Below are 57,671 nucleotides of genomic sequence, written 5' to 3'. Positions count from 1 at the left end.
ATTTCATTACAATCTGTTGCCAATCTAATTAGTGTTAATCCATCTTATCTTAGTCGAGTATTCAAGCGGGAAACAGGAGAGACGTTCGTCAGTTTTTTGACGCGGGTAAGAATTGAAAAAGCACAAAGACTATTGCGTAGTAAGCATATGAGGATTTATGAGGTTGCAAGTCAGGTCGGCTACCCTAACACGGCATATTTTAGTAAAATATTTAAAAAAATGACGGGGTTTACGCCAGAGGAGTTTCGGAATTTAGAGTAATGAAACAGAAGAAGTCAAAAAAATGATTGGAAAAGTAAAGAAAGTACATGGGAATCCATGTGCTTTTTTTGTGCGTCTGAAGAGGTAAAAAAAGAAGTGGTTACGGTAAAGATTATTGATTTTGGTTATTAGCCAAATTTATTAAGATGGGTTTGTAAGGAAATAAACTATAGCTTTAGGGGGATATGGAATATGAAAAAAAGAACATTGCCATTATTATTAACGCTGCTTCTAGTTGTAGTAGTGCTAGCAACAGCGTGCTCTGGTAAAACAGTGAATAATGCAAATGGTGGAAACAGCACAAATACACCTGCGACTGATGGATCAGGCGCAACGACTAACGACAAACCAGCTGGAAAAGATGTGACGTTGACTTATGCAGTATGGGATTCTAATCAAGCAAAAGGACTTCAAACGATTGCTGATGAATTCGAGGCAGCTAATCCAGGAATTAAAGTAAATGTAGAAGTAACGGGCTGGGCTGAATATTGGACAATGCTAGAAGCGGGTGCAACAGGTGGTTCTCTTCCAGATGTATTCTGGATGCACTCTAACGAGATCTACAGATATGCATCTAACGGTATGCTACTAGATCTAACAGATAAAATTGCAGCTAGTAGTTCTGTGGAAATTAATAAATTCCCAGAAGGTCTCGTTCAAATTTATAACCATGAAGGTAAGCAATATGCTGTACCTAAAGATTATGACACGATTGGATTATGGTACAACAAAACACTATTCGACGAAGCACAATTATCTTATCCAGACGATACTTGGACTTGGGACGATCTATACAATGCGGCTAAAGTGTTAACAAAGGATGGGAAGTACGGTATCTTGAATCCGCTTCACAATCAAGAAGGTTACTATAACTTCGTATATCAAAATGGTGGAACGATCATTACGGATGACAAAAAATCTGGTTATGATGATCCGAAAACAATTGAAGCTTTAGAGTTCTATACGAAATTTATACGTGATGGTCTGTCTCCAGAAATCTATGGTGACGGCGAGCGTGCAGAAGCATTGCAAAATGGACTTGTAGCTATGGGTTACTTCGGTTCTTGGAACCTATCTGGCTTTACAGCTAACGAATTTATCGCACAAAACTTTGATGTAGCAGTACTTCCAAAACAAGCTAATCAAGCATCAATCTTTAATGGTCTTGGTCATGCGATTGCAAACAGCTCTGATCATCAAGTAGAAGCTTGGAAATTCGTAGAATATTTGAGCTCAAAAGATGGTCAATTCAGACAGGCTGAACTTGGTATTGCGATTTCTGCATACGAAGGTGCTGCTGACCAATGGTTAACTTCTAACACAACATTCAATATTAAAGCATACGTGGATATGGTTGACTATGCAGTAATTAGACCATATTCCAATACAACAGCAGTTTGGGAAGATAAAGCGTATGAAGCATTGAATCCAGCATTTACAGGAGCAATTTCTGTTGAAGAGGCTGCCAAAAATGCAGCAGCAATTATGAACGAAAGCTTAGCATCGGAATAAAGGGAATAGGTAATTAATGGTAAATTACGGCAACCTTAACGGGTTGCCGTAATTCAATAGGAGTGGATAAATATGAGCACGACTAAGAAACTGAAGGTTTCCCGAAGTACGTTAAACGAGTGGAAATGGGGCTGGTTTCTCATAGCTCCAACGATTATCGGACTTATTGTGTTGAATATTATTCCAATCATTCAATCGCTCTATCTGAGCTTTTTCAAGAGCGGTGATTTCGGCAAAGGTAATATTTTTGTCGGCTTGGATAATTATAAAAAGTTGTTTGCTGATCCTCAAGTATGGCATGCAGTTGGCAATACATTGCTTCATGCAATGCTTGTCGTGCCTATTAGTATTGTGATTGCCTTATTCATTGCAGTATTACTCAATGGAAAAGTTAAGGGCAAATCAGTGTTTCGCACAATTTATTTTATCCCTATGATCGCAGCACCGGCTGCCGTTACGATGGTATGGAAATGGCTGTACAACTCTAACTTCGGATTAATCAATGTTGCACTAACTAAACTCGGACTTTCAAAAGTTGATTGGATTACGAATCCGAATGTAGCGTTAATATCTATTGCAATCATCGGAATATGGAGTGTTATAGGTTATAATATGGTGCTTTTCTTAGCAGGTCTGCAGGAGATTCCGAAAGACTATTACGAGGCATCTGATATTGATGGCGCGAGTCGGGTGAGACAATTCTTTACGATTACATTGCCATTAGTCACACCGACGTTATTCTTTGTGTTAGTTACATCAATTATTCAGGCGATGCAAGTATTTGATGTCATCTACATGATGATTGAAATTACTAATCCCGCATATGAGCGAACGGTATCACTTGTGTATTTATTCTATAATAATTCATTTAAGTATTCGGATAAAGGCTATGGATCAGCGATCGTCATGCTGCTACTTGCTATCATTATGATTATTACAGTTATTCAAATGAAAGCACAGAAAAAATGGGTAAATTACATGTAGGAGGTGCATCAAGATGGTTGCTAGTAATAGATTGTCTAAGATCATAATACAAGTTGTTTTAATCGTAGGTGCTTGCGCAATGATTTTACCATTTATATGGATGGTGTTAACCTCCTTTAAAACAGTGGCAGAATCGACTTCGTTGAATCCGTTTGTTATCCTTCCATCCGTTTGGAAGTTTGAAAACTATTATGAAGTCATTGCACAAAATAATTTCCTTCGTTTATATTTCAATACGTTTTCAATGATGGCACTACGAGTGTTTACTGCCGTCCTCTTTAGTGCGATGGCGGCTTATGCATTTGCTAGACTTAACTTCCCGGGAAGGAACTTTTTCTTCGGACTTGTTCTATTTCAGATGATGGTTCCAACGCAAATATTCATTATTCCGCAATATCTTATGGTAGATGCAATGGGGATGCGAAATACAATCTTTGCACTGCTATTCCCTGGTATCGTTAGTGCGTTCGGTACATTCTTACTACGTCAATTCTTTATGGGATTACCTAAGGAGCTAGAAGAAGCAGCAAAACTTGATGGCTGTAATATTGGTCAAACCTTCTTGAAGGTTATGCTGCCGCTTGCGCGTTCTGGGCTAGTAGCACTTAGTATTTTTACAGCATTATTTGCCTTCAAAGATTTGATGTGGCCAATGATCGTGAATACAAGCTCTAATGCGGCAACATTATCATCAGCACTTGCTAAAATTCAAAGTGCCTATTCTGTAAATTACCCGGAATTAATGGCTGCATCTGTTATTGCAATCTGGCCTATGCTTATTATTTATATGATCTTCCAGAAGCAATTTATTGAAGGGATTGCAACGTCAGGCGGTAAGCTGTAAATGAATTGTACTCAATTCAGGAAGTTAACCAAAAGTTAGGTTTATGCTTTCGAAGCTACTTTTTGTTTACAGGAAGTTAACAAAAAGTTTTAGGAGGACACTATGCCAATTATATATCATGAAGCATCACGTCAATTTCATCTAACTAATGATCATATTAGCTATGTATTTCATGTGCTGGATAATGATCAGCTAGGTCAACTTTACTTCGGAAAGTCTATACGTGATCGTGCTTCCTTTGGACATCTGTTCGAAGGCGGATTACGTTCATTAGCCGCTTATGTATTCGACGACGATTATCATTTCTCTTTGAATCATACGAGGCAGGAATATCCGGCGTATGGTACTACTGATTTCCGTCAGCCTGCTTTTGAAGTGAAGCAGGATAATGGAAGTACAATTACTGATTTTAAGTATCAATCACATATCATTTATGATGGAAAAAGTAAGCTTGACGGCTTGCCTGCAACGTATGTCGATGCACCAGATGAAGCACAGACGCTTGAAGTTACGATGTATGATGCGGTAATTGAAGCAAAATTAGTGTTAAGCTATACTATTTTTGCACAATCAGCAGTTATAGCTCGTAATGTCAGATTTATGAATAAAGGGAAGCAACAGCTTGTATTGACGTGCGCACTTAGTGCTTGTCTTGATCTTCCAGATTATGATTATGAGATGGTTCAGTTAACAGGAGCCTGGAGCCGTGAGCGCCATATCAAAAATCGTAAATTGGAGCATGGGCTGCAAAGTATCTATAGTCTTAAAGGAACGAGTAGTGCGGAATTTAATCCGTTTATTGCCTTGAAGCGTCCTAATACAACGGAATTTTCGGGAGAATCAATTGGTTTCAGCTTGGTCTACAGTGGTAACTTTCTAGCACAGGTTGAGGTTGATACACATGATACGACTCGTGTAATCATGGGGATTCATCCTGATCATTTTGAATGGCCGCTTGCAGAAGGGGAAAGCTTTCAGACGCCCGAGCTAGTTATCGCCTATGCTACAGATGGACTGAATCAGCTAAGTCAAACCTATCATCAACTGTATCGCACGAGATTGGCCCGTGGTTCTTGGCGCGATCGTGTTCGACCTATTCTTATTAATAATTGGGAATCTACGTCGTTCCACTTTGATGAAGATCAAATTATTAAGTTTGCACAAACTGCACAAAATCTTGGTATTGAACTATTTGTACTGGATGATGGATGGTTTGGAGCGCGAAACGATGATCGCACAGGACTTGGAGATTGGTTTGTCAATGCAGATAAGCTACCGAATGGGATTACAGGACTCTCTCGCAAAATAGAACAATTAGGTATGAAATTTGGGCTATGGTTTGAGCCTGAGATGGTCAATAAGGATAGTGAATTATTCCGTGCACATCCAGATTGGATTATTCATACACCGGGTCGCCATCCGTCACCTTCGCGCAATCAATATGTACTCGATTATTCGCGCCCTGAGGTTGTCGAATACATTTATAAGATGATGTCTAACATTTTACGTGAAGCAGCAATTTCTTATGTCAAATGGGATATGAATAGATATATTACAGAATGTTATTCCATTATGAAATCAGCGGCTGATCAAGGAAAAGTATTCCACTCCTATATATTAGGCGTGTACCAGCTTTACGAGCGATTAACTACGGAATTTCCGCATATCTTATTTGAATCATGCTCAAGCGGCGGCGCTAGATTCGATCCAGGAATGCTCTATTATGCGCCACAAGCATGGACAAGCGATAATACAGATGCGGTTGAACGACTGAAAATACAGTATGGCACATCCCTTGTATACCCAATTAGTAGTATGGGAGCGCATGTGTCCGAAGTTCCTAACCAACAGGTAGGTAGAATGACTTCATTGGAGACGAGAGCCAATACAGCTTACTTTGGCGCCTTTGGATATGAATTAGATTTGAATGAGCTTTCTGTGGAAGAACAGGAGAAAGTACGTTCTCAAGTAATATATGCTAAGCAGCATCGACAATTAATTCAACATGGAATATTCTACAGACTATCTAGTCCGTTTGAAGGAAATTCAGCAGCTTGGATGGTCGTTTCTGAATGTGGTCAAGAGGCGCTTGTTGGTTTCTATCAAATACTGAATGTTGCTAATCGTGGCTGGAGACGATTAAAGCTTGCAGGGCTTAAGTTAGACGAGAGCTACATGATTAACGGACAGTTAGAACAGCAGCATTATGGTGATGAATTAATACAGGCAGGTCTTGTTATACGATTGTCAGATTTAAGTTCTGGTGGAGGCGACTTCTCTTCTGCTTTATATCACCTTAAAGCTAATACCAATAGCGAACTATGATGGTTAAACGATATTGGAAAGTGCAACTTAAGAAGAAGCGCATATGAAAATATGTGCTCTTTCTCGATTATATTAAATTCGTTTTTGTTAAGTCTTCAAATTATCGGTAATATGCTATGTTTTTTAATGTTAATCCATTATGATAGAATAAACTGGACATAAATGGAAAATGGTGATTAGAATGCTGAGTTGGCGAAAGATGAAGTTACTAACACTTGTGCTTATGTTGTTACTAGTTGCTTGCGGAGATATAGAAGATGAATATGAGCGTGAGGGCGTGCAGAAGGATGAGCCCATTATATTGTATTATGGAAGCTATCTACTTGATTCAGCCCAAGCAAGTAAAGTATATTATGATGCCATTAGTGAATTCGAAATGCAAAATCCAGGTATTAAAATAAAAGCTGATTTTATTCAAAATGCTAATTATACTGCGAGTATAAAGATTAGATTACTGGGTGGAGAGAAGCTTGATGTATTTGATGCATGGTCTCCAAGCTTATTTGAAGAATTTCGTAAACTTAATCCAAATGTCTATTTGAATTTAACGGATACAGAGTTTCTACAACAATTTTTGCCACATACCCTTACGCCAGTTACGATAGACGGTAAAGTGTATGGTGCGCCAGAGGTCATGCATAGTGATGGTTTGCTATATAATCGTACGATGTTTGAACAGTATGATCTGGATGTACCAACGACATGGTCGGAATTTATTACATTATGCGAAACGCTAAAATCAAAAGGTATTATACCTATTGCAACTGACGCAGAATGGTCTACCAATCAATTTTTCTGGGGATCAATCATGTCTAACAATGGGGCAGATGGAAATTGGACAAAGAAACTAGAAAATGGCGAGGTATCCATAGCTGATCCGATCTTTGTTGATGCAATTGAAAAAAACAGAGAAATTATTGAGCGCGGCTTTGTTCCAGAAAATTGGGAAGGTCTTAAGCATGAGCAAGCAAAGGACCTTGTAGGTCAAGGTCAAGCAGCTATGATTATTACAGGCACATGGAGTATTACTAGTTTGATGGAACGTAATCCTGATTATGATATTGATTTTATGATGGTTCCAGGAGAGGATCGAACCGTACCTAATATTAACATTGGTACGTACCGCGTTATTAACGCAAAGACGGAGTACCCAGAAGAAGCAAGGAAGTTTGTTGCCTTTATGAATAGTCGTATAACTCAAGAAAAGCTAGCAGAGGGAGCTTTTGCAGTGCCATCGGTTGCAAATGCTAGTATATCTAGTGAGGTTTCCGCAAGAATTTCCAAGATCGTAACTCGTGAAGATGCCGTATTATATTGGCCACATACCGTTTCAACAGAATCTTTGCAAGTGAAAATTCAAGAAAGTGTTAACAGATATTTGTTGGACGAATCAATCGAAAATACGCTTCAGGAAATTCAATTCGCGATTGATGAGGCAAGAACGAGTAAGTAGTAGCTATGAGTGAGGCAACAAGGGTGAAATACTTATTATGCGCCGCTACATGGCGGAATGAAAAGGGCAATTATAATGTCATTGAGAGAAAAAAACCATGCAAACATAAGCATAAAAAAAGTATTGACAATTGTGTGAATAAGGATTATTATAAAATTATAAGCTTTACTAAAGTAAGTAAATATAATATTTATATTAACGGAGGTATTTATTATGACAACATCTAAATGGGCATTGGACGTATCACACAGTTTGATTGAATTTTCAGTTAAGCATCTTATGATTGCAAAGGTTAGAGGTTTATTCCATACTTTCGATGCAAACATCGAAGCTGATCTTAACGATCTATCATCAGCAACAATTGAAGTGAATATCGACTTAGCAAGTGTAGATACACGTAATGAAGATCGTGATAACCACTTGAAATCTGCTGATTTCTTTGATGTAGAGAACAGCCCAAGTTTGAAATTCGTAGCGACTTCGATTACAGCTACGAAATCTGATGATTACACAGTAGTAGGTAACGTAACGCTTCACGGTGTAACGAAGGAAGAAACATTCAAAGTAACGTTTGAAGGAGCTTCTACTGACCCTTGGGGTAATGAAAAAGCAGGATTTAGTGCAACAGGTTCATTGAAACGTAGCGACTACGGCTTGACATACAATGCTGCTCTAGAAACTGGCGGAGTACTAATCGGCGACGATATTAAAATCAACATTGAATTTGAAGTGCAAAAAGCATAATTTTCGTTCATAATAAATACCTTCATCTAGTTGAATAACATATAAAATAACCGCTCTATCATCGATGATAGAGCGGTTATTTGTGTAATTATGTGCGTGGGGCACAATTACAAATTACTATCATAATATTATCAATGACTGCATAATTTAGAATTGTGTTCAATTACGGAGTGAAGCGCATACAACAATTGTGGCTTTCCGAAAAAAAAAGAATTGACAACTAGGTTTTTACAATGATATTGTGTAAACATATTCTAAAAAATGGAAAGGGGGTTACGTATCATGAGAATTACATTTACTACATTCAGTATTCACAATGAGGATATCGTAATCCGCGCCCATAGAGCTAACTTTAATTAGCACTTTACGGCGTATGATTACGAATCGTAGTCATGCGCCTTTTCATTAGCATAGAAGTAAGTGATTGTATTGCGTACTTTACGCGCGAACTTACTATGATGAAAAAGCATGCCTGCGAGCTAGGCATGCTTTTTTGTGCCTATTATGTAACAAAACTGCATATGAGGGGTTGTATATACACGATGTTAAGTGTACTGACAAAGCTAGGTTGGTTTTTCAAATTAGAATGGAAAAGATATACGCTCGCTATCGGGCTACTATTTATAACGGGAATTCTTGATATGATCCCACCGTTGTTAATCGGCAGAGTAATCGATGGTATTAATCAACAATTATTTTCTAGTCGAGAGTTTCAGCTGATGATTGTATTTTGGGTTGTCATTACGATCGTCAGCTATGCGATCACGTATGTTTGGTTTAACAAATTATTTGGGGCTTCCTTTGTCCTAGAGCGAATTTTGCGTGCGAAACTAATGGGACATTTTCTACGAATGAAACCGACATTTTACGAACGTAACCGTACCGGAGATCTGATGGCGAGAGCGACGAATGATCTCGGCGCGGTATCTAACACAGCGGGATTTGGTATATTAACGCTGTTTGATTCTACTATTTTTATGATTTGTATTGTAGCGGTAATGAGTATCATGATTAGCTGGAAGTTAACGTTAGCGGCATTGCTGCCAATGCCACTTATTGCGATTGCATTATCTATTTTTGGTAAAATTATTCACCAACGCTTTATGGCTGCACAGGATTCGTTCGGTGAATTGAATGATGATGTACTGGAAACTGTTTCAGGTGTGCGTGTTATTCGAGCTTTCGTGCAAGAAGAAGCAAGCAAAGAGAAGTTCCGCAAAAAAACATTAGAAGTATTGCAGCGTAATTTGGCTGTCGTAAGAATCGAAGCTTTATTTGAGCCAACGATGAAAATATTAGTTGGATTCAGTTACTTAATTGGTGTTGGCTATGGTGCATATCTCGTATTCAATAGCGAATTGACACTTGGTGAGCTAGTGACGTTCAATATGTTTCTAGGTATGCTGATCTGGCCAATGATCGCGATGGGCGAATTGATTAACATTATGCAGCGTGGTAATGCTTCATTGGATCGTGTATCTGAAACGTTAGGATATAAGGCGGATGTAGCGAATAAGGCAAAGACAGCGAAAGATCATGCGCCGTCTAATGTACAATTCGAAGATTATCAATTCCAATATCCAAGCTCTGATAAGATCAATCTTAGCCAGCTCAATATATCAATTAAGCAAGGGCAAACATTAGGAATTGTCGGTAAAACGGGTAGCGGTAAAACAACGATATTGAAACAACTACTAAGAGAATATCCTCTAGGCTCAGGTCAGGTGAAGCTAGGCGATCATCAGCTTGATGATCTTTCGCTGGAGGATGCACTTAGCTATATGGGGTATGTGCCACAGCAGCCTATTTTATTCTCGCGCTCCATTCGCGATAATATTCTATTCGGGGATGAGCATGCAACGGAGGATCAGCTTCAGCATGCGCTAGAGCGAGCATCATTTGCCAAAGATATTCATTTCTTACCTGATGGACTAGATACGATGGTAGGAGAGCGTGGAGTTGCCTTATCTGGCGGGCAGAAGCAACGCGTAAGTATCGCGCGTGCGCTGATTGCTAATCCGGAAATTCTAATGCTTGATGATGCTTTATCTGCGGTCGATGCAAAAACGGAGATGGAAATTATTGATGGCATCAAGCTTGAACGTCGACAGAAAACAACCATTATTACGACGCATCGTCTATCGGCAGTTCAACATGCGGATTGGATTATTGTGCTCGATGAAGGTGCTGTTATTGAACAGGGAACGCATGAGCAGCTATTAGCACGTGAAGGCTGGTACAAAGAACAATATGATCGCCAACAAATTGAACTAGAGCTAAGCTCGTAGCAGTAAGAGAGGTGAATGAAGTAGATGAGCAACAATATAGAGCAGGAGAACATCGATATGCAAGAAACGACGAACACAGTCTCGACAGGTAAACGATTATTTCAATACGGGATGCTTTATAAAAACAATATTATTATTGCACTAATATTTCTTATTATTGCTGTTAGTGCAGAAGTTGTCGGACCGATTATTGCCAAGAAAATGATCGATAATCATATTACAGGCATTAATCAAACATGGTACTACGTAGATGAAGGGACACCGGAGGCTACCAACTATCAACAAAAGTTTTTGCTGCGTGGAGATCGAGTTACCGATCAACCGACATATGGCTCGATTACATTTGAACAGAAGGGATTAACGTTCTATTTATTAGAAGAAGGAGCTTCTGAGCAAGAAAAGGTATTATTAACGAAGGAAGAAGTTTATCAATTTTATAAATATGAAATTCCTTATATTATTAAGCTGTCCGCATTCTATTGCGCATTGTTAATTCTGTCGGCCATTTTTGTCTATTTCCAGCGCATTATGCTACAAACGGCAGCGAATAAAATTGTCCAAAAGCTACGTAATGACGTATTTGCTCATACACAGCGATTACCTGTAAAGTATTACGATCATTTGTCAGCAGGGCAAATTGTTTCGCGAGTAACGAATGATACTGAAGCGATTCGCGAGTTATATGTCGGTGTTATCGCTAACTTCAGTACAGGATTTATTTATATTACTGCTATCTATATTTCGATATTCATATTGAATCCGACACTTGGACTTGTAACATTACCGTTAATTCCAGCATTATTTGCTTGGATCTATGTGTATCGTAAATTCGCAGCGCGCTACAACCGCGTATTGCGTGCTAAGTTAAGTGAGATCAATGGCAACATTAATGAATCAATTCAAGGGATGTCGATTATTCAAGCATTCCGCAAAGAGAAAGCGATGGAGCAGGAATTTGATGAGTTGAATAGCTATTATTTCAAATATCAGAAAAAAATGCTTAGCTTAAATTCATTAACGTCCCATAATTTATTAAATGTGTTTCGTAACATTATCTGTATCGTTATTATTATGATGTTCTGGAGGGGTCAATTAGGGGCAGCGATTACTGTAGGTTTATTGTTTGCTTATATTGATTATCTGAATCGTATGTTTAATCCGATTGTTGGTATTGTCAATCAATTATCGAATCTCGAAGTAGCGAGAGTATCAGCCGAAAGAGTATTCAAGCTAATGGATGAGCCAGGTATCGAAGTGGATAAGGAGCAAATGACTCGTTATCGCGGAAATGTGAAGTTTAATCATGTAACATTTGCGTATAAGGAAGATGAATACGTTTTGAAGGATATCGATTTTGAAGCGAAGCAAGGAGAGACGGTTGCTTTGGTCGGTCATACAGGGTCAGGTAAGAGTTCGATATTGAATCTATTATTTCGTTTCTATGATGTGGAGCAGGGGCATATCTCGATTGATGGAGTGGATATTCAGCGATATTCTAAGCAGCAAATACGTGAGCATATGGGTATTGTATTGCAGGATCCATTTTTATTCACAGGTACGATCGCAACCAATGTCAGCTTAGACAATCCGCATATTTCAAGAGAGCGTATTGAGCAAGCACTGAAGGAAGTTGGCGCTTATGAGATGTTTATGCAATTACCTAAAGGGATCGATGCGTTGGTTGTTGAGAAAGGAAGTACATTGTCTGCTGGTCAAAGACAGCTTATCTCGTTTGCAAGAGCGTTAGCTTACGATCCGGCTATACTCATTCTCGATGAAGCAACAGCTAGTATTGATACCGAGACGGAAGCTGTTATTCAAGCGGCATTAGATGTATTGAAGCGTGGCAGGACGACGTTCGTCATTGCCCATCGCTTATCAACAATTCGTGCGGCGGATCAGATTCTAGTCCTTGATCGAGGCGTTATTGTAGAGCAAGGTAATCATGACGTTCTAATGGAACAGCAAGGTAAGTACTATCTTATGTACCAGTTGCAAGCTGGAGGCACTGCTGTAGCGATCTAATTACTGTTGATCGCATAAGTATAGGCTTAAAACCATAATCAGTGCGTAAATATCAATCAACTGTGTACAAGAAACTATATTTTCAATTATGGATTTATTAATGGCGTAATATTAGAGGACAAATCATTGATTTGCTTCGATTGTTATGACAAGAAGCAGGAATGATCTTTATACGGCTTCATCTACTTTTGTTGGATTGCTCTAACAAATGGAGATGAAGTCTTTTTGACTTACTCTGCTTTCGAGTGGATAACCTTTGTAATATGGGTTAGATATGCTACCATTATGTTGGCATATTATTCTTTGTGTTGTAGATAATAATAATATATGGTAATAATTATTTGTTCATAGTAAAGAGGGATATATAATGAAAAAAATTATGGTTGTATTTACAGGTGGAACGATTGGCAGTATGAAGCAAGGTAACAGCGTTGATGTAAATAGTGCGGGTTCTTATATGATTATCGATCTATTTCAACAACAGTATACATCATCATCTAATTTTGATACGATGCAGCCATTGAATATTTTAAGTGAAAATCTAGTGGCAGAGCAATGGCTTGAGCTGGCTAGCGAGCTACGTGCAATCGATTATTCATCTATAGATGCCATAATATTAACACATGGCTCGGATACACTAGCGTATTCTGCTACGATGTTAAGCTACTTGCTTAGCGATATACCTGTTCCACTGATTATGATTGCGAGTAATTATCATCTGCAGGATGAGCGTGCCAATGGGCTGCGTAATTTCTACAATGCTGTGCGGTGGATTGAAGAGGGATCAACGGCAGGGGTGTTTGTCGTATATGAAAACGACCGTAGTGAAAGTATACTTTATCTAGGCTCTAGAATTATGCAATGTGAAACGTTTACCGATCAATTTCGCAGTCCATACGATCTGGTGCTAGGTCAATTAGTAGATGGAGTTGTACAACGAGCTGCAGTTTCTAGCAGACTTACAGTAGCTAATGTTAGACCAACAACGCATAAGTACACGGGTGCGTTGCAGCAATTAGATAAGCTAGACACAGATATTGTATATATAAAGCCATATCCTAGTCTCAACTATGACATGTATTCGTGGGCAGCTGAGCGTCGTCCGACTGCCATACTTCATGATCTGTATCATTCAGGTACTGCATGTGCATTAATAGATGGACCATATTCGTTGCCGCAATTCATTAAGCGTTGTAAGCAAGAGAACATTACTGTCTACCTTTGCCCTGTAAAGTCATCTGCTGAGGCACAGTATGCATCTACAGCGAAGCTTGTTGAAGCGGGAGCTGTCATTATTGAGGGGATGAGTACCGAGGCAGCACTAACGAAGCTAATGCTTGCCTATTCCTTATTCAACTCAGAACAAGCTGTCCAATCATTTATGCTACAGGAGCAATTGTATTACGAACGACATGAATAAATAAGTTGGGGCTCGCTCCGAGAACCAATTGCTGCTCTAATCGAAGACCACTCCAAGAAAAAAACACTGTTCCAATCGAAGGCCGCTCCGAAAACAAATTATTGTTCCAATCGCCGTTGTCCTCGGATTTATCTTAAAGGTAATAGCGGTATAAATCCGAGGACAAAAACGAACGCATACCACTAGCAATTAGTTCTCTGCTCATTTCGAGTTTACGCGGACTCACAGGATCTTAAACACTCGTTTGCTAGTGAATGTTCAGTATTAAACTACCAATAGGGTCCTGTGAGTCCTCTTACATCCTAAAGTGTTGGTTTTTAGCTAATTAGCGTCCTGTGTGTCCGCTCGTTTGTGCTTCATTCTCCACTTGCGGCGTAGCAATACCAAAGCAAGATTATTACGATAATCAATAGTACGAGAAAAAAAGGCATATGATGCAAAGTTTGAACCTTTGCGTCATATGCCTTTTATATTATCGAATGTTGTCTCTTGTCATCACTTTGAGTATGTTGACGAGCTACTAGACTCTTACTTTGATTAGAAATTTGAAAGGATTAAGTTATTTGTCATCTGCTACTGCAGACTTTTTCAACGGTAAGCTATTCACAAAGCTATCGGAAAGCTGCAATAGTTCAAGTGCACTTTGGAAGTCTGCTTCTGTTGCTTGACCATTATCTACATTATGACCAGATAAGGAATAATGGCGCCCATCATCGTAGCCGCTACCAGATAAGAAAAGTTCTTCGCTTGTTAGGAAGGAACCGGTAGGTAGATAATAACGTTGTGGAAGGATATTTTCAGATTGATTAAAGATATCTTGGCCGAAATGAATTTGCGAATCCATACTAATACCAAGTAAATTGGCAATCGTCGGCATAACGTCTACTTGACCGCCTATCTGTGATAATGTTTCTCCAGTAGATACACCTTCATTAATGATAACTAATGGAACATTAATCATATCGGTGTAAGCATAATCACGACCGTAAATTTCATTCATTAGCCCAAGCTCATGACTATTAAGAGAATAGATAGGTAAGCCAAGATGGTCACCATACATAACAATTAAGCTATCATCCCAAATTCCTTTATCTTTCAAGTCTTGAATGAATAATCCAAGTGCATGATCGGCGTAGTTTTGAGCAACAATATAATCACCAACTAAAGTTTTGGTATAACGCTCTGGCAAAGTAATTAATTGTTTATCTTCAGGTAAAGTATAAGGATGATGTGCTGTCATCGAAATGATTTGCGCATAAAACGGGTTTTCAGCAGCATCCATCTCGATAAGCTTATCTAATGTTTTACGATATAGTACGCTATCAGAAGCGCCAAAGAATATCGTATCCTCATCACCAAAATATTTATAATCATAATAATGATTAAAGCCTAGTGAGTCATATAACTCGCCACGATTCCAAAACTCTACGACATTCGTATGGAAAGTAGCTGTATCATAATTATGCTGCTCTAACAATTTTGGTAAGCTCGGCAATTCACGATCAGCATACATCTGAGTCGCAGCACCACGAGCTGGTATATAAAGTGAGGAGTTCACTACATATTCTGCATCCGATGTATTTCCTTGACCAACCTGCTGATAGAACTTATCAAAGTAATAGTTTTCCTTCACTAATTTATTGAAATTAGGTGTAATCTCTTGACCATCAATATTCAAATTAACTAAGAAATTTTGGAATGATTCCATTTGTATAATAATGACGTTTTTACCTGCGGCAGTACCATATTGTAATGGCTCAGATACAGGTGTAATGTTTTTAATCTTATTAATCGCCTCTTGCGTTATATGCTCGGGTTCAACATAATCTGTCGTTTTCTTGGAAAGAATCATATAGGCTTCATAATTTAATATGCCCATTTGTTCAGCCTTTACAAGCTCATTCATACTTGCACGGTTAGGAACAACGTTGAATAGGCAAATAACTAGTGAAACGATCAGCAGGGGTAAAGCAATCTTTCTGCTGCTTGGTCTATTAATCTTCTCCTTCCAAGTAGGTACACTTTTCTTCTTGAACAGGAAATAAGCCAAAATAACAACATCAATGTAGATTAATAAGAAATAAGGGTCCATCAATGAAAATACACTGTTTTTAACAGCAGTAACTTGGTTTACTTGTGCTAGTGCAAAGTAAGTGACAATGACGCCATAGTACTTATAATACATAATAACCGCGAATAATATTGAAGTCATTATTAAGTCTGCTATCCAGTAATATAGCAACTTTCGTTTCTTAGCGAGGCATTCGATTAGACTAAAAACAATGAGTACGAATGGTAATTCTCTAAGTACAAGTGTCCAAGACATCCCACCTTCAAAAACAACCATCCAAGCTATTGCGCTTTTTAGTAGCATAAGGAAAGAAAAGAAAAATATAGGGCGTGTACCAAAAAGGAATTTATTATCGTTTAACACAATTCATCCTACCTTTCATATTACATCTATACATTTATGTGAAGTTAATGGTGAGTTAGAACTGATGAAGATGACCTTATCGATAAAGATGAGTATGAAATAATAATCTGTTATTGAGAATACACTATTACTTACAGCTGTAACCTGATTGACTTGAGCTAAAGCTTGAGTTGATACAAAGTATGTTACAATCTTTCATATAAGATATATTCATCTGAACTTCATTTAATGGTATAATACTTACTTATTATGCTTGTAGGACGTATCATTGTCAAAAAACGAAAAACTGTCAATTCGCCAAATTAGCAATAAATACGTCGTAATAGGCGAAATAACTATAATGAATGGTATGATATCATCGTTAATCGCGAGAAATCATACAACTACTCAAGGAGGCAAAATTTTGAAAGTTTTCAAATTATTTTTATTTCTACTCACATGTGCTGCAATGATTACTATTGTTATATTTTTAATTTCCGATAAAAATGGACAAACGAATGAGCTAGCTGATGGAACGAAGTCAGAGGATAATCTATCTAATGATGACCCCTCTACTAATAACGAACAAGACGATGATAATGTTTCAAGTAATAATGGAAATATAATTGGTAATGGTAGTGAGCAAGAAGAACCGACACCATCGCCAACATCGAAACCGACAGAAACACCAGTACCCACATCGGAACCAACAGAAACAGAACATCCAACGGCAGGGGTAAATACAGATTCTGAAAGTGTAGCGGTAATGGTCAATCCCAACTATAAACTACCCGAAGATTATTCGCCGAAAGACCTAGTATATCCCGATGTGCGCTTCACATTTAATGAAAAGATCGATAAGCGGAAGATGCGCCAAGCTGCAGCTACTGCCCTTGAAGAGATGTTTGCAGCGGCTGAAGTGGACGGTATCTATTTGGCGGGAGTGTCTGCTTATCGTTCGCATGAAACACAAAAGGCATTATTCAATCGATATGTAGAACGTGACGGTTATGAGAAAGCTAAAACGTATAGTGCAGAACCGGGAACAAGTGAGCATGAGACAGGTCTTGCCATTGATATATCAGGTAGTACTGGCAAATGCGCAGCTGAAGACTGCTTTGCAGGGACGGTTGAAGCGATATGGCTTGCTAACAACGCAGCTGAGTATGGCTTTATCATCCGCTATCCAGAAGGTAAAGAAGATATTACCGGCTATAAATACGAGCCATGGCATCTACGCTTTGTCGGTGTAGAAATAGCTAAGGAAATAGAATCTGAAGGACTTACGCTTGAAGAGTATTATAAGGTTGTTCCAACAAAGAAATAATTAGAGCAACCGCAAAGGGGATGACAGGCAATGGATATTGTTCAAAACATCTACTTTATTATTACTATTCTTAATATATTTCTTGCCATTGCAATAATTTTTCTGGAACGTAGAAATGTAAGCTCAACATGGGCATGGATGATGGTTCTATTTTTCATTCCAGTTCTTGGATTCGTGATGTATCTTGTATTAGGTCAAAAGTTCAAAAAACGTAAATTAGCGAAGCTACTCGGCATTAATCCAAGTATGATTAATGATTTAGTCGTTGAACAGCGTCGTCAGCTGCAAAGCGGAGATCTTGAGTTTGCTGGTCCTGAGGTTGACGAATATTCTGATCTTATTTCGATGAACCTCACAACAGGACTTTCGTTATTTACTACGCAGAACACGGTAGATATTTATACGGATGGTAATGAGAAGTTCGATGCGCTTATCGCGGATATTAAAGCAGCGAAGCATCATATTCATCTTGTCTATTACATTGTACGTGATGATGAACTTGGACGTCGTCTTATGAAAGCTTTAACAGCTAAGGCAGCGGAAGGAGTGCAGATTCGCTTCCTATATGATCATATTGGCAGTCCGAATCTTCCCCGCAAGTTTTTCAAAGAGTTTCGTGCGGCAGGAGGGAAGGAAGAGGCGTTTTTCCCATCTCGTATACCGTACATTAACTTTAAGATTAATTTCCGTAATCATCGTAAATTAGTTGTTGTCGACGGACAGATTGGCTATATCGGTGGTTTTAATATCGGAGACGAGTATTTGGGTCTGAATAAGCACTTCGGCAAGTGGCGAGACACCCATTTACGTATTCGGGGGGCAGCAGTTCTACAGATGCAGGCTCAATTTATGATTGATTGGAATATAGCATCCTCGTTAAAGATTAGTTTTAATGAGACGTATTTCCCATCGATGATCCAAAAGGATAGCAATCCGATCGGCATGCAAATTGTTGCTAGTGGTCCTGATTCAGAATATCAAGAGATCAAAAACTCCTACATTAAAATGATCTATGCTGCTAGGAAATCAGTATTTTTACAAACACCTTACTTTGTGCCAGATAGTAGCCTATTGAATGCATTGCGAACTGCAGCACTTTCGGGTATGGATGTGAGAATTATGTTGCCGAATAAGGCGGATCATTTCTTTGTCTATTGGGCTACCCAATCATACTTGGATGAACTATTATCATGTGGCATTAAAGTTTATATGTATGATGCAGGGTTTCTCCATGCGAAGACGCTTGTTGTCGATGGTAAAGTGGCATCAGTAGGTACAGCGAATTTGGATATACGGAGTTTCAAGCTTAACTTCGAGATGAATGCTTTCATCTATAACCAAGAAGTATCGACAACACTAGAAGAGATATTTATTGAGGATATAGCAAATTGTCATTTGCTAACCATAGATGAATATTCAAAACGTTCATGGTTTAGTCGGATTAAGGAATCGATATCACGACTATTAAGTCCTATCCTTTAGAGGTAGTTCAAAAATCGGACTTTGATAACGATGATTGGCATCGTAGGTTATTCGGCATCGAATATGAAGCGAACTTGGGAAGTCCGGTCCGCGTGTACCAATAACGTACACGTTGCTGGGTTTCGTTTCAGCGTTTGTGATTACACATTTATAAAAGCAATCTACGACTTCATGGTGAAGTTGTAGATTGCTTTTTTGTGCTATGAATAAGCATACCGAGCTAGTTAGAGTATAGCTATGGTGGGGAAGGGGGAACATTGACGATGTCTAATATTAGATTTATACTAAATCTAATATTAGACAAAGGCGGTTAGGTCATGGTACAGAAAATTAACTTAACAGTACAACGTAGAGCAATTTTGGAAGTAGTAAAAGAGGCTGAAGATCATCCAACAGCAGCAGATATTATACAGCGATTGCGTGAGAAGGGATTTAGCTTTGCATACGGTACGGTTTATAACTCTTTACGCTATCTAGCAGATGTGGAGCTGATAAGGGAATTGAAGCTGGGTGAAGCGGTTAGTCGATATGATGCAAGGACGGAGGAGCATCAACATATCGTTTGTACAGTATGCGGTAAAGTTGAGGAAGTTCTAGTAGACATTCCACAAGAATGGTTAGCCCGAATAGCTGAGCAGACAAAGTATAGTATCGATCAACCTCATATCGTTATGGAAGGGATGTGCGATCAATGCACGACCAAACAATAGAGTCAACCGAGGACCAGCTATTATGTACGCTAACGAAACGAGTTATGATAATTAGCCCGTTACCAGAACGAGTGAAACAATTATTTGTTTCACTATCGATGGCATGCTTTGATGTATTTTCATTGCATGAATTCAATGAAGAGGTACTATCGTCTCTGAAGCCGGAATTGGTTATCTATGATGCGTTGCCAACGGTGGCTACAGCTTCATATACAGATGTACTAGAGAAAGGCCATACTTTACTCGGTAATGTCTCTAGTTATCATATTTCATTAGTTATCCTGATGGATGAGCAAACCTATGAGCGCAAAGAGCAATTAGAATTAGCTGGTGCAGAAATCATGATCTGGCCTTCATCAGTAGAGCAAGCGTTAGAGCGGATTCAGCGTTTGCTTGAGAGTCAATCACAATTCGCGAAGTTCAATGATCACGTGCTATTTAAAAATTTGAAAGTGAATACACGGAAAATGATTGTAACGAAGGACAATGAACGCGTAGAGTTGACCAAAACGGAGTATGATCTATTGTTACATTTTTTGGCTTCAGATGGAGCTGTTCAGACAAGAGAACTATTACTTGATGTTATCTGGGGTCTACAGTTCTATGCGGGCAGTAATGTTGTCGATGTTCATATCAAAAGCTTGCGAAAGAAACTTGAGGATAGTGCCGTAGATCCAAAGTATATCGCAACCGTTCGGGGCGTTGGCTATCGTCTAGCTGATGTATAATTTCTTCATCAAAAATTCATGACATGAGTTCAACACTTCTGTATTATATAGATATTAGGACTTAGATTAAGTCTAAATACTAAATAAGAGGTGTATGAACGAATGAATATATTAACGACGAATCAAGGTGCACCAGTTACAGACAACCAAACCTCACGTACAGCTGGACAACGTGGACCAGTTTTAATGGAAGACTATAATCTTATTGAAAAGCTAGCTCACTTTGATCGTGAGCGTATTCCGGAGCGTGTTGTACATGCCCGTGGTGCAGGTGCACATGGCGTATTCATCACAGCAAAAAACATGAGCGAATTTACAAAAGCACAGTTTCTACAAACGGAAGGTCAAGAGACACCGGTGTTTGTTCGCTTCTCAACGGTCATTCACGGTCAAGGCTCTCCAGAAACTGCGCGTGATCCTCGAGGCTTCTCAACGAAGTTCTATACAGAAGAAGGCAACTACGATCTTGTAGGTAATCATATCCCAGTATTCTTTATTCGTGATGCGATTAAATTCCCGGATATGGTTCATTCACTTAAGCCAGATCCAATTACTAATATTCAACATCCATCACGCTATTGGGATTTCATGACGCTAACTCCTGAATCTACGCATATGATGACTTGGTTACTATCAGATCATGGCACGCCAGCTAGCTATCGTGAAATGGATGGCTTTAGTGTTCACGCGTTCAAGTGGATCAATGCGGAAGGTAAAATCACTTATATCAAATACAAATGGTTATCTAAGCAAGGTACTCGTAACTTTACAGCTGCTGAATCGGCAGAACAACAAGGTAAAGATTTCAACCATGCCACTCGTGATCTGTTCGATAATATTGATAATGGCAACTTCCCAGGTTGGGAATTACAAGTGCAATTAATGCCTTATGAGCATATTGATCGTTATAGCTTCGACCCACTAGACGCAACGAAAATATGGCCTGAAGATATGTATCCATTCCAAACGATTGGTACGATGACACTGAACCGTAATCCGATTAACTACTTTGCAGAGGTAGAACAAGTGGCATTTTCTCCAAGTGTTCTAGTTCCTGGTATTGAGCCATCGGAGGATAAATTATTGCAAGGACGTCTATTCTCTTATCCAGATGCGCAGCGTTACCGTCTTGGTGCGAATTACACTCATATTCCAGTAAACTGTCCTTATGCTGCCGTTCGCAATCAGCAGCGTGATGGTGCAATGACGATGACGGCAAATCCTTCATCGTATAACTATGAGCCTAATAGTAGTCCTGACGAGCCGAAAGAAGCTCCGGAACAGTTCCAAGAGTCGTATTCACCAATTCATGGCTACGCTGGTCGTCAGAAAATTGATAAGCAAGATAATTTCACGCAGGCTGGTGAAACGTATCGTTCTTGGACGGCCGAGGAGCAAGCGAATCTACTTGCTAACTTAATCAATGATCTATCTCAAGTGAATAAAGACATTCAACTACGCGCGGTATGTAACTTCTATCGCGGTGATGCAACACTTGGGCAGAAATTAGCTGAAGGCTTGAATGTAGATATTTCAAGTTTTATCCCGCAGCATTCTTAATCGTTTATAATCTTCACATATAGTAAGTTACTAGCATCAAGCAATACTAAGAGCGTAGAGACCTATATAGGTTTCTACGCTCTTAGTTCAATTCATCTTTTATTTTCACGGATACTTTCATACTGAGACGAGATCATCCAAACCTTGAATAACATACGAATGAGTGGCAAGATTTGATAAAGTAAGAAGCTAAGAAAACTAACCCATATGATAGATAATGCGTGAATACTTACGCTGAATAAGGAATAGATGAATGCAATGATAAGGGATACTACGATGAAGGGCAAGAGATGGACTAGTGTTTGACGTAGTATAGCAGCTGTACTCATCTCCCAAGCAGCGCCAAGCTGTAGCACATAGAATAGTAGTTGAACGATAAGGGCCCACACAATATAAGTGAATAATGTCCAATCGAATATTTTGAATATCGCAGTAATCGATTGATTTGCAGTAATCGAGTGGATGACGGGCTTTACAATCCAGATCAATGGGACAAATATAAGAATGTTTTTACACCAGTACAATAGCGTTACCTTTTTCCACTTCGCTGCAATTCCCCTGCGGAAGTATGTCCCCTTGCCAGCTTCTGAATGCTGATGGATTGAGTAGAATAGTCCAGCTTGTAGCAATGGCGTAATGATCATCCGAATAAGCAGTAGAATAAGAAATGTATAGAGATAAGGCATCCATATATCTGTTTTCAATATTTGAAATTGATGTTCAATCCAGAATAAAGCGACAGTATCTGCACTTCCAGTAAGCTCAGGATATCGCTTAAGTAGGGGGGCGATAATATCATCGATAATTTTGTAAAGTAGAAAGCCCCAAATCGCTTGATAGATGAACAAAATGATTACGATTTTCGTATGTCCTTTGGCGATATGCCAGCCTTGTCGTAAAAAATATCTCATAGCTATGTTCCTCCTTAAACTTTTCTTATAATGAAGGTTCAAAAAGTGGGCTTTTTGAACCACCTTCTTACCAGCTTAATAATCGTAGTACATAATCAATTATCGATACCGTAACAATATTGACTCGTTTCAACTCGTTATTCGGCAATTCCACCCGCATAAAGTTATTATTCAGATGGTAATCAAGCTTATTGTTTTGTTCGGGATCGATTTTGATCCAGCTAATCGGCACCTCAGAACGTTCCACAAAATGTAGCTTTGCTTCATCACTTAGATCCCATTGCTTTCTAACGGTCGAACCATCCTCGAATACGAGATCGATGGGGATGCTGCGCGCGATCCCACTATTTTGATCCAATAGTATCGTATACTCATAGATTGTTTTATCTTGTTCTTGGAATTTTCGACTTTCAATATTTTGGATAGCAAGATCGGCATTCTCGTTGCCATATACAAACTTATCAAAATAAGCTTGCCATGACTGCTTCGTAACGTTCTCGACAATACGTTGGAAATGCTGGGTAGTTGGATGCTTGAACTTATAGGTCTGGAAATAGGAGCGCATAATTTTGCTCATCGTATCTCGCCCAACAACATCTTCAATATCAAGTAAGACAAGCTTGCCGCGTAAGTATACATTTTCGGCGTAATGGTTGTGATTATTATAGAGCCACGCATCGAATTGGAGAGGTGCGGGGTCCGTCATAAAGCTTGCTTCGAGACGATGATTACTTGTAACACCATATGCGTCCTCAATAATTTTTTCTTCAGAATAGGAGGTGAATGCTTCATCTAACCAAGCTTCTTCAAATTCATTGTTAGCAACCATGCCGTACCAATATTGATGGCTAATTTCGTGAATGACTGTTCGTTCAAGCTCATACTTAGGGCTTGCTGAATCAGCTGCCAAAGTCGTAACGAATGTCGGATATTCCATTCCCCCTGCACCACTCGCACCTGCCGGCGGTACAACGATAGACAGCGTGCTATAAGGGTAGGCACCGTAATTTTTACCGAGATAGGCTAGCGCGGACTTCGCTGCATGGATATAACGTTCAGCCAATTGTTCATGAGCAGGGTCTAGATAGAGCTTAATCTTCACACCAGGTACGCCTTCATGAGAGAATGAGGACTCATGCGTAATGAAATTAGGCGATAATGCAAATGCAAAATCATGAACATCTTCAGCATAAAATTGTACCATTTTTCGACCTTGTCCAATATTGGCGGCTTTTGTTTGCACACCTGTACCTGCAACGACATAGTTTTCAGGTGCATACACTTTAACGCTGTAAACGGCGAAGTCACTGTAAAATTCGGAATTTCCATGATACTGATGAATATTCCAGCCTTCTTTGGTTACATTTCGCGTACCTACCGTTTCATAAGCGGCAATTTTGGGAAACCATTGACCAGCCATTACAAAATCCTCGAAATAACCCATTCTTGCAAACACTTGAGGTAGTGTAACTTCAAATTTGACACGGAGCGTAACAGACTCCCCGGGTGCTACTGGCTCGATTAGGCGAAATGTCGCAACCGTATAATCATCGTTGTTCTGATCATCCGGGGAAATGAACTTCACTCGGGGCAGCATATTTTCACCTTCAAGTGTTTCAAGATCAAGCAAGCGTATTGAGCCTTCGCTCTTGTTGGAAGCTTTATCTCCTCTAAGTTGTCCACCCGACTCTTTCATGAATGTACTATCTGCTGATTTGAATGCATTAGCATACAGATGAACATACATTTCAGTGACGTTTTCTTTGCCTGGATTGGTCCAAGTAATTAACTCCTCACCATCTAATATATGTTCTTCTTCACGGAGACTAACTTGAATGTTATATTCGACGACGCGCTCACTTAGCTTCACTGCCGGCATACTTGGCTGGTTGCTTTCATAATTAAGAGTGTCCAGTGAGGGCTTGGCCTCATTAAGAGATGTTTGAAGCATTGTAGACTGAATAGGCTGGTTTGGTACAAGTGCATACGTATATCCTGATTGCCATGCATGCTGAAATTGATAAGGCAAAGTAGCAATTAAGAATACAATAATGAGTAAACCTACAATAATTAATTTCCACGATTTTGCAGACATCTATCGATTCCCTCCCGTTGACAAGCATCTACAGCATGTATATGTTGGCTTTTCCAATAATATTAGCTAAAATAGAATTAATGTATCGGAAGGTGTGATAAAAGTGACAGATGAATTGAATCCATCCACACAACCAGAGAAAAAAGAAAAGAAACAATTGACTCTGAACGTTGTGAGTAATAAAAAACATAAAGGTTTTGGCGCAGGTTCCATTGATCTAAGTGATGTTGCTTGTGTAATGATCGACCAAGGAGTAGCTTTTATCGATGTAGGTGCGATGCATGCCAAAAGTAAAATTGAACGCGGCATCAAATTCTCACCTAACAAAGAGGATACTCCTAATGGACGACCATGCTGGATCGTCTGGGTTGCAGTAGCTCGAGATGAAGCAGGGGCTTATTATGCTGGTGCGACGTCTTGTGAAATGCTAGTCGATACAGAAGCACGACGCGGCTGGAAGATTCTTGCGGATCATGTTAATCGTCTTGATGCTGCAATGAAGAGCCGCTATATGCTTGATAATATTGGCCCAGTTGAAAAAGCAGCACTTCGTAAATTGCTAATGGAGCATAATGTAGAGTGGTGGGAGCATTCGCCAGAGGAACTTAAACTCCTTCTCTAGTGATTGATCATTTGTGATCTCTCTGAATATGATCTGAAAATCTCCTAGTATGATGGTTTAACTTTAGGTTAAACTCGATGCTAGGAGATTTTTTTTGTTTTTTTTGAAAATGTGCAGGGGTTGGCGCGATTGCGTTCGTCTATTGTATGGAGAGGAGGGGGAGCAGATTAATGAGCAGGAATGGTTGAACAGTATTCGGGCAGGCGGTACAAGTAGATATAAAGAGTTTGTACAGGTCTACCATGAGCATGTGTATCGGACAGCTTTCGCTGTACTACACCATCATCAGGACGCTGAGGATGTAACGCAAGAAGTATTCGTTCAAATCTATCGAGCTCTCCCTGAGTATCGCAATCAAGGTTTGAAAACTTGGATAACCCGCATTACAGTGAATCGAGCGATTGATGCAAGGAGAAAGATTGGTAGGCAACGAGAAGATATTGTAGAAGATACCGATCAACAATATGAATCATGGCAGAATAAGGACTATGAACCATCGATAGAGGAATCATTACTTGCCCAGGAACGAAAAGCAATGATCCATCAAGAAATCAATGAGTTACCAGAGCAGTATCAAGAAATCATTCATGCCTTCTATATGGAAGAAAAAAGTTATGAGCAGATTTCTAAGGAAACTGGACTTGAGAAGAAATCAGTGGAATCACGACTTTATCGAGCTAGATTATGGATGAAGCGACATTGGCGAAAGGAGGATTTTGAATGAAAGATCAACTTATGCATATTAGCGAGAGAGAACTTTGTGCGTACATACGCAATGAGGTGACAGACCAGCAGCGAGAAAGAGTTGAGTTGGAAATTCAATTATGCGAACAATGTATGGAGCAATTTGTATCATTATTAGATCAGCTTCCAGCTGGGCCAATACTTGATTCAGAATTATTAAGTAATCAAGTAGCTGATACGATTCGTCAGCAAGCCTTAGCAATAAAGCCGCGCTGGATTCAGCGACCGGTTGTACAGTATGGTATTGCTGCATCAATAACGCTATTACTTGTTACATCAGGTCTGATGAGTACAGTGTCTCATACACTTGTTAAGCTAGATCGGACGGTGCAATCACAGAATCAGAACATCGATCAACAACCTGTTCCGGAATCCTCAGCCGAACCGCAATCAGAGAAATGGCTTGATAAAGCGTCGCGTTGGATAGAGGCGGTACAAGATAGTCGCTTTGAGCGGTAGTTCAAATAGCTGACTTTGATAACGAAGTGAGGCTATGTAGCGTTTTCGGCATCGAATATGAAGCGAACTTGGAAAGTAAGGTTCGTGTGTACCAATTACGTACACTTGCGCTTCCGCCTTTCTCAAGTAACGCTCCATCTTCTCGGTTCTGAAAGCCCGCTTTTTGAACCCCATTGGAAGAGGTAGTTCAAATAGCAGACTTTGATAACGAAGATTAGGTTATGTAGCGTATGCGGCATCGAATATGAAGCTTATCTGAAAGCCATACAAAAGCCAATGCTTCCGATGTGATTCTTCATTACTGGGAGCAGTTAGGTTAGCAATGAAAAATTTTAAGGAGTTGAAAAAGATGAGAGCAGAAAATAAAAGCCCACTTGTAGCCTTTTTACTATCACTACTACCAGGGTTCGGACATTTATATATCGGTAGAGTTTTCCGGTTTATCTTATATGCTGGAGGATTCTTTGGACCATTAGCTTTGCTGTTTATGGTAATGATATTTGATGGTTATGTAGATGGAGAAATGGTTGCAGTAGCGGTGGTTTTTGCAGGTGTTTTTGCATTAATCAATATGCTAGATATGCTGATTACCATTGCGAGCGGGAAGCATCGAGCTTTCCATCCAGCATCTGCAACGATGGAGCGAGATGAATATGGTCAACTACGTCATGTATACGATCCACTAGAAGTGAAGGAACAAGGTGAAAAGACTAAGGTGATGATGATGTCTATTATCCCAGGTCTAGGTCATATGTATATGGGTTTACTTACGCGAGGCATTACATTGATGATTTTATTTGTTGGTGTATTCGGTATAACATTATTTATTGGTATCGTACTTGGTACACCATCAATCTTAGTGCTTTGGTTAGCGCTACCGATTATTTGGATCTATGGTATGTTTGATGCTTTAGCATTGTTAGCTACTCGTCAAAAAGGTGAGCAAATTAACGATCAGTCGCTATTTTCCAATATGGAGGATTATATGGCAGATGGACGTAAAAACCGCGTAACGGCTATTGGCTTATCGATTTTCCCTGGTGCAGGACATTTGTACCTTGGGCTTCAACAGCGGGGCTTGCAGCTTATGGGGAGCTTCCTAGCGAGTATATTTATTATGGATCAATTACGATTGACTATATTCTTGTTCTTATTACCATTACTATGGTGCTATGCATTCTTTGATATTTTGTCTCAGCTGCGTAAATGGGAAAAGGATGAATTAAAGGATGAGCCGTTTGTAGCGATGTTTATTCCTTATCAACGTTGGATTGGAATTGGCTTACTCGTTGTGGGGATCTACTATTTATTTGATAAAATTGCATCGAGATTGATTGATATAAAGTTCCCAGACTGGGCAAGGGAGTATTATGAATTGAAGTATATGCTACCTACCGTTATTATTTCATTTGTAATGGTCGTTCTAGGTATGAAGTTACTATTCGGCACGTCAAGTAAACGTAACCGCCGTAATGTAGGAGGCGAAGAGTAATGCAGGCTGCAACGATTAGAGAGCCACAAGCTGAAGTTTACCATCAGGAAGTTCAGCAGAAGCCAGTATGGAGAATTGGTTCATTTTCAATGGGAGTAACATTAATCGGTATGGGGATAGCTTTTGCAATGTCTTTATGGCAGGAGATATCGGCGTATGAGTTATTGCTATGGCTAGCACCAGTTGTATTTATATTGCTTGGAGCTGAGCTATTACTGACGATGAGAGTGAACCATAAGCAGAAGTACCAGCTGAAATATGATTGGTTAAGTCTATGGTTTGTTTCAATTATTAGTGTAGGGGCATTGATTATGTCTGCGTTGTTCTATACAGGGATTACGGATGAGTTGAATCAAGCATTTAATATGAAGGAACGCTCATTATTCGTAGATGAGCAAGTGGCTATAGCTCAAGCTGAGCCAGCTAAAATTATAGTGAAAAGTACCGTTCCGTTAACCATAACTGAGCATGAAGGATTAACAGAGGTGTTATTAACTGGTTCTGTAACGTATGAAGCAAAGGACGCTATTGCATTGCGAGAGCAGCAACTGTTGCAAACGAAGCAAGTAGGTGATGTGTTATACATCTTCGTCAACAATATTGAGCATGAAGTAAGTGGTCTAGTTACGGATCGAGTATATTCTAATCTGATATTATCTGTTCCGGCAGGTAGTGTCGTAGAATCGTAATAGTAAAAGCAGAGGCTTCCGCTAAGGACGCCTCTGCTTTTTTGTATTCACAATAATAACCAAACTAATAATATAAAAAACAAAAGCGGTATAGCCAATATATTCTAATATACGGTTGATCTTAGCACTAGTTTTTACGAAAGTATGTAACGAGAAAAATAATTAGAAATAGAACGATTATAATAAGTGAAAAGTAAGCCACTTCATGATCTTTAATAAACGAATAAACTACATTTATCAGATGTAATATGAACAAAACTATAATAGTTTTCAGGGGCCACATTGAGCTCCTCCTACATACTAGTGTTTTATTGTAATATGCCCATAAGCTGTTTTCGGGTTTTCACATTCATCTTTTTGTATATACTTCCAACTTGATTCTTCACTGTGCTCTCAGCTTTATATAGCGCTGAGCTAATGTTAGATAAGGTATAACCTTTAATAATAAGATTAATGATTTCTTTTTCGGCAGGAGTTAACGTATGAAACGCCATACCTCTACGAAGTTTGTGGTAGTCCTCTAGTAATAATTGAAAGGGCGAGCAAGTATGAATAACTTCGCGAATAGTAGCTGGTAGAACATCATAGTTGAGCTTATCAATATAGTTCATCGCTCCTGCTTGAAATGCAGATAGTATTGTATTTTGATCTGATATCATTGTTACAATAATAATAGGGACTGGCTTAATAATTGTTATGTCACGAACAATTTCTATACCGTCTAATTGATATTCTTCTACATTAATGTCTAATACAACAATATCGACTTCCGAAATATAATGAAGTGCTTCTTGAACAGTAGCTACACTGCTAATAACATGAATATCATGTTCCTTTGCAAGTAAAGATTTAATAGAATCTCGCCAAATAGGATCAGCGTCTACAATTAGCGTATTTACTTTACTCATGGTTCCTCCTAGGTTAATGAAAGATTACTTTTTAGTAGGTCAGCTTATGTGGAATGCTCTAAGAAGAAGGTTATAGCGATAAGATAACAAATCTATTAGCGTGTTGTTTAGGCTTTTATGTAATTTATTCATCGGCATAAAAAAGTCAAAGGAGTTATAATGAATCGTATTTCCAATATAATTTCAATGTGTTTAGTCGGATATAGTGGTTGCAAATATATTTGATATCTATGCGAATATCTTACAACAAATTCGGTTGGAAGTGTTTATTTTGTCACAAACGCTAGAATATTGATCATAACCGTATGAAAAGCTGAGGAATATAGGAGAAAGGGCTGCAAAATATCCTTTATTAAGGAAATCTGCTCTTGCCTGTTTGAAAAAAGTAAATGGCATTAATATGGAAAGTATATTGATTAAAGGGAAAAAACTAAGTTTATAGAAAAGCACAAGAGAGGTATCGACACTGCGCAGTTTATTAGAATGAAAGACAGACAGTAGTAAAAAAATAGGTAATACTTTGCACGATAAACTTCAAAATTATAATTATGGAGAAATAGGGTTAAAATTATTTTACTAGAAAGTAAGAGTGGTGAGAAGTACTAGTTTATTTAGGACTCACTAAAATATGGATGATGTGAGAAGGTAAATGGGGAAATAGAAACAGGATTTGGCCAAAGGCTTATAAATTATTTTGGAGGTGTAAAATGCGGAGCGTAAGGAAATCAGAGAAAACAATTCTAATTATTTATTCAATAGGCATAGTCTTGTTGGTTCCGTTTGCTACCTACAATATAGTTAAGTCACAAAGTGTCAAAGGACAGATACCTCTTTTAAGTATATTTCTTTTTATGATCATAAACTCAATAAGTATAATCTATCGTATGAAAAAAAAGAGAAATGCTGTATTAGGAGTCTTGCAATAATTCACAGTTTCATATATTTGATAAATATTCATATTATTGGTACAATCCCAAGGGGAATCTATTAAAAAGTATCGAAAGAAAAGGAGCAACAAAATGAAGAAAATCACCTCACTTTTAGCTGCACTAATTATGGTATTTACACTGGCAACGGGGGTTCAGGCACAGGGAGTAGACACTACTGCGAAGAAGGCAATAACGGTTTCACTGAATGGAGAAGTTGTTCAATTTGGTGACAATGAACCGCTTCTTGAGCAGGGCACGACGCTTGTTCCGGCGCGCGAGATTTTTGAAGCTCTTGGTTATGTTGTCGCTTGGGATGAGGGAAATGAAGTTGTAACAGCAGAAAAATATGGCTTGTCTGTTGCGTTTAAAGTTGGAAATGCTACTGCATATATTAATGGGATTGAAACAGAGCTGACGGCAGCTCCTAAAGTCTTTAACAATACCACCTATGTGCCGCTAAGATTTATAAGTGAAGCGATTGGCTTTGACGTGGAATGGGAGGGCGCCGCACGTTCCGTACTATTAACGAAAGAAGCTAGTACAGGATACATCTGGAAAGTGGAAAAAGACGGTGTGGAAGTACATCTTCTAGGCTCGATCCATATGGGAGACGCGAAAATGTACCCACTTCGCGATGAAATTGAAGAGGCATTTGACAGTTCTGATCATCTAGTCGTTGAAGTTAATATTGCGGCAGGACCTGATGAGCAAACAGCTAAAGAAATTCAGGCATTGCAAGTATATTCAGACGGAACAACGCTAAAGGATCATGTGTCGGCAGAGACGTACGCACGAGTGCAATCGTTCCTGGAAGCACTAGAGCTGCCTACTAATGCGTATGATACATATAAACCATGGGCAGTTTATTTGGATATGGCTAACTTTGTAACGGCATCCTCCGGTTATCAAGGTGGACTGGGCATTGATATGTACTATTTAAGTAGAGCGCAATTGGCCAACAAGCCGATTCTAGAACTGGAAACTTATTCGTCTCAGCTGAATATTTTCGATAGTTATTCCAAGGAGCTTCAGGAACAACAAGTCAATGAAGTGCTGGATGGAATCTTTGGTACAGACGATGCAGCTACTACATCAGAGCCATCAATAGATACTTTGGCTGGCTTATGGATTCAAGGTGATGACGCTGGATTGGAAGAGCTCGTTACGATGCTACAAGAAAGTCCAGAAGTATATGAAAAGTTGCTGAAAAACCGCCATGCAGCCATGCTGGAGAAAATTGAAGGCTACTTGGGCAATGAGCAGAAAGAATCATATTTTGTCGTAGCTGGTTATCTTCATATGCTTGGCGAGGATGGTCTAATCACTCAGCTTAAGAACAAAGGCTATACAGTTACTAGAATTTAATAGAGTAGAGAACTAATAGTGTAGCGAAATATCGAAAAAAGCAAGCCTAGTCGAAATTTAAGACTAGGCTTGTTTATATAAAAATAAAGGAAAAGTTCAAAATAGAAATACCTACAATATTAAATTTTTTACCTCAATATGGTCATTTTGTTGAATTACATATAAGAGAAGATTGGAGAATGTATATGAAATTTAGATGGAAAATATGGTCAGAGATCATAGGATATCTGAGTGTGTTTATTTTGTCGTATTTAGTTTCAACAATAATATTTATAGCAATTAACTTTTTTAAATACGGCGAGATTTCTTCAGCCTCTGATTTAAATGTAAACACCATATCATTAGTAGGTGTAATGTTATCCCTGCTGCTGTATATGTTTATTATTCGTAAGGAAAAGAAAGTATCCTTATGGAAGTACTGTGGAGTAAGAAAACTTAGTTTTTCAGATATCTTGTTAGCAATAGGGCTTGGAATCATTTCAAGTATATGTTTCAGCTTATTAACCCAATTGGACATTTTTCAACAGTTATCAACAAATCACGATGCAAAAATTTCTAATGAGGTGCAAGCAGATTCAATATTTGTTGTTATATTAGTTACAGGGTTTCTAGCACCGTTCGTAGAGGAAATTATATTTCGAGGTTTACTGTATCAGACTTTTAAAACCCATTATTCAATGACGACAACGATTATTATACAAGCCTCTATTTTTGCTGTTATTCATGTAAATCCTCTACAGATAATATATACATTTATATTGGGGTTGTTGTTTGCATGGCTAGCTGTAAGTTTAAATAGCCTATGGGCATCCATACTAATGCATATGTCTTTTAATCTAACGACTATCGTAATATTAAAAATTATTCAAGAAAAAGAATCGGTATTTCTATTTTTATTATTAGTGATTTTTGCTGTTTTATCGTTTTTAATAGGGATTGGTACAAGAATGATTAGCAAAAAAAGAAGGCGCTACACGTACCTATAAAACGGTGAGCAATAAGTGAGGTTTGTCCAAAGTAAATACTTGTGGCTGACAGCTGTTATTGCGATGGGAATTGTGAACTTGTGGAGTGTTCTATATGATGGCATCTTGTCAGAATGGCTGCTGTTTGTATGGCTTTGTAATATAAACTTCTTTGTTTGTTTTGTTTGTAATAATGGAAAACTGCTCATTAAGCGGTTAGAAATACCACGTTACAATCGTATCATTGCCGATTTTTATTACTCAGTTAATTTTTTGAAGTTCATAGGTATGATTATATTAATTCTTTCAACGTTAGTCGATGACCTTCACGCTTATATAGCTTGGTATATCATTGCGCTTCTAATTATAGATACCATGTTAATTGTTTTTTTTTAGAAAGAGAGTGACGGCGGATGTTGCGTAAATACAGCACATTGCCCATCGCCCCGCCACATTAGCCCCTTCATTACATCCCAATGCCAATAGCAATACTAGCGGACTCACAGGACTTTATTTCTGCGTTTTTCGCTCATTTCGAGTTTTCGCGGACTCACAGAACCTTATTCGCTCGTTCACTAGTGAACTTTGCCGGTAATACTATAAATAGGGTCCTGTGAGTCCTCTTACATCATAAAGTGTTGGTTTTACGCTAATTAGGTGTTCTATGTGTCCGCTCGTTTGTGCTGAATGGAGCTATTGCGGAAAATCCAGTACGTCCATTCATATTTCGTCAATCGCTGGTTTTGGTCTTGAACCGTATTTTTAGGAGTGCTTATATGAATAGACAAAACGCCGCTATCATCCACTTAAGTTACAGTGGTTGATAGCGGCGTTTCTGCAAGGCAACAGCTTATACTGCTACGGCATTATAAGTCATAATCCACATGGAACCAATAACGATAGTCAGTAGCATCACGATGGCAAAGACAAGTGAAATAAGATTGTATCTTGGTTTTTCTTCTTCACGAATATGCATGAAGAAAAGTAATTGAACAAGAAATTGTAGTACAGCTGTAATAAGGACGATAACAATCGTCGTCTTCTTATTAAACATATCATTCAATACAGCAACCAAAGGAATAATTGTTAACACAACGGAAAGCAAGAAACCGATAATATAAGATTTCATTGAACCATGTGTTTGTTCCTGGTGCTCATGTTGTTGATGAGATGCCATGCTACATCACCTCCATCAAGTAGACGATCGAGAATACGAAGATCCAAATAGCGTCCAAGAAATGCCAGTATAAGCTAATAATATTTACACGGCGTTTTGTAGCAGGAGTAATACCACGTTTTGCTATTTGCATAATAACTAAAGTAATCCAAACAATACCAAGCGAAACGTGAAGGCCATGCGCACCAACTAAGGTGAAGAAGGACGACCAATATGCACTTGTTCCAATGTTAACACCTTCATTGATTAGGTGGATAAACTCTGTAACTTCAAGATAAACAAAGGATAGACCAAGTAAAGCAGATACAGCTAACCAGAAGATAAGCCCCTGCTTATTGCCTTTATTCATAGAAAGTAATGCTAGACCACTTGTAAAGCTACTTATTAACAAAATAAATGTTGAGACGATAATCCCATTGATCTCAATCAGATCTGATCCTACAGGACCACCAGCAACGTTGCCCCGTAGGACAACGAAGGTAGCGAATAGAGTAGCGAATAGAATAACATCGGTAACCATGAACAGCCAGAAGCCAAATTGCTTCAATTGTTCAGGATCTTGATGGCTTTGATCATGTTTGTGAGCATGTGCTTGTGACATTATTTAGCCCCCTTTAATGCAGCGGCTTCGATACGTTCAACTTCTTCAACAGAAACATAGTAATCATCATTGTAGTTGAAGGAACGAGCTATCATTGTAGCAACAACGCCGACTAATCCTAAAATAATCATCCATTTCCAGTCAAACACAAAACCGAAACCAGCCGTGAACCAGAAGCCAGCCATTATAATCGGAATACCAGAGTTTTTCGGCATATGGATTGGTTCAAGCGGAACTGTATCAGCTGCAATAACTTCAGCTGGGTCAGCTTCCCCTCTAGCTTTACGTTCTTTTTTCTCCCACCAGTCATCTTGCTCAACAACATGTGGTATACGTGCAAAGTTATAGAACGGCGCAGGAGATGGAATAGACCATTCAAGTGTACGACCTTGACCCCAATTGTCGCCATTTGTCTCTTTTTTCAAGAATCTAATACTATGAGCGATTTGCCATACTTGGAATATGAATGCGATACCCATCAAGAATGCACCAACTGTGGAGACAACGTTAAGCGGTTGCCAGCCCATGTCAAAGTTGTATTCATTAAAGCGACGAGTCATACCCATCAATCCAAGTGCATATTGCGGCATGAAACATACGTAGAAACCGATGTTCCAGAACCAGAACGCCCATTTACCAAGACCTTCATGTAATTTGAAACCAAACATTTTCGGCCACCAATAGTATAGACCTGCAAAGTATCCGAATACTACACCACCAATTAATACATGGTGGAAATGGGCTATTAAGAAGTAACTGTTATGGAACTGGAAGTCAGCAGGTGCAACAGATAGCATTACTCCTGTCATCCCCCCAGTAACGAAACATGGGATGAACGCTAACATCCACATCATCGGAGTTGGGAATGACAACTTGCCTCGATACATCGTAAAGATCCAGTTGAACACTTTAACTCCGGTCGGTATGGCTATAATCATTGTCGTAACTGCGAAGAACGCATTAACATTCGCTCCAGAACCCATTGTGAAGAAGTGATGGGCCCATGTGAAGAAGGAGAAGAAGCTAATGGACATTAACGCAAATACCATTGATTTGTAGCCAAATATTTTCTTTTTGGAGAATGCTGCAGCAATCTCGGAGAAAATACCGAATGCTGGAAGTACAACGATATATACTTCAGGATGACCCCACATCCAGATTAAGTTCAAATACATCATCGGGTTACCGCCACCATCTACGGTGAAGAAATGAGCACCTAGATAACGGTCAAGGAATAATAGGAATAATGTAACAGTTAGAATAGGGAATGCGAACATAATCGTTACAGAAGAAGCGAAAACAGACCAAGTGAACATTGGCATTTTCATAAGCTTCATACCTGGCGCACGCATTTTCAGAATGGTAGCAACGAAGTTAATACCTGTTGCTAATGAACCAATACCGGAAATTTGAATACCCCATATATAGAAGTCCTGACCTACACCGGGACTACCACTTAATTCAGACAATGGTGGATATGCTAACCAACCAGCATCTGGAGAACCACCGATTACGAATGAAACGTTGAATAGCATTGCACCTGCAAAGAACATCCAGAAGCTGAATGAGTTCAAGAATGGGAAGGCAACGTCTCGTGCTCCCAATTGCAGTGGAACAATAATATTGAACAAACCGAACATTAATGGCATCGCCATAAAGAGGATCATAATAACACCATGTGTTGTAAATATGGCGTTATAATGCTCCGCATTCAAAAACTCTACTTGAGGTGCAGCTAGTTGAACACGCATTAATAATGCATCAACACCGCCGCGGAATAGCATTAAAATGGCACAGATGATATACATAATACCGATTTTTTTATGATCGACAGTCGTTAACCAATCCGTCCAGAGCCAGCGCCATTTTTTGAAATAGGTTAGGACAAACAGAATGGCAACCATTGCTAGAGCAATCGAAACTTGTGCACCCAAAATCAACGGGTCACCCGTAACGAAAAACTCGGAAGCAAACTCTTTAATTGTTTCTAACATGGAGAGTAAACTCCTTTCGTTGAATGAAATTTGTTAATGATTAAGATGTTCAGAATGATCTTCACCGACAGCAGAATCATCGGTAGTCGATGTATTAGAAGTCATATGGTTAGCATGAGCGCTAGTTTCACCTTCTTCTACATATTGCAGCATAATGTCGTAGAATACATTTTCAGGGAAGCTAGAGAATTGAGCAACTTCAGATCTACCAGGTACTTTTAGCTCTTCAACACCCTCGGCTGTCAAAGCAACTTCAGTATCCTTAACCTCTTGTACCCAACGATCATATTCCTCTTTAGTAGTAACATCAGCATCAAATGTCATTTGTGCGAAGTCTTTACCTGTAAAGTTGGCGCCTGAGCCGTAGTAAGTACCTTCTTCATCAGCAAGTAAATTCAACGTCATAGCCATACCACTCATCGAATAAAGCTGACCACCTAGACTAGGAATCCAGAAGGAATTCATTGCCATATCGGACGTAAGCTTGAACACGACAGGGGTATCAACTGGGAATTTAACATAGTTGACAGTTGCAATTTCTTCATCAGGATAGGTGAACAACCATTTCCAATCAAGTGATGTAACTTGAATTTCAATAGGCGCGTTTTCTGATTGAATGGCGACTGATGGTTCTAGTTTATGCGTGTAATTGACTGTGACAACCGCAAGAAAAGCGATTGCGACGATCGGAATACCCCACCAAATAGCTTCTAACTTGAAGCTGTGTTCCCAGTAAGGTTTATACTTTGCTTTGCTGTTAGAACGATCTCTATAGCGCCACGCGATAACAGCCGTCATTGCAATGACGGGGATAGCAATCACTGCACAAATTATTGCGGTCAGAAGGATCAAATCAGCTTGAGCTGAAGCAATAGGTCCTTTAGGATCAAGAACTAAATATTGTTCGCTACAGCCAGACAAGATAAGTACCATCGCAACAATAAGCAGTGCAGATAGCTTTCGAGAAACAGGTCTCATGACGTTTTCACTCCTTGAGTTATTGAACTTAAGTATAAGATAACAAATTATCACACATAAAAATGCAGGGTTAACGAATCCGTAAATAATTCGTCTTATATCTGACATATCTCGTTCACTTGTTAGACATAAGCTTCCCGTAATTAGCAATTTTTATAAGGTTTCATAAAAAGAGAAGCATAACACATCCCCGTAAGGAGTTGAGTATGCTTCCCAATATGAAGGTTATGAGTAGATGATTAGGGTTGTTCACTATCTGCCACAGATTGATTCATGGCACGAGAATGGACTAAGCTAATAGCTGTTCCAATAACATAAATATGAACACTGCCAACTAAAAAACCAATACCGACCATTAAGCCGATGTTGCGATCATTGAATTGTGTAATATTGGCAAGACATAAAATCACACCTACAGATAAAATGACCCAAGCTATTAAAGTCATAATCTTCACAAGTTTTTTGGAATCTGGTTGAGTAGGCGTCAAACCTTGTATATTAACAGTTTTTGTAGCCATCATATTCACTCCTTAAATTTTCATTGTCATTTCATAACAGAAATGTTGTAAGGGCTTTATATTTATTAATATAACACAACTTTGTCACTTTGTTCAAACTCTTTTCACTTTTTAATCAAACTTTGGACACAATTCAGCTAATCATCCCACCATTTTTTCAATTGCTGCCACCATGAACGATAACTTGGATGCTCATCGATATCTACTTTTGGCATTTCTGTTGGTTGGTTTTCAGTGTCTGAACCATCTAATGCTGTTTCACAATAGCTCTGTGGCTGAGTTCCATTAAGAAAATATTCAATTTGAGTTGAGGGACATGCTTCGGATGCTAGTAACCCCGTATCCTCATCTATATATACCGTCACAATATCCTCGGGAATTGGAAACATTTTGGGTGGTACATCCGTTAATGCTTCCTCCATAAAGTGAGCGAAAATGGGGGCCGCACGATACGCTTCGGCCACAGTTAAATAGCGATTCTTATCATAGCCTACCCAAACAGCCGTACTTAATTCTGGAGTGTAACCAATCATCCATGCGTCAACGGCAGTCGTTCCACTTTTACCAGCGATCGGGCGATGAATATAGTTTTGAACGCGATGGGCCGTCCCTCCAGTTTGAAAAACTCCTTCTAATAATGAAGTAACTAGAAATGCTTCAGGTGGTGTAATAACTGATGTTGGCGTATAACTAGCTTCGTAGATGGTCTTGCCTTGCTTATTAACAATTTTCAAAATAGCAACGGGTTTGTTATATATTCCTTGATTAGCAAATACACCATAGGAGGACGCCATTTCTAATGGACTTATTGGTGATGTGCCCAAAGCAAGTGATGGTACCGCGGTTAGAACGGCATGAATGCCTAGTTGATGAGCTGTTTCAGCTACTGTATCAGCACCAACGGTCATTAAAGTGTTCACTGCGTAAATATTGTCAGAGCTAGCCATAGCACGGCGCATAGCGATAAAGTCATTCGTATATTTATCTGCATAATTTTGCGGTTCATAAGTTTTTCTACCTTCATCATAGGTAAATACGGTTGGTTCACTCTTGAATGTGGACATAACGGTTAACGTATGCTGCTGTAACGCTGTTAAATATACAAAAGGCTTGAACGTCGAGCCCGGCTGTCTAGTTGTTGCAGTGGTACGATTGAACTGATTATCACCATAGCTTTTACCGCCGACCATCGCCTTAATATGACCGTTGCGTGGATCGATAGCAATAAGAGCAGCTTGTTGCTCACTATCCTTCAGTAATCCTTCTTGAACCTTTTGTTCAGCTATGTGCTGCATGTTCATGTCTAACGTCGTATAGATCGTAACGCCGCCTTCGTATAATAATTGTTCGTCTATACCGAGATCATGAACTGCCGTTTGAATAACATAATCTTTGAAATAGGAAGCCTCATTATTACTGCTTTCCTGTTCTTGAGAGCCAAAAGCAAGTAATTGTTCATAAGCTGCTAGTTTTTCAGCTTCATCTATATAGTCGTTATCTACCATCGCTTGTAGAATAAGATTTTGACGATTTTTGGACTTCAACATATTATTGTAGGGTGAGTAGTAGGTTGGACCTTTTGGTATACCTGCAAGCAAGCTGCTTTCAGCAAGGTCAAGATCTTTTGCTGATTTGTTGAAATAATACTGTGCCGCAGCTTCAATACCATAAGCCCCATGCCCGTAATAAATTTGATTCAAATACATCTCCAAAATTTCATCTTTTGAAAACTTCATTTCAAGCTGTGTCGTATAGAGTGCTTCTTTCAGTTTGCGCTCAAAAGTTTTTTCGTGAGTGAGGTACAAATTACGTGCAAGTTGTTGCGTTAATGTGCTGGCGCCTTGCTTTGCTGATAATGACTGTACATTGACCACAACTGCTCGAGCAAGACCTTTGATATCAAAACCAAAGTGAGAATAGAAACGCTTATCTTCTATTGAAAGAGTTGCTGTAATAACATAAGGTGAAATTTCATCCAATGAAACTGCTCGACGATTAACGCCCGTATGAAAATAATCGATTAATACACCGTTTCGATCAACGAGCTGAGACGATTGACTAATGTTAGACACGGGTAAATCTTGTTGCTTCATGTAGAATAAGCCGCTTAGAATAAGTGTCATCATAACGATTACGACAATAATGGTGCGACGCAGCCATTTGTTCAGCTTTAATATGAACGATAAATATCGTTCTGAAATAGCTGGAAATGATGTTCTACGCAATCGATGGCGCAGCCAGTTCTTATTTTTCCACAAAATGATTCACCTCGAATGTTGACAATAATTAGTTGTATAATTGTAGTATGGAAGAATATATTGGCGGATATTCACAAGTTGTGTAACAAATGAAAATATTTATTTATAAAGTTTTTGGAAATAGAATTGATTTTTCGTCATGTTACACTATAATTACTTTTGACTACTGATAGAAAGAAGGGTATCTGACATGGAATTATGGTATACAGAGAAACAAACAGAGAACTTTGGTATTACTGCCAAAATCACAAAAACATATGTTGATGAACAAACGGATTTTCAAGCGCTTGATATGATCGAGACGGAAGAGTTTGGAACGATGCTTGTACTTGATGGTATGGTTATGACTACCGTTAAGGACGAGTTTGTATATCATGAAATGGTCGCTCATCCTATTCTATTCACGCATCCAAACCCTGAGCATGTGCTTGTTGTTGGCGGCGGTGACGGTGGTGTTATTCGTGAAATCATGAAGCATCCAAAAGTAAAAAAAGCTGTTCTTGTAGATATTGATGGAAAAGTAATTGAATACTCTAAAAAGTATTTACCGACGATTGCTTGTGAACTAGAAAATCCGCGTGTTGAAGTTCATGTTAATGATGGCTTTATGCATATTCATGAGCATAAAAATACGTATGATGTCATTATGGTTGACTCTACTGAACCTGTAGGTCCTGCTGCGAATTTATTTACGCGTGGCTTCTATCAAGGGATTTATGAAGCTTTGAAAGAAGATGGTATTTTCGTTGCGCAAACGGATAACCCATGGTTCAAAGCTGATCTTATACAAATGGTTAACCGTGATGTGAAGGAAGTATTCCCAATTGTACGCGTATATGCAGCAAACATTCCTACTTACCCAAGTGGTCTTTGGACATTTACGATGGGAAGTAAAAAATATGATCCACTAGAAGTGGATGAGACAGCAATTCCTGAACTAGACACCAAATATTACACACCTCGTCTACACAAAACGGCATTTGTGCTACCTAAATTTGTGGAAGACCTTGTAAAATAAAGAGAAATGAAGACTAATAAAGAAAAAGACGTGTTCGATCCCTATATAAGGGAAGGAATACGTCTTTTGTTATTTCACATAGGATTTCACGTTGAATTTCAACCCCATACTGTATATAGTAGTAAGATATAATGTGTTGGTATAGGAGTTAGACTATGAATCACAAACAGAACGTGAAGATTACATTGGAAAGCACTCAAGATGGAGAAAATATAGCGTTAACCTATTCGGGTGAATGGTTTGTTAAGGATAAGTCCTTCTACATTCGTTATGCAGAACAGACTGAACTTGGTGAAGTTCGTAATTTGTTGCGCTATGAGCCTCAATTGCTTTCTCATTCTCGCAGGGGTGCAGTCGAATCTGAGCAAATTTATGCGCTAGCGATCAAGCGAAGTGGTTATTATGATAATAAAGTAGTCAAGTTTGAACTTGATGCTCATACAAGCAAGCTACGTCTGCTTCATTCTAATGAACAGATGATGGATCAATTACCAACAAAGCTGCCATTCACGATAGAATGGACGTATGACATATTTGTTGGGGAACAATTATCAGGACAATTTTCAAACCGTTTGATCATTCAGGAGGGTTAATTTAATGGAAAACTATGTATTAGATGCAATGTATGCAACGTTGAAGGAAGCAATCGCTAATGCAGTATTGGCTGCTGGACTAGTAGAACGCGAACAATTACCGATATTCGTGCTAGAAGTACCGAAAGATAAAACGCATGGCGATCTTGCTACGAATGCAGCGATGCAGCTAACGAAAATTGCGAAGAAAAATCCTAGAGCGATTGCCGAAGCAATTATTGGGAATTTGGATATGAAAGCAGCATCGATCGAATCTGCTGAAATTGCAGGCCCAGGCTTCATTAACTTCCGTATGGATAATCGTTATCTATATCAAGTTGTTACACAAGTTCTTGAACTTCAACAAAATTATGGTCGTGTTGCAGATGGTAAAGGGCAAGCTATTGAAGTCGAATTTGTAAGTGCAAACCCAACAGGTAATTTGCATCTAGGTCATGCAAGGGGAGCGGCAGTTGGTGATGCACTATGTAACTTACTTGATTTCGCTGGCTACAATGTAACGCGCGAATATTATATTAATGACGCAGGGAAACAGATCGAGAATCTTGCGCTTTCCATTGAAGCACGGTATTTACAACAGCTAGGACAAGAAGCAACAATGCCTGAAGATGGCTACCATGGTGAAGATATTATTGGCTTTGCCAAGCAATTAGTAGCAGACAAAGGTGATACTCTACTGGAGCTAGAAGGCAAAGAGAAATATGACTTCTACCGTAGCTATGGTCTAGAGCGTGAACTAGCGAAAATTAAGCGTGATTTAGAGCGTTTCCGTGTTAACTTTGATATTTGGTATAGCGAGACTTCCCTATATGAAGAAGGCAAAGTTATTGCTGCACTTGATAAGTTGAAAGCATCTGGTCATGTGTATGAAGAAGACGGCGCAACATGGCTAGCAACAATGCCGCTAGGCGATGATAAAAACCGTGTGCTTGTGAAAAATGATGGGTCATATACGTATCTAACACCAGATATTGCCTACCATCTTGAAAAATACGGTCGTGGCTATGATCGCATGATTAACATCTGGGGTGCCGATCATCATGGCTATATTCCTCGTGTGAAAGCAGCGATGGATGCGCTAGGTCATGATTCTCAAAAATTAACAGTATTAATCGCGCAAATGGTTAGTCTATTCCAAAACGGTGAAAAAGTTAAAATGTCCAAACGCACAGGTAAAGCAGTAACGATGCAGGATCTTATGGAAGAAGTAGGCGTCGATGCCATTCGATATAACTTTACAATGCGCAGCATGGATTCACATCTTGATTTTGATATGGACTTAGCTGTTTCAACATCAACTGAAAACCCAGTATTCTATGTTCAATATGCACATGCACGTATTTGCAGTGTATTACGTCAAGCGAGTGAGCAAGGGATTGAAATCCCTGCAATTTCTGAATTGCAATTCGATCAATTAACGTCCCAGCATGAATTTGATTTGCTTCGCAAATTAGGTCAATTGCCGCAAGAAATAAGCGAGGCAGCATCGCAGCACGCACCTCACCGTCTAATTCGTTATGTGTACGAATTAGCAGCACAATTCCATAGCTACTACCGTGCTGAAAAAGTAATTACAGAAAATCGCGAATTAACATTAGTTCGTCTTGCACTAGTGAAATCTGTTCAGATTGCATTAGTTAATGTATTAACATTAGTAGGAGTATCCGCTCCAGAGCGTATGTAATTATTGGTAATCACGATCGTTCTAATTGAACGACCTATTTAGAAGCAATAGTTTAATCTATTGCTTCTTTTTTTTTTTTTTTAGAACACCTGCGTGAGCATAAGCGGATGTTTTGAGTTACTCCTCCTTGGCAACTTGTAGCATCTTTACGATATCAAGCTCGCCTACCCTCCTCGCTTTCGCATACTTCAAGGGTTGCATCGAACGTTTCAATATGGATTTAATTTCAATCGGCTTTAGATGAGGTGAGCGCTCTAACAATAGTGCAACAGCGCCGCTAACATGTGATGTTGCCATACTTGTTCCGCTCATCTCATGGTAATCCCCATTAAGCCAAGCGGATACAATCCGATCCCCCGGTGCGTAGATATCAATATAGATGCCTTGATTAGAAAAAGGTGCAACCTTTCGGATGGCGTTGGTTGCACCAACTGCAATGGTATGGGGGTAGCGTGCCGGGTAATCGATAGATTTTTTTTTGCTTTCATTTCCAGATGATGCGACAATAATAACTCCTTTGTTATATGCCCGAATCACTGCATTCAGCATGGCTTTGCTTCTAGTTTTCATCCCAAAGCTCATATTAATAACGTCCATGCCATTGCGTACGCACCAGTCAATGGCTTGTATAATATCAGAGACATATGCACTTCCGTTTTGATCGAAAGCTTTTACAGGAGCGATGAGGGCGTGAGGGGCTATGCCAATCATGCCATGCGCAGGGTTGGAAGCTGCTATAGTTCCAGCGATATGCGTACCATGGCCATTGTCATCGATGGGGGGCATTCCCCGATTAATTAGATTAATACCTGGTAGAATGGAACCTTTCAAAGCTGGATGCTGAAAATCAATGCCTGTATCGATAACTCCGATTTTGATTTGCCGTCCAGTCGTATATTGCCACACTTGAGGTGCTCTCACGGTATCGATTCCCCAAGGTATGCCATTATTGATAAGTTTTTTGTTCTTAGTGGAGGTATGAAGTTGAATATTGCTGTCATTTAGAGGCTTTGAATTCATTACTTTCCGTTCCCTCCTCCAATACAATGTTCGATATTGTATGTGTCGTTGGGGTGATGTGTATATGCATCCGCCTTTTTTAGAAATAATGGGCGATTATCCGTGTCAAACTGGATACTATTACATAAAATGAAAGATGAGCTCGGAGCTCAATTATGCCTAAAGGTGATTACCATCATTAGGAAGGATACAGTCACGGCGAAGGGTCCCCCCCTTCGCTTTTTGTTTTTTATTCATTTTGATATCCATTCGCATAGGAACAACTTGCTTTTTTATTTGAAATAAGGTTTACTATACTTTGACTAATGTTATAAGGATGCTTACAATTTACTTAATTTAGATAGCAAGAGAGGACGTGTCGTTATGAGCGGTTACACATTGAAATTGGATCCGGAACGTATACGCGAAATGCCTATGGTTGACCTGGCGTTTGAAGTGCTGAAAGCAGCAAATACGCCGTATTTTTATCGTGACCTCATGATGGAAATTGCAAAAATTCGAGGTCTTAGTGAAGATGGAATCAACAGATTCATTGCTCAAGTGTATACAGAAATCAACATTGATGGACGTTTTGCTTGCGTAGGGAATAATGTTTGGGGATTGAAACGCTGGTACCCAGTTGAACGTGCAGAAGATCCAGTTGGTAATACAAAACGTACTCGTATTATTAACGACGAAGACGATATGGATGAAGATGATGAGATTTATGTAGATGAAGAGGAAAACTATACTGCCGAGGAAGATGAATTCGGTGCTTATCGTGCAGAAGAAACATTCAGCGAAGCGGACGAAGAAGAAGAAGCTACTGAAGAAGAAGTAGAGTTGGATGAAGAGGATATTGAAGATGAAGAGATATCTCTCGAAGAAGCTGCTGAAGAAGAATATGAAGAACTTGAAGAAGAAGAAGAGAAATAATTGATCATCAATTCAGTTGAATAATTGAGGAATAATAGGTTGCTCGATTACTTCTGCGGTTATGCTTGACATGAGCTATATGGGAGAGTAAACTAACCTATGGGCTATAGAAACAGCTGAACATATTGATGTATCATTATATACCTTGTGAGAAAAGTGCCCCCGTGCTACGGGTGTCACTTTTTTTGTTTGTACAGGCCATAGATAAGCTGAAAACCTTTGGAAAATGAAGGGACTAGGCTTGATTGAGTAACATTTGGGAATAGCTAAAACATAACTAAAGTATGGAGGGTATTATCACAGTGACCAAATATATTTTTGTAACGGGCGGCGTTGTATCGTCTTTAGGTAAAGGGATTACTGCAGCATCTTTGGGAAGACTGCTTAAAAACAGAGGGCTAAAAGTTACGATCCAAAAATTTGATCCATATATTAATGTGGACCCAGGAACGATGAGTCCTTATCAGCATGGTGAAGTTTTTGTAACGGACGATGGAGCAGAGACAGACCTCGACTTAGGACACTATGAGCGCTTTATTGACATCAACCTTTCAAAAAACAGCAATGTTACAACGGGTAAAATTTATTCCAATGTTATTACTAAGGAACGTCGTGGTGATTATTTGGGCGGAACAGTTCAAGTTATTCCTCATATTACCAATGAGATTAAAGAACGTGTATTCCGTGCAGGTAAAGAAACAGGCGCTGATGTTGTCATTACGGAAATTGGTGGTACTGTCGGTGATATTGAAAGTCTTCCATTCTTAGAGGCGATTCGTCAAATTAAGAGTGATATTGGTCGTGATAACGTGATGTACGTTCACGTTACGTTAATTCCATATATTAAAGCTGCCGGTGAAGTGAAAACAAAACCGACACAACATAGTGTTAAAGAACTTCGTTCAATCGGTATTCAGCCAAACATTATCGTTTGCCGTACGGAGTATCCATTAGCGGATGATCTGAAACGGAAAATTGGTCTATTCTGTGATTTAGATACGAATGCTGTAATTGAATGTCGAGATGCTTCTACATTGTACGAAGTGCCATTGCAGCTTCAAGCAGAAGGCTTTGATCAAATTGTACTTGATCATTTGAAACTAGATGCACCTGCAGCCAATATGGTAGAATGGACAGCAATAGTTGATCGTGTGAAAACACTGAAAAGTAATGTCGAAATTGCTATTGTCGGTAAATATGTTGCACTTCACGATGCTTATTTGAGTATTGTTGAGGCGTTAAATCATGCGGGAATTGCGCTTGACTCGTCGGTTTCGCTTCGTTGGGTTGATGCAGAAGAACTTACTGATAGCAATGTGGTGGAAAAGCTACAAGGTGTACACGGAATTCTTGTTCCTGGTGGCTTTGGCGATCGTGGTATTGAAGGGAAAATTTCAGCGATTCGTTATGCCCGTGAACAAAAAATTCCATTCTTCGGAATTTGCCTTGGTATGCAAGTAGCAGTTATCGAGTACGCTAGAAATGTTCTAGGTCTTGCAGATGCGAACAGCTCTGAGATTAATGCTTCAACTCCATATCCAGTAATTGATCTATTGCCAGATCAAAAAGATGTTGAAGATATGGGTGGAACAATGCGTCTTGGTTTGTATCCATGTAAAGTTGTAGAAGGAACTAATGCATATAAAGCATACAATGATGAGCTTGTATACGAACGTCACCGTCACCGTTATGAGTTCAATAATGAATATCGTGAAGCGTTAGAAGCAGCGGGACTTGTCATTTCAGGTACATCTCCAGATGGAAGATTAGTGGAAATGGTTGAGGTTAAGGATCATCCTTGGTTCCTAGCTGTTCAATTCCATCCAGAATTTACATCAAGACCTAATCGTCCACAGCTACTATTCCATGACTTTGTACAAGCAGCACTTCAACAATAAAAACTCAAAAAATGGAATAAATGTTGACGAGTCTATAAATTAGCAGGAAAAGTTAAATCCTATAGCGAATACTCTTGTATAGTAACATTCCTATCACATAACAGGTGAAGGCTATAGGGGGTAGAAATAGCTTGGTAAAACAACGAGTACTCATAGTTGATGATCAGAACGGAATTAGACTTCTATTGAATGAGGTATTTAGTTCTGAAGGTTATCATACATCGCAAGCATCTAATGGGAAAATGGCTTTAGACCTTGTGCGCAATAACCGTCCTGATCTTGTGCTTCTAGATATGAAGATTCCAGGTATGGATGGACTTGAAATATTGAAGCATATTAAGTCGATTGATGCTACTATCAAAGTCATTATGATGACAGCATATGGTGAACTAGATATGATCAAGCGAGCAACTGATCTAGGTGCCGTAAAGCATTTTACTAAGCCGTTTGATATTGATGAGCTTCGAGTAGAAGTTAATTTTCAACTGAACAATCAAGGTACTTATAGCTCATAACTAGCTGAAAGTTAATGAATAGAAGCGTCGTTACGTTATTGTGGCGATGCTTCTATTATTTTGTAGTTTTAATCCGCGGTATGAAAACATAGGACACTATGCTATAATATCGTTGAATTAGTTTGCTTCGTAGCGTTATGAACTTGTTCGGAAACGTGAATATTGTTCGCATGCTGAGCATAATGTAGATATAATTTTAATGAATATGGATTAGATAGCTTGATCCTATATATAATGTTATCTATTACACACTACACAATATAAGAGACATGGGACAAGGGACATATGTAAACCGCCTGTTGTCGGTGCGCTTCCTCATCTTTTTTTTGAGAGCACGCTTGCGGCGGTTTTTACTATGTAGACTTCCAAGCAACGGGAGGACCAATAGATTAATGGAGAAATTAATGATACGCGGAGGTAAGCCACTACATGGAACAGTAACAATTAGTGGTGCCAAAAATAGTGCGATTGCTTTAATACCAGCGGCAGTTCTAGCTGGATCTGAAGTGGTTTTAGATAATTTGCCTTGCATTAGCGATGTAGCTATTTATGCAGAAATACTTGAGGAACTGGGCGCAGTAGTGTCTCGAAAAGACGATGAAATCCGTATAAATCCTACTCAATTAATATCGAAACCAATGCCTAATGGTAAAGTGAAAAAGCTTCGTGCTTCTTATTATTTGATGGGAGCACTGCTTGGTCGTTTCGGTGAAGCGACGATTGGAATGCCAGGTGGTTGTAACTTTGAACCTCGCCCTATTGATCAGCATATTAAAGGCTTTGAAGCATTAGGCGCGGTAGTAACGAATGAACAAGGCGCTTTGCATATTAAGGCTGAGCAATTACGCGGAGCGAAAATATATCTTGATGTAGCTAGTGTTGGTGCAACGATTAATATTATGTTTGCTGCATCACGTGCCCTAGGCGTTACTACTATCGAAAATGCTGCAAAAGAACCGGAAATCGTTGACGTAGCAACATTGTTGACTGCTATGGGCGCAAAGATTAAAGGTGCTGGAACTGAAACGATTCGAATTGAAGGTGTAAGCCAGATGATGGGTTGCCGTCATACTGTAATCTCTGATCGCATTCAAGCAGGCACTTATATGATCGCAGCAGCTGCTACTAGAGGAAATGTGTTAATCGATAATGTTATTCCGAAGCATCTTGAGGCACTTACTGCGAAGCTAAAAGAAATGGGCGTTGAAGTCATCGAATATGATGAATCAATTCGTATTATCGGGAAATCGGAGTATAACGCGATTGATGTGAAAGCACTGGTCTACCCAGGATTTCCAACAGATATGCAATCTCCAATGACTTCTTTACTGACATGTGCAGTTGGTACAAGCTTACTTTCAGACTATGTCTATGGAACGCGATTCAAGCATGTTCCTGAGCTAGTACTAATGGGAGCGAACATACGTGTGGAAGGAAGAACAGCTGTCATTGAAGGTGGCCCTTTAAGAGCTGCCAAAGTGGAAGCGGCAGATCTTCGTGCTGGTGCGGCGTTAGTTGTTGCAGCACTTACTGTGCCTGACGAAGTTACTGAGATTACTAATGTGGAATATATCGATCGTGGTTATGATCGGCTAGTAGAGAACTTAAGTATATTAGGTGCTGAAGTGTGGAGAGAAGATAGCTAGACGACTACGAACACGGATGACACTGTCATAGAATAGATTCACGATAATCAGGCAATGCTGATTAATCAAAGCGGATTCTATATTTTATAATAAAAGTGGTGAGATCATGTCAGACCTTCAAATTGCAGATTTGGAGACTATGAAGTTGACAGAGCTATATAAGCTCGCAAAACAATACCAAATCCAGTACTATGGTCAATTGAAAAAGAAAGAATTAATTTTTGCTATTTTACGTGCTCAAGCAGAGAAAAGTGGATTTTTATTTATGGAAGGCGTTTTGGAAGTGTTACCTGATGGTTTCGGCTTCCTACGTCCGATCAACTATTTACCTAGTAAAGAGGACATTTATATCTCAGCCTCTCAAATTCGTAAGTTTGATTTGAGAAATGGAGATTTAGTATCGGGTAAATGTAGACTGCCGAAAGATAGTGAACGTTATTATGGTTTGCTTCAAGTTAATGCGGTTAATGGTGAAAGTCCTGAAACAGCACAAGAACGTCTACACTTCCCTGCACTAACTGCACTATATCCTGATAAAAAATTAACGCTAGAAACAGAGCAAAACAAAATCTCCACGCGAATTATGGATTTATTAGCACCGGTAGGTCTAGGGCAACGTGGACTTATTGTCGCTCCTCCAAAAGCAGGTAAGACTCTACTCTTGAAAGAAATTGCCAACAGTATTTCAACGAATCACCCTGATATTGAGTTGTTTATTCTTCTTATTGATGAGCGTCCAGAGGAAGTTACTGATATGCAGCGCTCTGTGAAAGGTGAAGTTATTGCTTCGACTTTTGACGAGCTTCCAGAAAATCATATTAAAGTAGCGGAACTTGTACTTGAACGCGCTTTGCGTTTGGTAGAGCATAAAAAAGATGTTGTCATTCTATTAGATAGTATTACTCGTCTTGCAAGAGCGTTCAACCTTCACGTTCCACCATCAGGTAGAACATTGAGTGGCGGTATTGATCCTGCAGCATTCCATCGTCCTAAACGCTTCTTTGGTTCAGCACGTAATGTTGAAGAAGGTGGTAGTTTAACTATTTTAGCTACTGCATTAATAGAAACAGGATCACGTATGGATGATATTATTTATGAGGAATTTAAAGGTACGGGTAATATGGAGCTTCATCTAGATCGTAAGCTTGCTGAACGTAGACTTTTCCCTGCTATTGATATTCGTCGTTCGGGAACGCGTAGAGAAGAATTGTTACTACCCAAAGATGATCTTGATAAAATTTGGACAATTCGTAAAAATATGAATGATTCCTTTGAATTCGTAGATCAATTCATTAAGAAGATTAAAGAAGCGGAAACGAATGAACAGTTCTTAATGTCGCTCGATACTGCTGTGGATGTTCCAAAGCTAGATAAGCCAAAGCAAGAGTTAACTGGTGCGAAAAGAGCAACATCAGCTACTACGCGAAAACCGCCTACTAGACCAACATCATCCTCTCAAATCGTTAAATAGTCAAAAAGTTTTAGGAGGGCAACATGAATCTCGTATATGCAGATGAACAAGGAATTGTGTATGATCATCCCGGTTATATTGCACTAGCACGAAGTGGCGATATGATTGTGGAGATTATGGAGGATGAATTAATCCCCTTACCTGAAGGAGCGACGCTTGTCAGTCTGCCATTCAGTAAACCTATTGCACTCGATCCAGATACAGGTGAAATGCAAGTGATTGGTGATGGAGCACAGGCGGTAGGAGCATTGCTTCCGCAAGGATATACTCGTCTGAATATTCCTGGATATGTGAAATCAGATCAGAATGAGAAATTCCCACTCTTTGGTTATACAGCGGTAGTGTGGAAGGACGGAGGTTTCTATGTTACGGCTGAGCAATGTGATGAGCCTGAACGTTGGGATCCTGAAAATTGTGATCGTGATGAGTTAAAAATCGAAGTAGATAGGTTATTAACGACATACCCTGAAAATCGTCTGTATAAGCATCTTTCGAATTGTGCTCTTGAATATGAATGTCTAACAGCTTCTAACACGTTCTTGAATCGTTGGGAGGGCGGGGTGCCTGTATCATTCTCATGTAATGCTGGTTGCTTCGGTTGTATTTCAGAGCAACCAGAAGATAGTGGCTTTGTCGCTCCCCAGACTCGGATGAATTTCAAGCCTCAAGTAGATGAAGTATCGCAAGTTATGCTTGAACATTTGAAACATCCTGATTCTATTATTAGTTTCGGACAAGGTTGTGAAGGTGAGCCTTCCACTCAAGTGAAAATCATCGTTGAAGCTATGAAGCAAGTTCGTAGTCAGACAAATCAAGGTTATATTAATATCAACACGAATGCCGGCATAACGGACTTTATTCGTGCGATTGTTGATGAGGGACTTGATCTAATGCGAGTGAGTACGATTAGCGCGTTAGAAGATCATTACAATGCATATTATCGTCCAAGAGGGTATACACTACAAAATGTTGAGAAATCATTAATTTATGCTGCTGAGCAAGGTGTCTATACTTCAATTAACTATCTTATTTTCCCTGGTGTTACCGATCGTGAAGAAGAGATGGAAGCGATGATTGATTTCTGCAAACGGACGAAGCTTAAAATGATTCAAATGCGAAATCTTAATATCGATCCTGAAAGTTATTTGAGTCTTATTCCGAAAGCAAAAGGTGAAATTTACGGTATGAAACAGATGCTACAAATATATCGTGAAGAATTGCCTGACGTTGTAATTGGTTCGTATACACATGTACCGCCAATGGAATATCGACGTAGATAGGTTGCGCATCTTTTCCATTGCAATTGAACCTTCACTCTGTTAAAATCATTTCATGTGCATAAAACTCTGGTCCGTATGAGATTCAGGGCAGAAAGAGGTGAACGAGATGAAACAAGGTATTCATCCGACATACCACGCCGTTACAGCTACTTGCTCTTGTGGAAATACTTTCGAAACAGGTTCGATTAAATCGGCTCTTAAAGTAGAAGTTTGTTCCGCATGTCACCCATTCTTCACGGGTAAGCAAAAGTTCCTGGATGCAGGCGGTCGTGTAGATCGATTCAAAAAGAAATACGGTATCTAATCCATATCGTATGTGTGCCTAGTATAGGTGACATAGAAAAGTTCTTGGTGGCTTGTACAAGCCACCAAGAACTTTTTTGTTATGTAGAGGAAGTTAAACGATTATAGTAACTAATTTAGTAAGAATTCAATGTGTATAGCCAATAAATGTAGCATGTCTTTGTGAACAGAGTGTGAGATAGTTGCACTTTTGTCCATATTGTAATATACTGATTCTTGCCGTGCTAGATGGGGAGGTAGCGGTGCCCTGTAACTCGCAATCCGCTACAGCGAGGTTGAATTCCTATTCTAGGTGTTGTCGATGTGAGGTCTGACGCTTGCAAGTAGTGTTGACAGTGGGGTCCTTCGCAATGGACGCTTATGAATCTGGTCAGGTCCGGAAGGAAGCAGCCATAAGTAAGTTAGTTCATGTGCCGAGGGAGTGCCTTGCTCGAGCTATGTAGTAAGAAAGTCGCTCGGATCGCTTCTATCGAAGATAGGTGCACGGTACTTAATTGATGAACAAAAGGCGTAGCCTACAAATAACCTGCCAATGGTAAGAGTGAACTCTTACCATTGGCAGGTATTTTTGTGCGTAATTGTATGAAAACATGTTGTTAAGAGAATTCATGTAGTATAATGAGAAGACGAAATAACTATATGATTTACTATATAGAAATTAGAGGAGAACGTAACGTGTCACATATAGCTCTATATCGTTCTTGGCGTCCGCAGATGTTCAAGGATATGGTCGGACAACAGCATATTATACAGACGCTACAAAATGCGATACGTGAACATCGTGTTTCACATGCATATTTGTTCAACGGACCTCGTGGTACAGGTAAGACAACAACAGCTAAAGTATTAGCGAAGGCTGTAAACTGCGAGCAGGGCTCATCTATTGAGCCGTGTAATCAATGTGATAATTGTATTGGAATAACAGAAGGAACTATTATGGATGTTGTAGAAATTGATGCAGCATCAAATCGTGGTATTGATGAAATTCGAGACATACGCGATAAAGTAAGATATGCTCCTACGGAAGTTCGATATAAGGTTTATATTATCGATGAGGTCCATATGTTAACAGCAGAAGCATTTAATGCACTTCTGAAAACGTTGGAAGAACCGCCTCCGCATGTTATATTCATATTAGCAACTACAGAACCACATAAGTTGCCTGCTACAATTATTTCACGTTGTCAGCGTTTTGATTTTAGGCAAGTTTCAACTTCTGAACAGGTTGAAAGGCTACAAGAGATTTGTGCAGAAGAAGGTATTGAAGCAACGAATGACGCACTCGCTTATATTGCACGATTATCAGAGGGTGGTATGCGTGATGCGATTAGTTTGCTGGAACAAACTTCAGCCTTTGCTGATCGCAATATTACATTAGAAGCGGCAATAGATGTTACTGGTGGTATTGCTGCTGAGCAGTTTTATCAATTAGCAGAAGCGATCAAGGAGCGAGATGTATCCAAGATGCTGCCACTAGTTGAGGGGCTTATGCAAGGTGGTAAAAGTCCAGATAAGTGTATGGAAAACCTAATTTATTACTTCCGAGACTTATTAGTTTTGAAGCTTGCTCCACAAGGTAATGCAGTAACAGAGCGAATTGTAGATCACGAGAGATTTGTGCAGATGGCAGAGTCGTATAGCCCTGAATCATTGTTTATTATGATTGAAACGTTGAATCATTATCAGCAAGAGTTACGGCATGCTGCTCAGCCACAAACATTGTTGGAAGTTGCATTGTTGAAGCTTTGCTCGACCTCACAATTAAACAGTTCGGGTGCTCAAGATGGTGCTTCAGCTGCTAGTAGTCATGAATTGGTAGAACTTCGCCAGCATGTTCACAAATTAGAAGGGCAATTGGCGCAATTAATGAAGCAGGGGATACAAGTGGCGCCAGCTACAACGAATGCAACTGATCGAACGGTCCCACGTAAAGCATTTTCGAGTACGGGCGTTAATCGTCCGAAAATTAAGCTAGATCAATACGTTGTTGCGGCTAGTTCACAAGAGACTAATCAAGCTCGTATGAACTGGAGTGATGTGTTAATGCGAGTGAAGGATCGTAAAGTGACGGTACATGCTTGGTTGAAAGATAGCGAACTAGTGTCTGCAGTAAATCAACAATTGCTATTAACGTTCAAAAATGAAATCCATCGCGAAACAACAGAAAAGCCGACTCATCGAGAATTGATTGAACAAGTATCCCAAGAAATACTTGGTAAGCCTTACCAATTGGTTACCGTCATGCTCAAGGACTGGCAATCTGCTCTGGAAGGGGCTTCACAATCTCCGACAGAAGCATTGGAGCTAGAGCCTGAGGATATTTCTATAAATGAATCCAAGCAACAGCCGATCTGGATCGAGGAAGCGGTAAAGCTATTCGGTGAAGATCTAGTTGTGGTAACAGACAAATAATCTAATGAGGTGAATGTAATGAACAATATGAACCAAATGATGAAGCAAGTTAAAAAGATGCAAGCGCAAATGCTTAAGGCCCAAGAAGATTTGGAAGGTAAAACAGTTGAAGGAAGTGCAGGTGGCGGAGTAGTAACCGTTACGATTAGTGGACACAAAAAATTACTTAACATTGTGATCAGTCCTGAAGCAGTTGATCCAGAGGATATTGAAATGTTACAAGATCTTGTTGTAACTGCTGTTAATGATGCTCTTACTAAAGCGGAAGAACTAGCTAATCAGGATATGGGTAAATACACAGGCGGAATGAAGATTCCAGGTCTATTCTAATAGAGGTAGCTCAAAAAGTACGACTGTGATCACGATGTAACGCGCAGTAGTTTAGTCGGCGGCGAATATGCCCTCCATCAATAGCCTGCGTGTGCTCGTGTACCAATAACGTACACTGTGCTACTCGTTTTTGCTGAAGTGCATATTCTTGGTGCTGACAGCCGAACATTTTGATCCTTCATTGTAAGATGAAGTTCAAAAAGATCGCTTGTCATATTTCAAAGGAAATTCAAAAAAACCCACTTGTGATGATGTTGGATCGCGAGTGGGTTTTCATTAACAGAGAGATTCAGAGTTGATAAGAGTATCACTCTAGCTATTCAGAAGGAGCTGTACCTACACGTGTATTATCCAGAGCCAATAGCTAAACTTATAGACTCCTTTACTCGTTTGCCTGGAATAGGTCCGAAGACGGCTGGGCGCTTAGCGTTTCATGTGTTGCGTATGAAAGAGGATGAAGTGATTGATTTCGCTAAAGCTCTTGTCAGTGTGAAGCGTAATCTGTTCTACTGTTCTATTTGTTGTAACATAACGGATACAGATCCTTGTCGCATTTGTCAGGATAAGAGTAGAAACAGTGAAATTATTTGTATCGTGCAAGAATCTAAAGACCTTATTGCAATGGAACGAATGAAGGAATTTGATGGCTATTATCATGTATTACAGGGTGCGATTTCTCCTATGGAAGGAATTGGTCCCGATCAAATTAGAATTGCGGAGCTATTAAAGCGTCTAGGTGATGAGACTGTCCAGGAACTGATCCTAGCGACCAATCCTAATATTGAAGGGGAAGCTACGGCGATGTATATTTCAAGATTAGTCAAACCTTTTGGTATTAAAGTAACTCGAATTGCTCATGGTTTGCCTGTCGGGGGAGACTTGGAATATGCTGATGAAGTAACTTTATCGAAGGCTCTTGAAGGCCGCCGTGAATTATTCTAATTAATATGTAATCTAAAAGTCGATATTTTTGTGGTGTTACCACATGAATATCGACTTTTTTAGTTCTATTTTGATCCTGAGCAATATACATATGAATAAGGCATGTATATGTGAGGGGGAGAAGGATGAACAAATATGTAGCGAGTAAATTAACGAGTCAATGGTACGAAAATGATCCGATGAGTAAAGATGAGCTTATTGAGGTAGACAAGCTTCGTATAGAAATTAAAGATTCGCTATTGCAATGGAGATCTGCCGAGCTACATTTTCAATATGCATGCGGTCATGATGAAGTTGAATTAGCGATCTATTCATTAATGATGGCTGAACAGAAATATCGCATGTTGTTGAATAAGGCAAGAGATATTGATATTGATTGGTCGAAAGTGAAAGGATATCTCATATGAACCTAATATGGATGATTATATTTGCTGTCTCTAGTCTAGCGCTTATTGTGGTGCTCTTGCGTAATCAATTATCGCGATTGAGCTTGAAAAAAGTTATTGTACATTGGATTGTTGCGGCGACGGTATTGTTTCTAATGAATTATCTTGAAATCACCCAACCTTATGCCCTGCCGATTAATCCATTGACGATTGGTACTACCGCAGTACTAGGATTACCTGGTGTAGCATTACTTATAGGGACGCAGTATCTAATTGAATGAAAATATTATATTGTAAAAACCGCGTAACAACGGGGGTTTGCGCGGTTTTCGACAAATAAATTAAAAAAAGTTTTAAAAAAGGGTTGCATTATAGTCAGTCCCTATGATATATTATTTCTTGTCGCCGCGAGAGATTGCGAGACACACGAAGAAAACAAGACGAGCTTCAAACTTACACAATGTAACGAGAAACTCA

Annotated in this window: 48 protein-coding genes and 1 other RNA gene (1 of these 49 running past the window's edge); 38 read left to right on the top strand and 11 right to left on the bottom strand. The window is 39.3% G+C overall.

Annotated features, from left to right (window positions below):
* The 10 genes from AC1TO5_RS15305 to AC1TO5_RS15260 all read left to right on the top strand — a co-directional run.
* Nucleotides 1-261 carry the 3' end of a response regulator gene (locus AC1TO5_RS15305; RefSeq protein ID WP_482063702.1) on the top strand. 1,341 nt of this gene lie to the left of the window's left edge, so the window shows 261 of its 1,602 coding nt (coding positions 1,342-1,602); its start codon lies off the left edge, out of view; it ends in the stop codon at nt 259-261.
* A gap of 192 nt (nt 262-453) precedes the next feature.
* A complete protein-coding gene (locus AC1TO5_RS15300) occupies nt 454-1,773 on the top strand; it encodes an ABC transporter substrate-binding protein (protein ID WP_482063701.1) in 1,320 nt (439 codons plus the stop codon).
* A gap of 72 nt (nt 1,774-1,845) precedes the next feature.
* Nucleotides 1,846-2,757 carry a carbohydrate ABC transporter permease gene (locus tag AC1TO5_RS15295; RefSeq protein WP_482063700.1) on the top strand — a complete coding sequence of 304 codons (912 nt, stop codon included), beginning with the start codon at nt 1,846-1,848 and terminating at the stop codon, nt 2,755-2,757.
* Nucleotides 2,758-2,770: 13 nt separating this feature from the next.
* Nucleotides 2,771-3,601 carry a carbohydrate ABC transporter permease gene (locus AC1TO5_RS15290; RefSeq protein WP_482063699.1) on the top strand — a complete coding sequence of 277 codons (831 nt, stop codon included), beginning with the start codon at nt 2,771-2,773 and terminating at the stop codon, nt 3,599-3,601.
* A 102-nt stretch (nt 3,602-3,703) separates the two neighbouring features.
* A complete protein-coding gene (locus tag AC1TO5_RS15285) occupies nt 3,704-5,926 on the top strand; it encodes an alpha-galactosidase (protein ID WP_482063698.1) in 2,223 nt (740 codons plus the stop codon).
* A gap of 199 nt (nt 5,927-6,125) precedes the next feature.
* A complete protein-coding gene (locus AC1TO5_RS15280; protein WP_482063697.1) occupies nt 6,126-7,379 on the top strand; it encodes an ABC transporter substrate-binding protein in 1,254 nt (417 codons plus the stop codon).
* 213 nt (nt 7,380-7,592) lie between these two features.
* Nucleotides 7,593-8,123 (top strand): YceI family protein, encoded by a 531-nt coding sequence (locus tag AC1TO5_RS15275; protein WP_482063696.1) that lies wholly within the window; start codon nt 7,593-7,595, stop codon nt 8,121-8,123.
* A 542-nt stretch (nt 8,124-8,665) separates the two neighbouring features.
* Nucleotides 8,666-10,411 carry an ABC transporter ATP-binding protein gene (locus AC1TO5_RS15270; protein WP_482063695.1) on the top strand — a complete coding sequence of 582 codons (1,746 nt, stop codon included), beginning with the start codon at nt 8,666-8,668 and terminating at the stop codon, nt 10,409-10,411.
* 24 nt (nt 10,412-10,435) lie between these two features.
* Nucleotides 10,436-12,436 carry an ABC transporter ATP-binding protein gene (locus AC1TO5_RS15265; RefSeq protein WP_482063694.1) on the top strand — a complete coding sequence of 667 codons (2,001 nt, stop codon included), beginning with the start codon at nt 10,436-10,438 and terminating at the stop codon, nt 12,434-12,436.
* Nucleotides 12,437-12,803: 367 nt separating this feature from the next.
* Nucleotides 12,804-13,856, top strand: coding sequence for an asparaginase (locus AC1TO5_RS15260; protein ID WP_482063693.1), 1,053 nt, complete (start codon nt 12,804-12,806; stop codon nt 13,854-13,856).
* 559 nt (nt 13,857-14,415) lie between these two features.
* Here AC1TO5_RS15260 and AC1TO5_RS15255 read toward each other — a convergent pair.
* Complete coding sequence (locus AC1TO5_RS15255; protein ID WP_482063970.1) at nt 14,416-16,230, bottom strand: LTA synthase family protein; 1,815 nt, start codon at nt 16,228-16,230, stop codon at nt 14,416-14,418.
* Between the two features lie 463 nt (nt 16,231-16,693).
* On the opposite strand from AC1TO5_RS15255, the gene AC1TO5_RS15250 reads away from it, so the two are divergent.
* From AC1TO5_RS15250 to AC1TO5_RS15230, 5 genes are all read left to right on the top strand, one after another.
* On the top strand, nt 16,694-17,596 hold the full coding sequence (locus AC1TO5_RS15250) for a M15 family metallopeptidase (RefSeq protein WP_482063692.1): 903 nt from the start codon (nt 16,694-16,696) through the stop codon (nt 17,594-17,596).
* Between the two features lie 30 nt (nt 17,597-17,626).
* Nucleotides 17,627-19,078 (top strand): cardiolipin synthase, encoded by a 1,452-nt coding sequence (gene cls / locus AC1TO5_RS15245; protein ID WP_482063691.1) that lies wholly within the window; start codon nt 17,627-17,629, stop codon nt 19,076-19,078.
* Nucleotides 19,079-19,395: 317 nt separating this feature from the next.
* On the top strand, nt 19,396-19,788 hold the full coding sequence (locus AC1TO5_RS15240; RefSeq protein WP_482063690.1) for a Fur family transcriptional regulator: 393 nt from the start codon (nt 19,396-19,398) through the stop codon (nt 19,786-19,788).
* A complete protein-coding gene (locus AC1TO5_RS15235; RefSeq protein ID WP_482063689.1) occupies nt 19,770-20,516 on the top strand; it encodes a winged helix-turn-helix domain-containing protein in 747 nt (248 codons plus the stop codon). Before AC1TO5_RS15240 ends, AC1TO5_RS15235 begins: the two co-directional genes overlap by 19 nt.
* A gap of 102 nt (nt 20,517-20,618) precedes the next feature.
* Nucleotides 20,619-22,076 carry a catalase gene (locus AC1TO5_RS15230; protein WP_482063688.1) on the top strand — a complete coding sequence of 486 codons (1,458 nt, stop codon included), beginning with the start codon at nt 20,619-20,621 and terminating at the stop codon, nt 22,074-22,076.
* 92 nt (nt 22,077-22,168) lie between these two features.
* On the opposite strand, the gene AC1TO5_RS15225 is transcribed toward AC1TO5_RS15230, so the two are convergent.
* Nucleotides 22,169-22,987 (bottom strand): hypothetical protein, encoded by an 819-nt coding sequence (locus AC1TO5_RS15225; protein WP_482063687.1) that lies wholly within the window; start codon nt 22,985-22,987, stop codon nt 22,169-22,171.
* Nucleotides 22,988-23,054: 67 nt separating this feature from the next.
* Nucleotides 23,055-25,082: a M1 family metallopeptidase gene (locus AC1TO5_RS15220; RefSeq protein ID WP_482063686.1), complete on the bottom strand. Its 2,028-nt coding sequence runs from the start codon at nt 25,080-25,082 to the stop codon at nt 23,055-23,057.
* Between the two features lie 103 nt (nt 25,083-25,185).
* On the opposite strand from AC1TO5_RS15220, the gene AC1TO5_RS15215 reads away from it, so the two are divergent.
* From AC1TO5_RS15215 to AC1TO5_RS15195, 5 genes are all read left to right on the top strand, one after another.
* Nucleotides 25,186-25,704 (top strand): YwhD family protein, encoded by a 519-nt coding sequence (locus AC1TO5_RS15215; protein WP_482063685.1) that lies wholly within the window; start codon nt 25,186-25,188, stop codon nt 25,702-25,704.
* A 94-nt stretch (nt 25,705-25,798) separates the two neighbouring features.
* Nucleotides 25,799-26,428: an RNA polymerase sigma factor gene (locus tag AC1TO5_RS15210; RefSeq protein ID WP_482063684.1), complete on the top strand. Its 630-nt coding sequence runs from the start codon at nt 25,799-25,801 to the stop codon at nt 26,426-26,428.
* Nucleotides 26,425-26,907: an anti-sigma factor gene (locus tag AC1TO5_RS15205; RefSeq protein ID WP_482063683.1), complete on the top strand. Its 483-nt coding sequence runs from the start codon at nt 26,425-26,427 to the stop codon at nt 26,905-26,907. Before AC1TO5_RS15210 ends, AC1TO5_RS15205 begins: the two co-directional genes overlap by 4 nt.
* Nucleotides 26,908-27,256: 349 nt before the next feature.
* Nucleotides 27,257-28,399: a hypothetical protein gene (locus tag AC1TO5_RS15200; RefSeq protein WP_482063682.1), complete on the top strand. Its 1,143-nt coding sequence runs from the start codon at nt 27,257-27,259 to the stop codon at nt 28,397-28,399.
* Nucleotides 28,399-29,088, top strand: a complete 690-nt coding sequence (locus tag AC1TO5_RS15195) for a hypothetical protein (RefSeq protein ID WP_482063681.1) — start codon at nt 28,399-28,401, stop codon at nt 29,086-29,088. The genes AC1TO5_RS15200 and AC1TO5_RS15195 overlap by 1 nt, the downstream gene beginning before the upstream one ends.
* A 308-nt stretch (nt 29,089-29,396) precedes the next feature.
* On the opposite strand, the gene AC1TO5_RS15190 is transcribed toward AC1TO5_RS15195, so the two are convergent.
* Nucleotides 29,397-29,996, bottom strand: coding sequence for a response regulator (locus AC1TO5_RS15190; RefSeq protein WP_482063680.1), 600 nt, complete (start codon nt 29,994-29,996; stop codon nt 29,397-29,399).
* A gap of 1,019 nt (nt 29,997-31,015) precedes the next feature.
* Between AC1TO5_RS15190 and AC1TO5_RS15185 the strand changes: the two genes are divergently transcribed.
* Nucleotides 31,016-32,290, top strand: a complete 1,275-nt coding sequence (locus AC1TO5_RS15185) for a TraB/GumN family protein (protein ID WP_482063679.1) — start codon at nt 31,016-31,018, stop codon at nt 32,288-32,290.
* A 185-nt stretch (nt 32,291-32,475) separates the two neighbouring features.
* Complete coding sequence (locus AC1TO5_RS15180) at nt 32,476-33,276, top strand: CPBP family intramembrane glutamic endopeptidase (RefSeq protein WP_482063678.1); 801 nt, start codon at nt 32,476-32,478, stop codon at nt 33,274-33,276.
* Between the two features lie 829 nt (nt 33,277-34,105).
* Here AC1TO5_RS15180 and cyoD read toward each other — a convergent pair.
* From cyoD to AC1TO5_RS15150, 6 genes are all read right to left on the bottom strand, one after another.
* Nucleotides 34,106-34,432: a cytochrome o ubiquinol oxidase subunit IV gene (gene cyoD / locus AC1TO5_RS15175; RefSeq protein ID WP_482063677.1), complete on the bottom strand. Its 327-nt coding sequence runs from the start codon at nt 34,430-34,432 to the stop codon at nt 34,106-34,108.
* A 1-nt stretch (nt 34,433) separates the two neighbouring features.
* Nucleotides 34,434-35,033: a cytochrome (ubi)quinol oxidase subunit III gene (locus tag AC1TO5_RS15170; protein WP_482063676.1), complete on the bottom strand. Its 600-nt coding sequence runs from the start codon at nt 35,031-35,033 to the stop codon at nt 34,434-34,436.
* Nucleotides 35,033-37,027 carry a cbb3-type cytochrome c oxidase subunit I gene (locus tag AC1TO5_RS15165; protein ID WP_482063675.1) on the bottom strand — a complete coding sequence of 665 codons (1,995 nt, stop codon included), beginning with the start codon at nt 37,025-37,027 and terminating at the stop codon, nt 35,033-35,035. Before AC1TO5_RS15165 ends, AC1TO5_RS15170 begins: the two co-directional genes overlap by 1 nt.
* 33 nt (nt 37,028-37,060) lie before the next feature.
* Nucleotides 37,061-38,005 (bottom strand): ubiquinol oxidase subunit II, encoded by a 945-nt coding sequence (cyoA, locus tag AC1TO5_RS15160; protein ID WP_482063674.1) that lies wholly within the window; start codon nt 38,003-38,005, stop codon nt 37,061-37,063.
* Nucleotides 38,006-38,244: 239 nt separating this feature from the next.
* Nucleotides 38,245-38,526, bottom strand: coding sequence for a hypothetical protein (locus AC1TO5_RS15155; RefSeq protein ID WP_482063673.1), 282 nt, complete (start codon nt 38,524-38,526; stop codon nt 38,245-38,247).
* Between the two features lie 134 nt (nt 38,527-38,660).
* Nucleotides 38,661-40,781 carry a transglycosylase domain-containing protein gene (locus AC1TO5_RS15150; protein ID WP_482063672.1) on the bottom strand — a complete coding sequence of 707 codons (2,121 nt, stop codon included), beginning with the start codon at nt 40,779-40,781 and terminating at the stop codon, nt 38,661-38,663.
* Between the two features lie 190 nt (nt 40,782-40,971).
* Between AC1TO5_RS15150 and speE the strand changes: the two genes are divergently transcribed.
* From speE to argS, 3 genes are all read left to right on the top strand, one after another.
* Entirely contained in the window at nt 40,972-41,799 is an 828-nt protein-coding gene (gene speE / locus AC1TO5_RS15145) for a polyamine aminopropyltransferase (RefSeq protein WP_482063671.1), read from the top strand.
* A gap of 155 nt (nt 41,800-41,954) precedes the next feature.
* Entirely contained in the window at nt 41,955-42,392 is a 438-nt protein-coding gene (locus AC1TO5_RS15140; protein WP_482063670.1) for a YwiB family protein, read from the top strand.
* Between the two features lie 4 nt (nt 42,393-42,396).
* Nucleotides 42,397-44,076, top strand: a complete 1,680-nt coding sequence (gene argS / locus AC1TO5_RS15135; protein WP_482063669.1) for an arginine--tRNA ligase — start codon at nt 42,397-42,399, stop codon at nt 44,074-44,076.
* Between the two features lie 117 nt (nt 44,077-44,193).
* Here the strand turns inward: argS and AC1TO5_RS15130 are convergent, their stop codons facing one another.
* On the bottom strand, nt 44,194-45,096 hold the full coding sequence (locus AC1TO5_RS15130; protein WP_482063668.1) for a S8 family peptidase: 903 nt from the start codon (nt 45,094-45,096) through the stop codon (nt 44,194-44,196).
* A gap of 363 nt (nt 45,097-45,459) precedes the next feature.
* On the opposite strand from AC1TO5_RS15130, the gene rpoE reads away from it, so the two are divergent.
* From rpoE to AC1TO5_RS15065, 13 genes are all read left to right on the top strand, one after another.
* On the top strand, nt 45,460-46,011 hold the full coding sequence (gene rpoE, locus AC1TO5_RS15125; protein WP_482063667.1) for a DNA-directed RNA polymerase subunit delta: 552 nt from the start codon (nt 45,460-45,462) through the stop codon (nt 46,009-46,011).
* A 302-nt stretch (nt 46,012-46,313) separates the two neighbouring features.
* Nucleotides 46,314-47,909, top strand: a complete 1,596-nt coding sequence (locus AC1TO5_RS15120) for a CTP synthase (protein ID WP_482063666.1) — start codon at nt 46,314-46,316, stop codon at nt 47,907-47,909.
* Nucleotides 47,910-48,040: 131 nt separating this feature from the next.
* Nucleotides 48,041-48,424 carry a response regulator gene (locus AC1TO5_RS15115; protein WP_482063665.1) on the top strand — a complete coding sequence of 128 codons (384 nt, stop codon included), beginning with the start codon at nt 48,041-48,043 and terminating at the stop codon, nt 48,422-48,424.
* Nucleotides 48,425-48,816: 392 nt separating this feature from the next.
* Nucleotides 48,817-50,070, top strand: coding sequence for a UDP-N-acetylglucosamine 1-carboxyvinyltransferase (locus tag AC1TO5_RS15110; protein ID WP_482063664.1), 1,254 nt, complete (start codon nt 48,817-48,819; stop codon nt 50,068-50,070).
* A gap of 106 nt (nt 50,071-50,176) precedes the next feature.
* Nucleotides 50,177-51,541, top strand: a complete 1,365-nt coding sequence (gene rho / locus AC1TO5_RS15105) for a transcription termination factor Rho (RefSeq protein ID WP_482063663.1) — start codon at nt 50,177-50,179, stop codon at nt 51,539-51,541.
* Nucleotides 51,542-51,564: 23 nt separating this feature from the next.
* Entirely contained in the window at nt 51,565-52,821 is a 1,257-nt protein-coding gene (locus AC1TO5_RS15100; protein WP_482063662.1) for a radical SAM family protein, read from the top strand.
* Between the two features lie 106 nt (nt 52,822-52,927).
* On the top strand, nt 52,928-53,125 hold the full coding sequence (gene rpmE / locus AC1TO5_RS15095) for a 50S ribosomal protein L31 (protein ID WP_482063661.1): 198 nt from the start codon (nt 52,928-52,930) through the stop codon (nt 53,123-53,125).
* A gap of 218 nt (nt 53,126-53,343) precedes the next feature.
* Nucleotides 53,344-53,611: signal recognition particle sRNA large type (ffs, locus tag AC1TO5_RS15090), an RNA gene on the top strand.
* 188 nt (nt 53,612-53,799) lie between these two features.
* Nucleotides 53,800-55,536: a DNA polymerase III subunit gamma/tau gene (gene dnaX, locus AC1TO5_RS15085; protein ID WP_482063660.1), complete on the top strand. Its 1,737-nt coding sequence runs from the start codon at nt 53,800-53,802 to the stop codon at nt 55,534-55,536.
* A gap of 18 nt (nt 55,537-55,554) precedes the next feature.
* Nucleotides 55,555-55,866 carry a YbaB/EbfC family nucleoid-associated protein gene (locus tag AC1TO5_RS15080; RefSeq protein ID WP_482063659.1) on the top strand — a complete coding sequence of 104 codons (312 nt, stop codon included), beginning with the start codon at nt 55,555-55,557 and terminating at the stop codon, nt 55,864-55,866.
* Between the two features lie 342 nt (nt 55,867-56,208).
* Nucleotides 56,209-56,808 (top strand): recombination mediator RecR, encoded by a 600-nt coding sequence (gene recR, locus AC1TO5_RS15075; protein ID WP_482063658.1) that lies wholly within the window; start codon nt 56,209-56,211, stop codon nt 56,806-56,808.
* Nucleotides 56,809-56,933: 125 nt separating this feature from the next.
* Nucleotides 56,934-57,215 (top strand): hypothetical protein, encoded by a 282-nt coding sequence (locus AC1TO5_RS15070; protein ID WP_482063657.1) that lies wholly within the window; start codon nt 56,934-56,936, stop codon nt 57,213-57,215.
* Nucleotides 57,212-57,475 (top strand): pro-sigmaK processing inhibitor BofA family protein, encoded by a 264-nt coding sequence (locus tag AC1TO5_RS15065; RefSeq protein ID WP_482063656.1) that lies wholly within the window; start codon nt 57,212-57,214, stop codon nt 57,473-57,475. The genes AC1TO5_RS15070 and AC1TO5_RS15065 overlap by 4 nt, the downstream gene beginning before the upstream one ends.
* Nucleotides 57,476-57,671 lie beyond the last annotated feature (196 nt).

The sequence above is a fragment of the Paenibacillus sp. Y930 genome (assembly GCF_056786375.1).
The sequence above is the reverse complement of the archived record's forward strand: the minus strand, read 5'-3'. Positions and strand labels throughout refer to the sequence as shown.

Bases quoted from the DNA above. Each gene is read 5' to 3' on its own strand.
- AC1TO5_RS15300 (WP_482063701.1), top strand. From the start codon at position 454: ATGAAAAAAAGAACATTGCCATTATTATTAACGCTGCTTCTAGTTGTA.
- AC1TO5_RS15295 (WP_482063700.1), top strand. From the start codon at position 1,846: ATGAGCACGACTAAGAAACTGAAGGTTTCCCGAAGTACGTTAAACGAG.
- AC1TO5_RS15290 (WP_482063699.1), top strand. From the start codon at position 2,771: ATGGTTGCTAGTAATAGATTGTCTAAGATCATAATACAAGTTGTTTTA.
- AC1TO5_RS15285 (WP_482063698.1), top strand. From the start codon at position 3,704: ATGCCAATTATATATCATGAAGCATCACGTCAATTTCATCTAACTAAT.
- AC1TO5_RS15280 (WP_482063697.1), top strand. From the start codon at position 6,126: ATGAAGTTACTAACACTTGTGCTTATGTTGTTACTAGTTGCTTGCGGA.
- AC1TO5_RS15275 (WP_482063696.1), top strand. From the start codon at position 7,593: ATGACAACATCTAAATGGGCATTGGACGTATCACACAGTTTGATTGAA.
- AC1TO5_RS15270 (WP_482063695.1), top strand. From the start codon at position 8,666: ATGTTAAGTGTACTGACAAAGCTAGGTTGGTTTTTCAAATTAGAATGG.
- AC1TO5_RS15265 (WP_482063694.1), top strand. From the start codon at position 10,436: ATGAGCAACAATATAGAGCAGGAGAACATCGATATGCAAGAAACGACG.
- AC1TO5_RS15260 (WP_482063693.1), top strand. From the start codon at position 12,804: ATGAAAAAAATTATGGTTGTATTTACAGGTGGAACGATTGGCAGTATG.
- AC1TO5_RS15255 (WP_482063970.1), bottom strand. From the start codon at position 16,230: ATGCTACTAAAAAGCGCAATAGCTTGGATGGTTGTTTTTGAAGGTGGG.
- cls (WP_482063691.1), top strand. From the start codon at position 17,627: ATGGATATTGTTCAAAACATCTACTTTATTATTACTATTCTTAATATA.
- AC1TO5_RS15240 (WP_482063690.1), top strand. From the start codon at position 19,396: ATGGTACAGAAAATTAACTTAACAGTACAACGTAGAGCAATTTTGGAA.
- AC1TO5_RS15235 (WP_482063689.1), top strand. From the start codon at position 19,770: ATGCACGACCAAACAATAGAGTCAACCGAGGACCAGCTATTATGTACG.
- AC1TO5_RS15230 (WP_482063688.1), top strand. From the start codon at position 20,619: ATGAATATATTAACGACGAATCAAGGTGCACCAGTTACAGACAACCAA.
- AC1TO5_RS15225 (WP_482063687.1), bottom strand. From the start codon at position 22,987: ATGAGATATTTTTTACGACAAGGCTGGCATATCGCCAAAGGACATACG.
- AC1TO5_RS15220 (WP_482063686.1), bottom strand. From the start codon at position 25,082: ATGTCTGCAAAATCGTGGAAATTAATTATTGTAGGTTTACTCATTATT.
- AC1TO5_RS15205 (WP_482063683.1), top strand. From the start codon at position 26,425: ATGAAAGATCAACTTATGCATATTAGCGAGAGAGAACTTTGTGCGTAC.
- AC1TO5_RS15200 (WP_482063682.1), top strand. From the start codon at position 27,257: ATGAGAGCAGAAAATAAAAGCCCACTTGTAGCCTTTTTACTATCACTA.
- AC1TO5_RS15195 (WP_482063681.1), top strand. From the start codon at position 28,399: ATGCAGGCTGCAACGATTAGAGAGCCACAAGCTGAAGTTTACCATCAG.
- AC1TO5_RS15190 (WP_482063680.1), bottom strand. From the start codon at position 29,996: ATGAGTAAAGTAAATACGCTAATTGTAGACGCTGATCCTATTTGGCGA.
- AC1TO5_RS15185 (WP_482063679.1), top strand. From the start codon at position 31,016: ATGAAGAAAATCACCTCACTTTTAGCTGCACTAATTATGGTATTTACA.
- AC1TO5_RS15180 (WP_482063678.1), top strand. From the start codon at position 32,476: ATGAAATTTAGATGGAAAATATGGTCAGAGATCATAGGATATCTGAGT.
- cyoD (WP_482063677.1), bottom strand. From the start codon at position 34,432: ATGGCATCTCATCAACAACATGAGCACCAGGAACAAACACATGGTTCA.
- AC1TO5_RS15170 (WP_482063676.1), bottom strand. From the start codon at position 35,033: ATGTCACAAGCACATGCTCACAAACATGATCAAAGCCATCAAGATCCT.
- AC1TO5_RS15165 (WP_482063675.1), bottom strand. From the start codon at position 37,027: ATGTTAGAAACAATTAAAGAGTTTGCTTCCGAGTTTTTCGTTACGGGT.
- cyoA (WP_482063674.1), bottom strand. From the start codon at position 38,005: ATGAGACCTGTTTCTCGAAAGCTATCTGCACTGCTTATTGTTGCGATG.
- AC1TO5_RS15155 (WP_482063673.1), bottom strand. From the start codon at position 38,526: ATGATGGCTACAAAAACTGTTAATATACAAGGTTTGACGCCTACTCAA.
- speE (WP_482063671.1), top strand. From the start codon at position 40,972: ATGGAATTATGGTATACAGAGAAACAAACAGAGAACTTTGGTATTACT.
- AC1TO5_RS15140 (WP_482063670.1), top strand. From the start codon at position 41,955: ATGAATCACAAACAGAACGTGAAGATTACATTGGAAAGCACTCAAGAT.
- argS (WP_482063669.1), top strand. From the start codon at position 42,397: ATGGAAAACTATGTATTAGATGCAATGTATGCAACGTTGAAGGAAGCA.
- AC1TO5_RS15130 (WP_482063668.1), bottom strand. From the start codon at position 45,096: ATGAATTCAAAGCCTCTAAATGACAGCAATATTCAACTTCATACCTCC.
- rpoE (WP_482063667.1), top strand. From the start codon at position 45,460: ATGAGCGGTTACACATTGAAATTGGATCCGGAACGTATACGCGAAATG.
- AC1TO5_RS15110 (WP_482063664.1), top strand. From the start codon at position 48,817: ATGGAGAAATTAATGATACGCGGAGGTAAGCCACTACATGGAACAGTA.
- rho (WP_482063663.1), top strand. From the start codon at position 50,177: ATGTCAGACCTTCAAATTGCAGATTTGGAGACTATGAAGTTGACAGAG.
- AC1TO5_RS15100 (WP_482063662.1), top strand. From the start codon at position 51,565: ATGAATCTCGTATATGCAGATGAACAAGGAATTGTGTATGATCATCCC.
- rpmE (WP_482063661.1), top strand. From the start codon at position 52,928: ATGAAACAAGGTATTCATCCGACATACCACGCCGTTACAGCTACTTGC.
- AC1TO5_RS15080 (WP_482063659.1), top strand. From the start codon at position 55,555: ATGAACAATATGAACCAAATGATGAAGCAAGTTAAAAAGATGCAAGCG.
- AC1TO5_RS15070 (WP_482063657.1), top strand. From the start codon at position 56,934: ATGAACAAATATGTAGCGAGTAAATTAACGAGTCAATGGTACGAAAAT.
- AC1TO5_RS15065 (WP_482063656.1), top strand. From the start codon at position 57,212: ATGAACCTAATATGGATGATTATATTTGCTGTCTCTAGTCTAGCGCTT.